The sequence below is a fragment of the Pseudomonas sp. OF001 genome, assembly GCF_904426495.1.
GTDB lineage: Bacteria > Pseudomonadota > Gammaproteobacteria > Pseudomonadales > Pseudomonadaceae > Geopseudomonas.
Genome location: NZ_CAJGBM010000010.1, coordinates 1 through 56566, shown reverse-complemented (window position 1 = coordinate 56566; position 56566 = coordinate 1). Strand labels below are relative to the sequence as shown.

Annotated in this window: 49 protein-coding genes, 2 pseudogenes and 2 riboswitches; of the genes and pseudogenes, 26 read left to right on the top strand and 25 right to left on the bottom strand. The window is 70.3% G+C overall.

Translation table 11 applies throughout. The features are described 5' to 3' along the window. Positions 1-15: 15 nt before the first annotated feature. The gene (locus RA210_RS07425) at positions 16-2097 is read right to left on the bottom strand and encodes a carboxy terminal-processing peptidase (RefSeq protein ID WP_136490826.1); all 2082 of its coding nucleotides are present in this window, start codon (positions 2095-2097) and stop codon (positions 16-18) included. Between the two features lie 184 nt (positions 2098-2281). Here RA210_RS07425 and RA210_RS07420 point away from each other — a divergent pair, with 184 nt between their 5' ends. Continuing rightward, positions 2282-3244 (top strand): NAD(P)H-quinone oxidoreductase, encoded by a 963-nt coding sequence (locus RA210_RS07420; protein WP_201485946.1) that lies wholly within the window; start codon positions 2282-2284, stop codon positions 3242-3244. 19 nt (positions 3245-3263) lie between these two features. On the opposite strand, the gene RA210_RS07415 is transcribed toward RA210_RS07420, so the two are convergent. The 6 genes from RA210_RS07415 to minC all read right to left on the bottom strand — a co-directional run bounded on the left by RA210_RS07415 (position 3264) and on the right by minC (position 7887). Next, positions 3264-3917 carry an HAD family hydrolase gene (locus RA210_RS07415; RefSeq protein ID WP_201485945.1) on the bottom strand — a complete coding sequence of 218 codons (654 nt, stop codon included), beginning with the start codon at positions 3915-3917 and terminating at the stop codon, positions 3264-3266. A gap of 10 nt (positions 3918-3927) precedes the next feature. Further along, a complete protein-coding gene (locus RA210_RS07410) occupies positions 3928-5220 on the bottom strand; it encodes a M18 family aminopeptidase (protein ID WP_136490829.1) in 1293 nt (430 codons plus the stop codon). 80 nt (positions 5221-5300) lie between these two features. After that, positions 5301-5936 (bottom strand): RluA family pseudouridine synthase, encoded by a 636-nt coding sequence (locus RA210_RS07405; protein WP_136490830.1) that lies wholly within the window; start codon positions 5934-5936, stop codon positions 5301-5303. Positions 5937-5995: 59 nt separating this feature from the next. After that, the gene (minE, locus tag RA210_RS07400; protein WP_136490831.1) at positions 5996-6250 is read right to left on the bottom strand and encodes a cell division topological specificity factor MinE; all 255 of its coding nucleotides are present in this window, start codon (positions 6248-6250) and stop codon (positions 5996-5998) included. Then, on the bottom strand, positions 6247-7062 hold the full coding sequence (gene minD / locus RA210_RS07395) for a septum site-determining protein MinD (RefSeq protein WP_136490832.1): 816 nt from the start codon (positions 7060-7062) through the stop codon (positions 6247-6249). The genes minE and minD overlap by 4 nt, the downstream gene beginning before the upstream one ends. A 54-nt stretch (positions 7063-7116) precedes the next feature. Then, positions 7117-7887, bottom strand: a complete 771-nt coding sequence (gene minC / locus RA210_RS07390) for a septum site-determining protein MinC (protein ID WP_201485944.1) — start codon at positions 7885-7887, stop codon at positions 7117-7119. Between the two features lie 131 nt (positions 7888-8018). Here minC and RA210_RS07385 point away from each other — a divergent pair, with 131 nt between their 5' ends. Further along, entirely contained in the window at positions 8019-8942 is a 924-nt protein-coding gene (locus tag RA210_RS07385) for a lipid A biosynthesis lauroyl acyltransferase (RefSeq protein ID WP_201485943.1), read from the top strand. 1 nt (position 8943) lies between these two features. On the opposite strand, the gene RA210_RS07380 is transcribed toward RA210_RS07385, so the two are convergent. From RA210_RS07380 to RA210_RS07365, 4 genes are all read right to left on the bottom strand, one after another. Further along, entirely contained in the window at positions 8944-9807 is an 864-nt protein-coding gene (locus tag RA210_RS07380) for a pirin family protein (RefSeq protein WP_201485942.1), read from the bottom strand. A gap of 106 nt (positions 9808-9913) precedes the next feature. Further along, entirely contained in the window at positions 9914-10672 is a 759-nt protein-coding gene (locus tag RA210_RS07375) for an MlaA family lipoprotein (RefSeq protein ID WP_442963386.1), read from the bottom strand. A 13-nt stretch (positions 10673-10685) separates the two neighbouring features. After that, positions 10686-11981, bottom strand: a complete 1296-nt coding sequence (locus tag RA210_RS21755) for a serine/threonine protein kinase (protein ID WP_236574666.1) — start codon at positions 11979-11981, stop codon at positions 10686-10688. 237 nt (positions 11982-12218) lie between these two features. Continuing rightward, positions 12219-12563 (bottom strand): pilin assembly protein, encoded by a 345-nt coding sequence (locus RA210_RS07365; RefSeq protein WP_136490899.1) that lies wholly within the window; start codon positions 12561-12563, stop codon positions 12219-12221. A 117-nt stretch (positions 12564-12680) separates the two neighbouring features. Here RA210_RS07365 and ppc point away from each other — a divergent pair, with 117 nt between their 5' ends. The 8 genes from ppc to RA210_RS07325 all read left to right on the top strand — a co-directional run bounded on the left by ppc (position 12681) and on the right by RA210_RS07325 (position 20897). Then, complete coding sequence (gene ppc / locus RA210_RS07360) at positions 12681-15320, top strand: phosphoenolpyruvate carboxylase (RefSeq protein WP_201485941.1); 2640 nt, start codon at positions 12681-12683, stop codon at positions 15318-15320. 166 nt (positions 15321-15486) lie between these two features. Next, the gene (gene adk, locus RA210_RS07355) at positions 15487-16134 is read left to right on the top strand and encodes an adenylate kinase (RefSeq protein WP_136490901.1); all 648 of its coding nucleotides are present in this window, start codon (positions 15487-15489) and stop codon (positions 16132-16134) included. An 89-nt stretch (positions 16135-16223) separates the two neighbouring features. Beyond that, on the top strand, positions 16224-16898 hold the full coding sequence (tsaB, locus tag RA210_RS07350; RefSeq protein ID WP_201485940.1) for a tRNA (adenosine(37)-N6)-threonylcarbamoyltransferase complex dimerization subunit type 1 TsaB: 675 nt from the start codon (positions 16224-16226) through the stop codon (positions 16896-16898). Between the two features lie 5 nt (positions 16899-16903). Then, positions 16904-17758, top strand: a complete 855-nt coding sequence (locus tag RA210_RS07345; protein WP_201485939.1) for a DUF72 domain-containing protein — start codon at positions 16904-16906, stop codon at positions 17756-17758. A gap of 149 nt (positions 17759-17907) precedes the next feature. Next, positions 17908-18756 carry a DMT family transporter gene (locus tag RA210_RS07340; protein WP_201485938.1) on the top strand — a complete coding sequence of 283 codons (849 nt, stop codon included), beginning with the start codon at positions 17908-17910 and terminating at the stop codon, positions 18754-18756. 49 nt (positions 18757-18805) lie between these two features. Continuing rightward, entirely contained in the window at positions 18806-19579 is a 774-nt protein-coding gene (locus RA210_RS07335) for a class I SAM-dependent methyltransferase (protein WP_201485937.1), read from the top strand. A gap of 35 nt (positions 19580-19614) precedes the next feature. Continuing rightward, positions 19615-20403 (top strand): NYN domain-containing protein, encoded by a 789-nt coding sequence (locus tag RA210_RS07330; protein WP_136490906.1) that lies wholly within the window; start codon positions 19615-19617, stop codon positions 20401-20403. Positions 20404-20567: 164 nt separating this feature from the next. Continuing rightward, positions 20568-20897, top strand: a complete 330-nt coding sequence (locus RA210_RS07325) for a ComEA family DNA-binding protein (protein WP_136490907.1) — start codon at positions 20568-20570, stop codon at positions 20895-20897. 70 nt (positions 20898-20967) lie between these two features. On the opposite strand, the gene RA210_RS07320 is transcribed toward RA210_RS07325, so the two are convergent. Beyond that, the gene (locus RA210_RS07320) at positions 20968-21417 is read right to left on the bottom strand and encodes a bacteriohemerythrin (RefSeq protein ID WP_136490908.1); all 450 of its coding nucleotides are present in this window, start codon (positions 21415-21417) and stop codon (positions 20968-20970) included. Positions 21418-21769: 352 nt separating this feature from the next. Next, the gene (locus RA210_RS07315) at positions 21770-22219 is read right to left on the bottom strand and encodes a bacteriohemerythrin (RefSeq protein ID WP_136490909.1); all 450 of its coding nucleotides are present in this window, start codon (positions 22217-22219) and stop codon (positions 21770-21772) included. 232 nt (positions 22220-22451) lie between these two features. Next, positions 22452-22733: riboswitch (cobalamin riboswitch) on the top strand. Positions 22734-22853: 120 nt separating this feature from the next. On the opposite strand from RA210_RS07315, the gene btuB reads away from it, so the two are divergent. From btuB to cobC, 11 genes are all read left to right on the top strand, one after another. Then, positions 22854-24707, top strand: a complete 1854-nt coding sequence (gene btuB, locus RA210_RS07310; RefSeq protein ID WP_201485936.1) for a TonB-dependent vitamin B12 receptor — start codon at positions 22854-22856, stop codon at positions 24705-24707. A gap of 117 nt (positions 24708-24824) precedes the next feature. Then, on the top strand, positions 24825-25397 hold the full coding sequence (locus tag RA210_RS07305; protein ID WP_201485935.1) for a hypothetical protein: 573 nt from the start codon (positions 24825-24827) through the stop codon (positions 25395-25397). Then, entirely contained in the window at positions 25394-26011 is a 618-nt protein-coding gene (cobO, locus tag RA210_RS07300) for a cob(I)yrinic acid a,c-diamide adenosyltransferase (protein ID WP_201485934.1), read from the top strand. Before RA210_RS07305 ends, cobO begins: the two co-directional genes overlap by 4 nt. After that, a complete protein-coding gene (locus tag RA210_RS07295) occupies positions 26011-27303 on the top strand; it encodes a cobyrinate a,c-diamide synthase (RefSeq protein WP_201485933.1) in 1293 nt (430 codons plus the stop codon). Before cobO ends, RA210_RS07295 begins: the two co-directional genes overlap by 1 nt. A gap of 46 nt (positions 27304-27349) precedes the next feature. Then, positions 27350-28030, top strand: coding sequence for a 5,6-dimethylbenzimidazole synthase (bluB, locus tag RA210_RS07290; protein WP_201485932.1), 681 nt, complete (start codon positions 27350-27352; stop codon positions 28028-28030). Further along, the gene (cbiB, locus tag RA210_RS07285) at positions 28027-28935 is read left to right on the top strand and encodes an adenosylcobinamide-phosphate synthase CbiB (protein ID WP_201485931.1); all 909 of its coding nucleotides are present in this window, start codon (positions 28027-28029) and stop codon (positions 28933-28935) included. Before bluB ends, cbiB begins: the two co-directional genes overlap by 4 nt. Next, complete coding sequence (gene cobD / locus RA210_RS07280; protein WP_201485930.1) at positions 28928-29926, top strand: threonine-phosphate decarboxylase CobD; 999 nt, start codon at positions 28928-28930, stop codon at positions 29924-29926. Before cbiB ends, cobD begins: the two co-directional genes overlap by 8 nt. Beyond that, on the top strand, positions 29923-31377 hold the full coding sequence (locus RA210_RS07275; protein ID WP_201485929.1) for a cobyric acid synthase: 1455 nt from the start codon (positions 29923-29925) through the stop codon (positions 31375-31377). Before cobD ends, RA210_RS07275 begins: the two co-directional genes overlap by 4 nt. 78 nt (positions 31378-31455) lie before the next feature. Then, complete coding sequence (gene cobU, locus RA210_RS07270) at positions 31456-31977, top strand: bifunctional adenosylcobinamide kinase/adenosylcobinamide-phosphate guanylyltransferase (protein WP_201485928.1); 522 nt, start codon at positions 31456-31458, stop codon at positions 31975-31977. Then, the gene (gene cobT / locus RA210_RS07265; protein ID WP_201485927.1) at positions 31974-33029 is read left to right on the top strand and encodes a nicotinate-nucleotide--dimethylbenzimidazole phosphoribosyltransferase; all 1056 of its coding nucleotides are present in this window, start codon (positions 31974-31976) and stop codon (positions 33027-33029) included. Before cobU ends, cobT begins: the two co-directional genes overlap by 4 nt. Continuing rightward, positions 33026-33592, top strand: coding sequence for an alpha-ribazole phosphatase family protein (cobC, locus tag RA210_RS07260; RefSeq protein ID WP_201485926.1), 567 nt, complete (start codon positions 33026-33028; stop codon positions 33590-33592). The genes cobT and cobC overlap by 4 nt, the downstream gene beginning before the upstream one ends. 8 nt (positions 33593-33600) lie before the next feature. On the opposite strand, the gene RA210_RS07255 is transcribed toward cobC, so the two are convergent. The 8 genes from RA210_RS07255 to RA210_RS07220 all read right to left on the bottom strand — a co-directional run bounded on the left by RA210_RS07255 (position 33601) and on the right by RA210_RS07220 (position 43847). After that, entirely contained in the window at positions 33601-33819 is a 219-nt protein-coding gene (locus tag RA210_RS07255; RefSeq protein ID WP_201485925.1) for a cysteine-rich CWC family protein, read from the bottom strand. Positions 33820-33882: 63 nt separating this feature from the next. Further along, positions 33883-35691, bottom strand: a complete 1809-nt coding sequence (gene atzF / locus RA210_RS07250; RefSeq protein ID WP_201485924.1) for an allophanate hydrolase — start codon at positions 35689-35691, stop codon at positions 33883-33885. A gap of 158 nt (positions 35692-35849) precedes the next feature. Then, positions 35850-39461: an urea carboxylase gene (gene uca, locus RA210_RS07245; RefSeq protein WP_201485923.1), complete on the bottom strand. Its 3612-nt coding sequence runs from the start codon at positions 39459-39461 to the stop codon at positions 35850-35852. A 235-nt stretch (positions 39462-39696) separates the two neighbouring features. Further along, a complete protein-coding gene (locus tag RA210_RS07240; protein ID WP_201485922.1) occupies positions 39697-40332 on the bottom strand; it encodes an urea amidolyase associated protein UAAP2 in 636 nt (211 codons plus the stop codon). 9 nt (positions 40333-40341) lie between these two features. Beyond that, entirely contained in the window at positions 40342-41070 is a 729-nt protein-coding gene (locus tag RA210_RS07235) for an urea amidolyase associated protein UAAP1 (protein ID WP_201485921.1), read from the bottom strand. A gap of 12 nt (positions 41071-41082) precedes the next feature. Beyond that, positions 41083-41877 (bottom strand): ABC transporter ATP-binding protein, encoded by a 795-nt coding sequence (locus RA210_RS07230; RefSeq protein ID WP_201485920.1) that lies wholly within the window; start codon positions 41875-41877, stop codon positions 41083-41085. Further along, a complete protein-coding gene (locus RA210_RS07225; protein WP_201485919.1) occupies positions 41874-42686 on the bottom strand; it encodes an ABC transporter permease in 813 nt (270 codons plus the stop codon). The genes RA210_RS07230 and RA210_RS07225 overlap by 4 nt, the downstream gene beginning before the upstream one ends. Before the next feature lie 93 nt (positions 42687-42779). Next, entirely contained in the window at positions 42780-43847 is a 1068-nt protein-coding gene (locus RA210_RS07220) for a putative urea ABC transporter substrate-binding protein (protein WP_201485918.1), read from the bottom strand. Between the two features lie 60 nt (positions 43848-43907). Further along, positions 43908-44015, bottom strand: a riboswitch (guanidine-I (ykkC/yxkD leader). 251 nt (positions 44016-44266) lie between these two features. Between RA210_RS07220 and RA210_RS07215 the strand changes: the two genes are divergently transcribed. The 4 genes from RA210_RS07215 to RA210_RS07200 all read left to right on the top strand — a co-directional run bounded on the left by RA210_RS07215 (position 44267) and on the right by RA210_RS07200 (position 52112). Continuing rightward, positions 44267-45007: an adenosylcobinamide-GDP ribazoletransferase gene (locus RA210_RS07215; RefSeq protein WP_201485917.1), complete on the top strand. Its 741-nt coding sequence runs from the start codon at positions 44267-44269 to the stop codon at positions 45005-45007. A 160-nt stretch (positions 45008-45167) separates the two neighbouring features. Then, on the top strand, positions 45168-48506 hold the full coding sequence (locus RA210_RS07210) for a transglutaminase family protein (protein ID WP_201485916.1): 3339 nt from the start codon (positions 45168-45170) through the stop codon (positions 48504-48506). Positions 48507-48681: 175 nt separating this feature from the next. Further along, positions 48682-51201 carry a circularly permuted type 2 ATP-grasp protein gene (locus RA210_RS07205; RefSeq protein ID WP_201485915.1) on the top strand — a complete coding sequence of 840 codons (2520 nt, stop codon included), beginning with the start codon at positions 48682-48684 and terminating at the stop codon, positions 51199-51201. Continuing rightward, a complete protein-coding gene (locus RA210_RS07200; protein WP_201485914.1) occupies positions 51198-52112 on the top strand; it encodes a transglutaminase family protein in 915 nt (304 codons plus the stop codon). Before RA210_RS07205 ends, RA210_RS07200 begins: the two co-directional genes overlap by 4 nt. Before the next feature lie 9 nt (positions 52113-52121). Here the strand turns inward: RA210_RS07200 and RA210_RS07195 are convergent, their stop codons facing one another. Together RA210_RS07195 and RA210_RS07190 are read right to left on the bottom strand one after the other, a co-directional pair. Beyond that, on the bottom strand, positions 52122-54011 hold the full coding sequence (locus RA210_RS07195; protein ID WP_201485913.1) for an ATP-binding protein: 1890 nt from the start codon (positions 54009-54011) through the stop codon (positions 52122-52124). An 82-nt stretch (positions 54012-54093) separates the two neighbouring features. Beyond that, entirely contained in the window at positions 54094-54870 is a 777-nt protein-coding gene (locus tag RA210_RS07190) for a pseudouridine synthase (RefSeq protein WP_201485912.1), read from the bottom strand. 256 nt (positions 54871-55126) lie between these two features. Between RA210_RS07190 and RA210_RS07185 the strand changes: the two are divergent. After that, positions 55127-55255 (top strand): annotated as a pseudogene (locus RA210_RS07185) (IS110 family transposase); the annotation flags it as partial. Between the two features lie 668 nt (positions 55256-55923). Here RA210_RS07185 and RA210_RS07180 read toward each other — a convergent pair. Both RA210_RS07180 and RA210_RS07175 read right to left on the bottom strand, forming a co-directional pair. Beyond that, a complete protein-coding gene (locus RA210_RS07180; protein ID WP_201485911.1) occupies positions 55924-56349 on the bottom strand; it encodes a GIY-YIG nuclease family protein in 426 nt (141 codons plus the stop codon). Between the two features lie 41 nt (positions 56350-56390). Continuing rightward, a pseudogene (locus RA210_RS07175) lies at positions 56391-56566 on the bottom strand (IS30 family transposase); the annotation flags it as partial.

Genomic DNA, 56566 nt, shown 5'->3' with positions numbered 1-56566 from the left:
CGCCCGGCGCAATCCTCAGTGGTGGGCGATGGCCGAGTCGAGATTGAGGTAGTCGAGCAGGATGCGTCCTGACTCGGCGAGGAAGGCATCCTGCTCCGGCGGCAGCTTGTCCTCCTCGCTGGCGGCCACGTCCTCCTCCTCGTCCTTGAGCTCCTTGAGCAGGGGCTCGCCCTTGGCGCTGCGGCGGGCGTTCTCCAGGGCCAGCTGACGGCTCTCGATGGCGCTCTGCTGGGCGCGGCGCTTCTGCTCGTTGAGGCTGACCACGGTCTCTCCCATCAACTGCTGGCTCAGCTCCAGGCGCTGGCGGGTGAACACGAAGTCCGGGTCCTGGGCGATGCGCGCGGCGTGGCGCGCCTGCAGCTCGGCGAGGAAGGGGCGGAACGGGTTGTTGTCCGGCTCGACCGCCGGCGCGATGCGGTCCCACGGCATGGCCGCCGGCAGGGCGCTCTCGCCGATCTCCTTGACGTCGACCACCGCCGGGTAGGGGATGTCCGGCAGCACGCCCTGGTGCTGGGTGCTCTGCCCGGAAACCCGGTAGAACTTGGCCAGGGTCAGCTTCAGCTCGCCGTGGTTGAGCGGCTGGATGGTCTGCACGGTGCCCTTGCCGAAGGTCTGCCCGCCGAGGATCAGTGCGCGGTGGTAGTCCTGCATGGCGCCGGCGAAGATCTCCGAGGCGGAGGCCGACAGGCGGTTGACCAGCACGGCCAGCGGACCGTTGTAGTAGGTGCCGCTGTCCTCGTCGGCGAGCACGTCGACGCGGCCGTCGCTGTTGCGCACCAGCACGGTCGGGCCCTTGTCGATGAACAGGCCGGTCAGCTCGGTGGCCTCCTGCAGGGAGCCGCCGCCATTGTTGCGCAGGTCGATGACCACGCCGTCGACCTTCTCCGCCTTGAGTTCGGCGAGCAGCTTGCGCACGTCGCGGGTGGTGCTCTTGTATTCCGGGTCGCCGCTGCGATAGGCCTTGAAGTCCAGGTAGAAGGCCGGGATCTCGATCACCCCGAGCTTGTAGTCGCGGCCCTCGTGCTCGAGCTTGAGCACCGACTTCTTCGCCGCCTGCTCCTCGAGCTTGACCGCCTCGCGGGTGATCGACAGCACCTTGCTGCTCTGGTCGTTCGGTGCGTTGCTGGCCGGAATCACTTCCAGGCGCACCTGCGAGCCCTTGGGCCCGCGGATCAGCTTGACCACCTCGTCGAGGCGCCAGCCGATCACGTCGACCATCTCCTTGTCGCCCTGGGCGACGCCGATGATGCGGTCGGCCGGATGCAGCTGCTTGCTCTTCTCCGCCGGGCCGGCGGGGACCAGGCGGACGATCTTGACGTGCTCGTTGTCGCTCTGCAGCACCGCACCGATGCCTTCCAGCGACAGGCTCATGTTGATGTCGAAGTTCTCGGCGTTTTCCGGCGACAGGTAGTTGGTGTGCGGGTCGTAGGTCTGCGCGAAGGCGTTGATGTAGGCCTGGAAGATGTCCTCGCTGCGGGTCTGCGCCAGGCGCTTGAGCTGGTTGCGGTAGCGCTTGGTGAGCAGCTCCTGGATGGCCTTGGGCTCCTTGCCGGCGATCTTCAGGCGCAGCACCTCGTCCTTCACGCGCTTGCGCCACAGGTCGTCGAGCGCCTTGTTGTCGGCGGCCCAGGGCGCCTTCTCGCGGTCGGTGTCGAGGCTCTCGTCCTGGCTGAAGTCGAACTGGTCGGTGCCCTTGTCGAGCAGGCCGAGGGCGAACTGCAGGCGCTCCTGCATGCGCTCGAGGTGGCGCTTGTAGATCACGAAGCCCGGCTGCAGCTCGCCGCTCTTCAGGTAGTCGTCCAGGCGGTAGCGCCAGGCCTCGAAGTCGGCGATGTCCTTGGCGGTGAAGTAGCTGCGCGCCGGGTCGAGGCTCTTCAGGTAGTCGTCGAAGATCTGCGACGAGCGCGCGTCGTCCAGCGGCGGCTTGTTGTAGTGGTGGCGCTTGAGCAGCTCGACCACGTTCAGGCTGGCGATGGTCTGCTCTCGGTCGGGCTGCAGGCCGTCCCACGGATTGCTGGGCGTGGCCATGGCTGCCAGCGGCAGGGCGCTGGCGGCCAGAACAAGGGCGAGGGCGGTGCAGGACAGAGTGCGTTTCATGGGTTCTATGCGTCGCAGAGGGTTACGCCCGTTAGGCAGCGTAAGGGGCACCTGGTTCCATGGTGCCATCATGGGCTGGCGCCCGGAGGCCAGGGAGCTGACGTGCGGTCAGGTTCCGGGTCACAATCCGGGGGCAGATGCCGGCGCGAACGAAGCGCCGGGCCTTTGACAATATGGAGGTAGCGTGAACGCATTGCAAGGTATCGACGGACAGCTGGAATGGTCGGCGCAGCCGCGCCCGGACTGTGATGTGGGGCAGGTCCGCATCCGCGTGGCGGCCGCCGGCCTCAACCGGGCCGACCTGCTGCAGCGCAACGGCCTGTATCCGCCGCCGCCCGGGGCGAGCGAGGTGCTCGGCCTGGAGTGCGCGGGGGTGGTGACCGAGGCCGGTGCCGGCAGCCGCTGGCGGGTCGGCGACCGGGTGTGCGCCCTGCTGGCCGGCGGCGGCATGGCCGAGGAGGTGGTGGTGGACGCCCGCCATGCGCTGCCGGTACCCGAGGGCCTGAGCCTTGTCGAGGCGGCGGCGCTGCCGGAGGTCTACGCCACCGCCTGGCTCAACCTGTTCCAGCTGGCGCGCCTGCAGCCGGGCGAGAGGGTGCTGCTGCACGCCGGCGCCAGCGGCGTCGGTTCGGCGGCCATCCAGCTGTGCAAGGCCTTCGGTAGCCCGTGCTGGGTCAGCGTCGGCTCCGCCGAGCGGCTGGCCTACTGCGAGGGTCTGGGCGCCCAGGGCGGCGTGCTGCGCGGCGACGGCCTCGACGGCCTGCGCGACTTCGGCCCCTTCGACGTGGTCCTCGATCCGGTGGGCGCCAGCTACGCCGCGCACAACCTGAAGCTGCTCGCCCAGGACGGCCGCTGGGTGATCATCGGCCTGATGGGCGGGCGCAAGGCCGAGCTCGACCTGGCCTTGCTGCTCGGCAAGCGCATCCAGCTGATCGGCTCGACCCTGCGCAGCCGCGACGCCGAGTCCAAGGCGCAGCTGCTCGCCGAGCTGGAGCAGCAGGTGTGGCCGCTGTTCGCCGAGGGGCGCCTGAAGCCGCAGCTCGAGCGCAGCTACCCGATCGCCGACGCCGAGGCGGCCTTCGCCGCGCTGGCCAGCAATCAGGTGCAGGGCAAGGTGGTGCTGGTGGTGGACGCCAGCCTGGACTGACTGCCCTGTCGTGTCCGCCTCAGCGCCAGTCGAGGATGTCCCAGCCGTGGCGCTCGGCGTGCGCGCGCAGCGCGGCGTCGGGATTCACCGCATGCGGATGGTCGACGTGGGCGAGCAGCGGCAGGTCGTTGCGCGAGTCGGAATAGAAGTGCGCGCCGGCCAGCGTCTCGCCCTGCTCGCGGCGCCACTGCTCGAGACGGGCGATCTTGCCCTCGCGGGCGCAGGGGATGCCGGCGATCCGTCCGCTGTAGCCGCCGTGCTGCAGTTCCAGCTCGGTGGCCAGCAGCTCGGCGATGCCGAGGCGGGCGGCGATGGCCGCGACCAGGAAGGTCGGCGAGGCGGAGACGATCAGCACGCGGTCGTCGGCGGCGCGGTGCGCGGCGACGGCGCGCATGGCGTCGGTGAGGATCAGCGGCTCGATGACCGCCTCGACGAAGGCGCCGGCGACACAGTCGATTTCCGCCGGGGTGCGGCCGACCAGCGGCTGCACGCTGAAGGCCAGATAGTCCTCGAGGGTCGCCTGCAGGGCGGCGTACTGCGCCACCAGCGCCTGCTCGCGGGCGAGGAAGGACTCGCGGTCGACCCAGCCGAGGTCGGCCAGATGCGCCGTCCACAGGCTGGGGCTGTTGCCGCCGATCAGGGTGTCGTCGAGGTCGAAGAGCGCCAGGGCCACGGTAGGCGCCTCAGACCAGTTCGGCGCTCTGGTAGAAGGCGCTCAGCACCCTCACCAGATGGTCGAGGTCGTGGCTGCCGGCCAGCTCGCGGATCGAGTGCATGGCGAAGGTCGGCAGGCCGATGTCGACGGTGCGCACGCCGAGCTTGCTGGCGGTGATCGGGCCGATGGTCGAGCCGCAGCCCAGGTCGCTGCGGGTGACGAAGCACTGCACCGGCACCTCGTGCTGCTGGCACAGGTGGCGGAAGAAGCCGGCGGTCTCGCTGTTGCTGGCGTAGCGCTGGTTGCTGTTGACCTTGATCACCGGGCCGCCGTTGAGGCGCGGGCCGTGGTTGCCGTCGTGCTTGTCGGCGTAGTTGGGGTGCACGCCGTGGGCGTTGTCGGCCGACACCAGCAGCGAGCGCTGGATGGCGCGCACGAAGGCCTCCTCGTCGCCGCCGAGCAGACGGCGCAGCACCTGCTCGAGGAACGGGCCGTCGGCGCCGCAGGCCGAGCAGGAGCCGATCTCCTCGTGGTCGGTGCACACCAGCACACAGTTCTCGGCATCGCCGGCGGCGAGCAGCGCCTCGAGGCCGGCGTAGCAGGACAGCAGGTTGTCCAGGCGGGCGCCGGCGATGAAGTCCTGGTCGAGGCCGACCACGGCGGCGGCCTGGGTGTCGTAGAAGCTCAGCTCGAAGTCGAGCACCTCGTCGACGTACAGGCCGTGCTCGCGCAGCAGCTGGGCGGCGAGCAGGGCGCGGAAGTCGCGGCTCTCGCCGGCGGCCAGTTGGGCGAGCAGCGGCGGCAGCTCGTTCTGCTGGTTGATCGCCCAGCCCTGGTTGGCCTCGCGGTTGAGGTGGATGGCCAGGTTGGGGATGGTGGCGATCGGCGCCTTGAAGTCGATCAGGCGGCTTTCCAGGCGGCCCTCGTGGCGGAAGGTGACGCGACCGGCCAGCGACAGGTCGCGGTCGAACCAGGGCGCCAGCAGCACGCCGCCGTAGACCTCGACGCCCAGCTGCCAGTAGCCCTGGCGCGCCAGCTCCGGCTGCGGCTTGACGCGCAGGCAGGGGCTGTCGGTGTGCGCGCCGACCAGGCGCAGGCCGCCGTCCGGCGGGGTGCGCCGGCCGAGCTGCACGGCGATCAGCGAGGAGTCGTTGCGGGTGACGTAGTAGCGCCCGCCGGGCTGCGCCTGCCATGGGGCGCGCTCGTCGAGGCGCTGGTAGCCGGCGGCCTCGAGGCGGGCGGCCAGGCTGGCGGTGGCATGGAAGGGGGTCGGCGAGGCCTTGAGGAAATCGATCAGGCCCTGGTTGAGTGCTTCGCGCATGACGGCTCCGGCGGCGGTGATGCGCGCAGTTTACCGGAATCCGGCGTGCGCAGGCCGTCGGCGCCGCGCACGCGGGACGCTCAGAACGGCGCCGGGCTCTCGAAGCGCAGGCGCTCGCCGCTCTGCGGGTGGGTCAGACACAGCAGGCTGGCGTGCAGGCACAGGCGCTCGTGGGCGGCCAGCGCCTGCTCGTGGGCGTACAGGCGATCGCCCAGCAGCGGGTGGCCGATGGCCAGCATGTGCACGCGCAGCTGGTGGGAACGACCGGTGATCGGCGTCAGCTCGACCCGGCACCAGTCGCCGCAGCGCTCGACGATGCGCCAGAAGGTCAGCGCGTGCTTGCCCTGCTCGTGGTCGACCACGTGGCGCGGCTTGGTCGGCGGGTCGTAGCGCAGCGGCAGCTCGATGCGCCCGCTGTCGGTTCCCGGCTGGCCCCAGCACAGCGCGGTGTAGGCCTTCTCGGTCTCGCGGTCGTGGAACTGCCGGGACAGCTCGCGGTGGCTGTCGGCATCGCGGGCCAGCACGATCAGCCCGGAGGTTTCCCAGTCCAGGCGGTGGACGATACGCGCCTCGGGATAGCCGTTGTCCTGCAGGCGGCTGACCAGGCAGTCGCGGTTGTCCTCGGCGCGGCCGGGCACCGAGAGCAGCAGGGTCGGCTTGTTGATCACCAGCAGGGCGGCGTCCTGGTGGACGATTTCGATGTTCGACAGCGGCATGGCGGTTCCACAAATGACTGCGGCGGCCCGAGGCCGCCGCATGGTTCACCCGGCGCGGATCAGCGCTCGGGCAGGGTGATGTTGAGCTCGAGGATCGAGCAGGTGCCCTGGTTTTCCAGCGCCACCTGCACCTGGTCCTGGTCGATGTGCACGTACTTGCGGATCACCGCGATCAACTCCTCCTGCAGGGCCGGCAGATAGTCGGGCTGGCCGCGGTTCCCGCGCTCGTGGGCGACGATGATCTGCAGGCGTTCCTTGGCGATCGAAGCAGAACTGGGTTTCTTGCGCGAGAGGAGGAAGTCGAAGAGGCTCATTCACGACCTCCGAACAGACGTTGCAGGAATCCCTTCTTCTGCACTTCGAGGAAGCGGTGCGGGACGTCCTTGCCCAGCAGACGGTCGACCGCGTCGCCATAGGCCTGGCCGGCATCGCTCTGCTCGTCGAGGATCACCGGCACGCCCTGGTTGGAGGCCTTGAGCACCGCCTGGGATTCGGGGATCACGCCGATCAGGCCGATGGAGAGGATCTCCTCGACGTCGTCGACGCTGAGCATCTCGCCCTTGGCCACGCGCTCTGGGTTGTAGCGGGTCAGCAGCAGGTGTTCCTTGATCGGCTCCTCGCCCTTCTCGGCGCGCTGCGACTTGCTCGCCAGCAGGCCGAGGATGCGGTCGGAGTCGCGCACCGACGAGACCTCCGGGTTGGTCACCACGATGGCGGTGTCGGCGAAGTACATCGCCATGTGCGCGCCCGTCTCGATGCCGGCGGGGGAGTCGCAGAGGATGTACTCGAAGTCCTTCTTCAGCTCTTCCATGACCCGCTCCACGCCCTCCTTGGTCAGCGCTTCCTTGTCGCGGGTCTGGCTGGCGGCCAGCACGTAGAGGTTGTCCAGGCGCTTGTCCTTGATCAGGGCCTGGCCGAGGGTCGCCTCCTTGTGGATCACGTTGACGAAGTCGTACACCACGCGGCGTTCGCAGCCCATGATCAGGTCGAGATTGCGCAGGCCGACATCGAAGTCGACGATCACGGTCTTGTGACCGCGCAGGGCGAGGCCGGTGCCGATGGCGGCGCTGGACGTGGTCTTGCCGACGCCACCCTTGCCGGAAGTGACAACTATGATTTTGGCCAAGGTGATTACCCCAGATGAAAAGGTTCAGGTCCCTGAATTTGGCGGCAGTATCCGTTAAAGGCGGGTGATGTTCAACACATCTCCCGACAGGCTGACGTGTACCGGTTTGCCCCATTGCGGACTGCGTCGCAGGTCCTCGGCGACCTTGTAGCGGCCGGCGATGGACAGCAGTTCGGCGGTCAGTTGCTGGCAGAAGATGCGCGCCTCCGTATTGCCCTTGGCGCCTGCCAGAACCCGCCCGCGCAGCGGGCCGTACACATGGATATTGCCGTCGGCGATAAGTTCCGCCCCCGGGCTGACCGCCGACAGCACCACCAGATCCCCGCCCTCGGCATAGATCTGCTGGCCGCCGCGCACCGGGCGGGTGATCACCAGGGTCGGGCGCACCTCGGGCTCGCGCGGAGCCGGCGGCTCGGCGGGTTCAGCCGGCGCGGCTGGGGCAGCGGCGGGAACCTCGGCCGGTGCGGGGTCGCCCGGCGGCCGTTCGCGCCCGGAGGCCGGCGGCAGCAGCGGCAGGCCAAGCGCCTCGGCTGCCGCGACGTCGCCCGGACGGCTGGCGCGCGCGCCGAGCGCCACCAGTCCGTGGCGCTGGCAGAGGTCGAGCAGGGCGCCGAGGTCGAGTTCGCCGTCCGCGGCAGGCAGGTGCTCGAGACCGAGCACCACCGGCGCGGCGGTGAAGAAGTTGGGGGCCTGGGCAACCTTCTCGGCCAGCTGCCGATCGAGGCGCGCCAGGTCGTTGCGGGCCAGCTCCAGTACGGTGACGGCGAGCATGTTGCCCTTGAGCCGGAACACGGGTTCTTGGGTGGTCGGATCAGCTTGAGTCATGTCGAATGCAGCCAGGGAGATGCCGGGACTTATAACGACAAGCCTGCGGGGTCGCAAGTTGCATGCATGGCTGATTCGCCAAGGCGTGACGGGGTAGAATGTCGCGCTCGTTCGCCCGACTGGATGTGCTGATGGACCGTCCCCGCTTTCGTGCCGCCTTTCTTCATCCGCGCTTCTGGCCGCTGTGGCTGGGGCTGGGATTGCTGTGGCTGGTGGTGCAGCTGCCCTATGTCGTCCTGCTCCGTCTCGGGCGCGCCCTCGGCGCGCTGATGCTGCTCGGCGCCGTATCGCGCCGGCACATCGCCGCGCGCAACCTCGAGCTGTGCTTTCCCGAGCTGTCCGCCACCGAGCGCGCCCGCCTGCTGCGCGAGAACTTCGCCTCCAGTGGCATCGCCTTCTTCGAGATGGCGATGAGCTGGTGGTGGCCGCGCGCGCGCCTGGCGCGCCTGGCCCACGTCGAGGGCCTGGAACACCTGCAGGCCGCCCAGCGCGAGGGGCAGGGGGTGATCCTGATGTCGCTGCACTTCACCACCCTGGAGATCGGTGCGGCGCTGCTCGGCCAGCGCCACACCATCGACGGCATGTACCGCGAGCACAAGAACCCGGTGTTCGACTTCATCCAGCGTCGCGGTCGCGAGCGCCACAACCCCGACGCCAGCGCCATCGAGCGCGAGGACGTGCGCGCCATGCTCAAGGTGCTGCGCGCCGGGCGCGCCATCTGGTACGCGCCCGACCAGGACTACGGGCGCAAGCAGAGCATCTTCGTGCCGCTGTTCGGCATTCCCGCCGCCACCGTCACCGCCACCACGAAGTTCGCCCGCCTGGGCAAGGCGCGGGTGGTGCCCTTCACCCAGCAGCGCCTGGCCGACGGTTCCGGCTACCGCCTGACCCTCCATCCGCCGCTGGCCGACTTCCCCGGCGACAGCGAGGAGGCCGACTGCCTGCGCATCAACCGGTGGATCGAGCAGGCGGTGCGCGCCTGTCCCGAGCAGTACCTGTGGGCGCACCGCCGCTTCAAGACCCGTCCGGAAGGGGCGCCGAAGCTCTACGACTGAGTCAGCGGCCGAAGCTGCCGTCGCGATAGTCGGCCAGCGCCTGCTCGATCTGCTCGCGGCTGTTCATCACGAAGGGGCCGTACTGCACGATCGGCTCGCCGAGCGGCCTGCCGGCGATCAGCAGGGCGCGCGCACCGTTGGCGCTGGTCAGGTGCAGGCTGTCGCCGTCGGTGAGGCGCGCCAGCTGGCCGGCCTGGATGCTCCGGTCGCGCTGGCCGCGCACGGTCAGCTCGCCCTCGAACACGTGCAGCAGCACGCGGTGGCCGCGCGGCAGTTCGGGCATCAGGCAGGCGCCGGCGGGAAATTCCAGCTGGTACAGCTGCGGCTCGGTGTGCGGGCGCTGCACGGCGCCGGCCTGCTCCTGCTCGCCCTCCCTGAAGCGTCCGGCGATCACCCGCACGGCGACGTCGCGCGCGCTGGTCAGCTGCGGGATCTCCTCCGGCGCGAAGTCGCGGTAGCTTGCCGGGCCCAGCTTGTCCGCCGCCGGCAGGTTCAGCCACAGCTGGAAGCCGAACAGGCGGCCCTGCTCCTGCTCGGGCATCTCGCTGTGCACGATGCCGCCTGCGGCGGTCATCCACTGCACGCCGCCGGGCACCAGCAGGCCGCGGTTGCCGAGCTGGTCCTCGTGGCGCATGCGCCCCTCGAGCATGACGGTCACCGTCTCGAAGCCGCGGTGCGGGTGCGCCGGGAAGCCGCCGAGGTAGTCGCGGGCATCCACGGAATCGAAGGCGTCCAGCATCAGGAACGGATCGAAACGCTCCAGGCCGCCGCCGCCGATGAGGCGGGTCAGGCGCACGCCGTCGCCGTCGCTGGTGGCGCGGCCCTGGTGCAGGTCGAGGACGTCGCGGTAGTGGGGATAGCTCATGGCGGACTCCTTGCGTCGGGACATGCCGCCATTCTGGTTCAACCCGCCGGATGGATGGGTGCTGTTTTTGCACCCAACCCATCGATCCGCTCGATTGGTTCGCGGTTCACTCGCGGATCTGCAGGCGCCGTGCCTCGGTATAGACGTAGCGCACCTTCTCGTACTCGAACGGCGAGTTGAGCTGGCCGTAGCGGAATTCGTTGATGTGGCGGCGGTCGATGGCCATCAGTCCGTAGTAGGCGCCGGCCTGCTTGGACAGGCCGGCCTCTGCGGCCGGGTTGGCCGCGCCGCCGACCACGGCAGTGTCGAACAGCAGGCCGCCGGTGTCGCGCAGGTTGGACGGGCCGAGCAGCGGCAGCACCAGGTAGGGACCTTCCTCGGCGCCCCAGTAGCCGAGGGTCTGGCCGAAGTCCTCGCTGCGCCGCTCCAGGCCCATGCGCGTGGCCGGGTCCCACAGGCCGCCGACGCCGAGGGTGGTGTTGAACAGCAGGCGCGCGGTGGTGGTCATGGCGTCGTTGCCCTGCAGCTGCAGCAAGTGGTTGGCCAGGCTGGGAATTTCGCCGAGGTTGGCGAAGAAGTGGCTGACTCCGCTGCGCACGAAGTGCGGGGTGACCAGGCGGTAGCCGTTGACCGCCGGCAGGTAGACCCACTCGTCGAAGCGCTGGTTGAAGTGGTAGACGCGGCGGTTCCACTCCTCCCAAGGGTCGTTGTTGACCAGCGCCACCAGGGTGGCGCGCTCGAACTCGCGCTGGTCCAGGCGCGGGTTGAACTTCAGGCGCTCCAGCGGCTGGGTGAAGCCGTCGGCGTCGGCGGGCTGCCCGGCGAGGGCGCCGGCGCTGGCGGCGAGCAGCAGGGTCGGCAGCAGGCGGCGCAGGGATTCAGTCACGGAAGAACTCCAGCATGGCCTGGGTGTTGACCCGGTAGTTCATGTTGCCGCAGTGCCCGCCGCGCGGGAACAGGGTCAGGCGCGCGCCGAGGGTGCGGCGCAGGAAGCCGAGGTCGCCGGGGCCGAGGATCAGGTCGTCGCGGTTATGGAACACGGCGATCTTGTCGCTGCCGGCCAGGTAGCCCTGCAGCGAGTAGAGGCTGACCTGGTCGATCAGCTGCAGCAGGCTGTTGCCGTCGCCCTGGGCGCGCCAGTAGGGCAGCAGCTGCTCGCGGATGTAGCACTCGAAGTCGCAGAGCAGGGCGCGCTTGAAGAAGGGCGTCAGGCTGGTGCCCTCGTCCATCGGGTAGGTTGGCGGCAGGACCACGCCGCGGCGGTTGATCAGGTCCGAGGTGAAGGAGATGTCGGCGGCGGCGAAGCGGAAGGCGGCGCCGATCAGCATGGCCATTTCCTCGTCGGAGAGGCGCTGCCTCGACTGCTGGAAGTCGTAGAGCATGGCCGCGTCGATCTCCACCGCGCCGCGTTCCTCGAAGTAGCGCGCCAGCTTGCCGAGCACCAGGTCGTAGAAGGTGCGGGTGCTGTCGATGCCGCGCACCTCGGTCTGCACCAGGCGGTCGAGGTTGCTCACCGAGGTGTACAGGTTGACCGGCGGGTTGATCAGCAGCACGCGGCGGAAGTTGAACGCCTGGCGCTCTTCGTCGAGCCGGCTGACGAAGGCGGCGTGCAGGCCGCCGAGGCTGTAGCCGGTCAGGTACCAGTCGGTCACCGGCAGGTCCCGCTGCTGCTCGCGGACCTTCTCCATCACCCGGTACAGGTCGATGGCGTCGCGGTCGGAGATGCCCGGCGTGGCGTGGCGCGAGGCGGCGGTCATGAAGTCGTAGCTGGTCGGCGAGGACAGCTGTACCACGTGGTAGCCGGCGCCGTAGTACAGGCGCTTGAGTTCCTCGGTCTTGCCGTTGGCGTAGTGCGCGCCGGTGCCGGAAATGATGAACACCAGCGGCGCCGGGCCGGCCTGGCGGGCCAGGCGGTAGCGCAGCTTCTTCACCGCCCAGAAGTTGTCCGGCAGCTCGCGGCGTGGCCGCAGGCGCAGGCTGTAGTCGGCCTGGTCGATGTCGGCGAGCTCGGGCAGGGCGGGGCGCAGCTCCGGCGGGGTGGTGGCGATGGTCGCCTCGAAGGGATTGGTCAGGGGGAAGCCGTAGGCCTCGCCGGCGATCTCGTTGACGGCCGCCTGGGCGCCGCCGAGCCAGAGCGCGGCGAGCAGCAACAGCAGGTGGGAAACTCGGTGCATTCGGCAACCTTCCGCCTTGGGCGGGTCGGGGCTAGGACAGGGTCAGACTCGTGGGCGGGCCGCGAGTTGCGCCGGATCGACCGGCGGGCGCGGCATCCGCTCGCCGGCCCGCAAGCGGCGCCGGGGCATTTTCCCAGAAAAGCAGGCGAAATGGCGGGCACGACCTTTGGCCGGAGCGGAGAAGTCCGTTCCGGCGACAATCCCGTTTCGGGACTGTTGCTGGCAACCGTGGGACGGTCAGAAGTCGTTGTCGTCGTCCTGCTTTCTCAGTGCCTCCAGATGCTTGCGCGCCAGGGCCAGGAAGCGCGGCGTCAGGCCGATGTCCTCGTACAGCGGATCGCCCTGCTCGTCGGTGGCCACCACCCGGGTGCCCTTCACGTAGGGAAAGCTTTCTTCCAGCTCCTGCAGCGCGGCGCCGACCAGATCGCCGAGCAGCTCCTCGGCGTGGCGCCTCGGGTACATCTCGCTGAGCGCCGCCAGGCGGGCCGCCGACTCCAGGTCGAGCGGAATGCTGTAGGTGGTCTTGCTCAGCCGGCCCTTGGCGCTGAGTTCCCAGTCGTTGACCAGATCGCGGATCTTCATGCCTGCCTCCCGGCCTGCGCGGACTGCCCGTCACGGGGATGTAGTGATAAAAAGCCTAGACTGCTGTTGAGGCTCCTGCCGCACGGGGCTGCACTGGCGAGGACGGAGGAGGCGGGCATGGCGGAGATCGATCCACGGCTGCGCGAGGACGTCCACCTGTTGGGCGAGCTGCTCGGCCACACCTTCCGCGCCGAGCGCGGCGCGGACTTCCTGGCCAAGATCGAGCGCATCCGCCAGGGCGCCAAGGCGGCGCGGCGCGGCTCGGCCGAGGGCGCGCGCCAGCTCGGCGAGACCCTCGACGCGCTCGCCGAGGACGAGCTGCTGCCGGTGGCGCGGGCCTTCAACCAGTTCCTCAACCTGGCCAACATCGCCGAACAGTACCACCGCATCCGCCGCCGGCGGGCGGACGAGGCGCCGCCCTTCGAGGAGCGCGTGCTCGGCGAGCTGCTCGACCGCCTGCAGGCCGCCGGCCACGCGCCGCAGAGCCTGGCCCGGCAGATCGCCGCGCTGGACATCGAGCTGGTGCTCACCGCCCACCCCACCGAGGTGGCGCGGCGCACGCTGATCCAGAAGTACGACGACATCGCCGCCTGCCTGGCCGCGCGCGACCACGCCGACCTGGCGCCGCGCGAGCAGGCGCGGGTGCGCCGCGAGCTGTGCCGGCTGTTGGCCGAGGTCTGGCATACCGAGGAGATCCGCCGCAGCAAGCCGACCCCGCTGGACGAGGCCAAGTGGGGCCTGGCGGTGGTCGAGCACTCGCTGTGGCGGGCGCTGCCGGAGTTCCTGCGCGGCGTCGACGAGCTGCTCGGCGCCTGCTGCAATGCGCGCCTGCCGCTGGACGCCACGCCGGTGCGCTTCGCCTCGTGGATGGGCGGCGACCGCGACGGCAACCCCAACGTCACCGCCGCGGTCACCGCCGAGGTGCTGCTGCTGGCGCGCCGGCTGGCCGCCGAGCTGCACCTGCGCGACCTCGAGCGGCTGATCACCGACCTGTCCATGCACCAGGCCAGCCCGGCGCTGCGCGCGCGGGTCGGCGAGGCGCCCGAGCCCTACCGCGCGCTGCTGCGCCAGCTGCGCACGCGGCTGTTCGCCACCCGCGACTGGGCCGCCGCCGCCCTGGAGAACCCCGGCCTGGCGCCGGGGCCGCTGGTGCTGCAGGAGGTCGGCGAGCTGCTCGAGCCGCTGCTGCTCTGCCACGACTCGCTGAGCGCCTGCGGCATGGCCGCCATCGCCGACGGCCCGCTGCTCGACAGCCTGCGCCGCGCCCACTGCTTCGGCCTGTGCCTGGTGCGCCTGGACATCCGCCAGGACGCCGGCCGCCACCGTGCTGCCCTCGACGAGATCACCGCCTACCTGGGCCTCGGCCGCTACGCCGAGTGGGACGAGGCGCAGCGCCTCGACTTCCTCCAGCGCGAGCTGGCCAGCCCGCGCCCGCTGCTGCCCGTCGATCACCGGCCCGCGGCCGACACCGCCGAGGTGCTGGCCACCTGCAGGGTGGTGGCCCAGGCGCCGGCGGCGGCGCTGGGCTCCTACGTGATCTCCATGGCCGGTGCCGCCAGCGACGTGCTGGCGGTGCAGCTGCTGCTCAAGGAAGCCGGGCTGCGCCGGCCGATCCGGGTGGTGCCGCTGTTCGAGACCCTGGCCGACCTGGAGCACGCCGGCGCGGTGATCGACAGCCTGCTGGCGCTGCCGGTCTACCGCGAGCGCCTGGCCGGGCCGCAGGAGGTGATGATCGGCTATTCCGACTCGGCCAAGGACGCCGGCACCGTGGCGGCGGCCTGGGCCCAGTACCGCGCCCAGGAGGCGCTGGTCGCGGTGTGCGCGCGCCACGGCGTCGAGCTGCTGCTGTTCCACGGCCGCGGCGGCACCGTCGGCCGCGGCGGCGGTCCGGCCCACGCGGCCATCCTCTCGCAGCCGCCGGGCTCGGTGGCCGGGCGTTTCCGCGTCACCGAGCAGGGCGAGGTGATCCGCTTCAAGTTCGGCCTGCCGCGCCTGGCCGAGCAGAACCTCAACCTCTATCTGGCCGCCGTGCTGGAGGCCACCCTGCTGCCGCCGCCGGCGCCCACGGCCGAGTGGCGGGCGCTGATGGAGCGCCTGGCCGCCGATGGCGTGGCGGCCTACCGCGCGGTGGTGCGCGCGCATCCGCAGTTCGTCGACTACTTCGCCCAGGCCACCCCCGAGCAGGAGCTCGGCCGCCTGCCGCTGGGCAGCCGTCCGGCGCGCCGGCGCAGCGGCGGGGTGGAGAGCCTGCGGGCGATCCCGTGGATCTTCGCCTGGACCCAGACGCGGCTGATGCTGCCGGCCTGGCTGGGCTGGGAGACCGCGCTGGCCGCGGCGGTGGCGCGCGGCGAGGCGGCGCTGCTGCAGCAGATGCGCGAGCACTGGCCGTTCTTCCGCACGCGCATCGACATGCTGGAGATGGTGCTGGTCAAGGCCGACGCCGGCATCGCCCGGCTGTACGACGAGCGCCTGGTGAGCGACGAGCTGCGTCCGCTGGGCGAGCAGCTGCGCGACCTGTTGTCGCAGGCCGAGCGCATGGTGCTGGCGCTGACCGGCCAGGCGCAGCTGCTCGGCAGTGACCCGGTGCTGCGCGAGTCGATCAGCGTGCGCGACACCTACCTCGACCCGCTACACCTGCTTCAGGTCGAGCTTCTCGCCCGCTCGCGGCGCCTCGCCGAGCATGGCGAAACGCCGCTGGAACGGGCCCTGCTGGTCAGCGTCGCGGGCATCGCCGCCGGCTTGCGCAACACCGGGTGAAACGATCAATACTAGGACAGCCGGCATCTTGTGTCCGGCTGGCCGGCTGTGTATTTTGGTCTGCTTTTTCGCCGCCCCATTTCATGCTAGGGGCGAAGACAAGAATTTCGAGATTGGCCCCGCGAGGCGAATCCAGGGTTTTCTACATCCTTTCAGGAGCAATACGATGCGTGTGATTCTGCTGGGGGCACCGGGTGCCGGCAAAGGTACTCAGGCTCGCTTCATCACCGAGAAGTTCGGCATTCCGCAGATCTCCACCGGCGACATGCTGCGTGCCGCGATCAAGGCCGAGAGCCCGCTGGGCCTGCAGGTCAAGGACGTGATGGCCAGCGGTGGCCTGGTCTCCGACGAGATCATCATCGGCCTGATCAAGGAGCGCATCGCCGCTGCCGACTGCGTCAACGGCTTCCTGTTCGACGGCTTCCCGCGCACCATCCCGCAGGCCGAAGCCCTGCGCGACGCCGGTGTGGACATCGACCACGTGCTGGAGATCGCCGTGGAAGACCAGGAGATCATCAGCCGCATGTCCGGTCGCCGCGTGCACCCGGCCTCCGGCCGCACCTACCACCTGCAGTACAACCCGCCGAAGGTGGCTGGCAAGGACGACGAGACCGGCGAGGACCTGATCCAGCGCGAGGACGACCAGGAAGAGACCGTGCGCAAGCGCCTGGACGTGTACCACGCCCAGACCCTGCCGCTGGTCGGCTTCTACCAGGACCTGGCGCAGACCGCCGGCAAGCCGAAGTACTCGCGCGTCGAGGGTGTCGGCAGCGTCGAAGAGATCACCGCCAAGGTGCTCGCCGCGCTGAGCTGATCGCTCCCCTGCTGCCACGAACGGCCCGCCCTGTGCGGGCCGTTTGCATTTACAATGCCCGCCCGTTTGCCATCACACCGGATACCGTCATGACCACCCTGCTGGCCCTGGATACCGCCACCGAAGCCTGTTCCGTCGCCCTGCTGCACGAGGGCCGCGTGCTCAGCCGCTACGAGGTGATCCCGCGCCTGCATGCCCAGCGCGTGCTGCCGATGGTCCAGGAGGTGCTGGCCGAGGCCGGCATCGCCCTGGCGGCGGTCGACGCCATCGCCTTCGGCCGCGGCCCGGGCGCCTTCACCGGCGTGCGCATCGCCGTCGGCGTGGTCCAGGGCCTGGCCTTCGCCCTCGACCGGCCGGTGCTGCCGGTCTCCAACCTCGCCGTGCTCGCCCAGCGCGCCCACCGCGAGCAGGGCGCGAGCCGGGTGGCCGCTGCCATCGATGCGCGCATGGACGAGGTCTACTGGGGCTGCTACCAGCTGGAAGGCGGCGAGATGCGCCTGGCCGGTGTCGAAGCGGTGCTGCCGCCGGAGCAGGCCGCCCTGCCGCGCGGCGCCGACGGCGAGTGGTTCGGCGCCGGCACCGGCTGGGGCTATGCGGCGCGCATCCCGCTGGCGGTCAGCGCCATGGACGCCGGCCTGCTGCCGCACGCCGAGGATCTGCTGCAGCTGGCGACCTTCGCCTGGGCGCGCGGCGAGGCCGTGGCGGCCGAGCAGGCCCAGCCGGTCTACCTGCGCGACAACGTGGCCACGCCGAAAAAGGGCTGAGGCCCGTGCTGCCGTACTTCCTCGGCTGTCCGTCGTGGAACGAGCCGGCCTGGCGCGGTGGCCTGTATCCGGCCGGCAGCGCGAGCCGCGACTTCCTCGCCGCCTACTGCCGGGTGTTCAATACGGTGGAAGGCAACACCACCTTCTATGCCCGGCCCGCCGTCACCACCCTGGCGCGCTGGGCGCAGACCATGCCGGAAGGCTTCCGCTTCTGCGCCAAGCTGCCGCGCGACATCAGCCACGAGGGTGACCTGCGCGCCAGTCTCGCCGCCGCCGGCGACTTTCTCGAGCTGCTGGCGCCACTGGGCGCGCGGGTCGCACCGCTGTGGCTGCAGCTGCCGGCCAGCTTCGGCCCGCCGCGGCTCGCCGAGCTGGCCGCCTTCATCGACGGGCTGGCCGCGCCGCATGGCCTGGCGGTCGAGGTGCGCCACCCGGCGTTCTTCGCCCGCGGCGACGAGGAGAAGGCGCTCAACCGCCTGCTGCTGGAGCGCGGCGTGGAGCGCATCGGCCTCGACTCGCGCGCGCTGTTCAGCTGCACCGAGCGCAGTCCGGCGGTGCTCCACGCGCAGAGCAAGAAGCCGCGCGTGCCGCCGCGCCCGGCGGCCTTCACCCACCAGCCGCAGGTGCGCTTCATCGGCCATCCCGACCTCGCAGCCAACGACGCCTTCCTCGCTCCCTGGCTGGACAAGGTCGCCGCCTGGATCGAGGAAGGCCGCGCGCCGCACGTCTACCTGCACACCCCCGACAACCACCGCGCGCCCGAGCTGGCGCGGCGCTTCCATGCGCAGCTGATGGCGCGCCTGCCCGGCCTGCCGGCGCTGGCCGAGAGCAGCAGCGGCGAACAGCTCGGTCTGCTGTAGGGTGCGCCATGCGCACCGCTGGCTAGCTAGGGCAGTGCTCGATGGTGCGCATGGCGCACCCTACCGATGGAAGTCGTGCCAAAGTCGCGCCCCGCCACCGCACCTTTCGCGCTACCCTCGCCGCACCACCACGGACCGGATTGTCTGCCATGCCCCTGCCGCGCCTGGCGCTGCTCGTCGCCCTGGCCATGCTGGCCTTCGCCGCCAACTCGCTGCTGTGCCGCATCGCCCTGCGCGACGGGCATATCGACGCCGCCAGCTTCACTGCCCTCCGCCTCGCCTCCGGCGCCCTGGCGCTGTGGCTGATCGTCCGGCTGCGCGCGGGCGCCGCCAGTCCGCTGGCGGGCAACTGGCCGTCGGCGCTGGCCCTGTTCGCCTATGCAGCGGGCTTTTCCTGGGCCTACCTGCAGCTGTCCGCCGCCACTGGTGCGCTGCTGCTGTTCGGCGCGGTGCAGGCCAGCATGATCCTCTGGGGACTGTGTCGCGGCGAGCGGCTGACGGCGGGACAGGGCTGCGGCCTGCTGCTGGCCGGTGCCGGGCTGGCCGTGCTGCTGCTGCCCGGCGCCAGCGCGCCGGCGGCGCTGCCGGCGCTGGCCATGCTGCTGGCCGGGGTGGCCTGGGGCGTCTACTCGCTGCGCGGCCGCGGTGCGGGCGACGCCACGGGCAGCACCGCCGGCAACTTCCTGCGCTGCCTGCCGCTGGCCCTGCTGCTCGGCCTTGCCGGCCTGCCCTGGGCGCATCTGGACGGCGCCGGGGTGTTCTACGCGCTGCTTTCCGGCGCGCTGGCCTCGGGCTGTGGCTATGCCCTGTGGTACGCGGTGCTGCCGGCGCTGCGCGCCACCCAGGCGGCCACCGTGCAGCTCAGCGTGCCGCTGATCACCGCGCTGCTCGGCGTGCTGCTGCTCGGCGAGCCCTTCGGGACGCGCCTGCTGCTGGCCGCGGCGCTGCTGCTCGGCGGGGTGGCCTGGGTGCTGCTCGGCCGCGCGCCTGCGCGCTAAGGCGATCTTTGGCAGAATGGCGGCCCCTTTCCCCTGCCCGGTAGCCCCGATGTCCGCCAGCCCCGCCCGTGTCCGCGTCGAAGCCCTGAGTCCCGCCCATGCCGCGGCCGCCCATCAGTGGGCGACCCGGCTCGGACTGGCGGAGGAGGGCGAGGCCGAGTTCGCCCTGCAGCTGGGCGACGCCGGCCTGCAGCTGGTCGACCTCGGCCCGGATGCTCCGGGTCCGGTGCGCGTCGACTTCGTCGAGGGCGCCAGCGCCCATCGCCGTCTGTTCGGCGGCGGCAGCGGGCAGATGATCGCCAAGGCAGTCGGCATCCAGAGCGGCGTGCGTCCGCGCATCCTCGACGCCACCGCCGGCCTGGGGCGCGACGCCTTCGTGCTGGCCAGCCTCGGCTGCGCGCTGACCCTGATCGAGCGCCAGCCGCTGGTCGCCGCGCTGCTCGAGGACGGCCTGGAGCGCGCCGCCCGCGACCCCGAGGTGGCGCCGATCGTCGCGCAGATGCAGCTGCTGACCGGCAACGCGGTGGAGCTGATGCAGGGCTGGGCAGGCGAGCCGCCGCAGGTGATCTACCTCGACCCGATGTTCCCGCACCGCGACAAGAGCGCGCTGGTGAAGAAGGAGATGCGCCTGTTCCGCCCGCTGGTCGGCGACGACCTCGACGCCCCGGCGCTGCTCGCGGCGGCGCTGGCGCTGGCCAGCCATCGGGTGGTGGTCAAGCGCCCGCGCAAGGCGCCGTGCATCGACGGCCCCAGGCCCTCGTACCAGCTGGAGGGCAAGTCCAGCCGCTACGACATCTACCCGAAGAAGGCGCTCAAGGGCTAGGCTGAAGGCATCGACCGCGGGATGAGGGCAGCCCCGTGCAGAATGTCCGCGTAGCGCTGTTCATCGATGCCGACAACTCGCCGAGCCGCAAGATCGAGGGCATCCTCGCCGAGCTGGCGGTGCTCGGCGTGGTGTCCATCCGCCGCGCCTACGGCAACTGGAAGAGCCCGCGGCTGGAGTCCTGGGTGCAGGTGCTGCACGAGCACGCCATCCAGCCCATCCAGCAGTTCGACCTGGTCAAGGGCAAGAACGCCACCGACATGGCGATGGCCATCGACGCCATGGACGTGCTGCACGGCAAGCCGGTCGAGGTGTTCTGCCTGGTGTCCTCGGACTGCGACTTCACCCCGCTGGTCACCCGCCTGCGCGCCGACGGCAAGCAGGTGATCGGCTTCGGCGAGCGCAAGTCGCCGGAACCCTACGTCAACGCCTGCTCGCGCTTCGTCTACCTCGACGACATGCCGGTGGAGGTGACCATCCAGCCGCTGGGCACCAGCGCCAACCCCGCCGAGGCCGAGGAGGAGGGGGTGGCTTGCGTGCCGCCGGCGGTGGCGCTGGTCAGCCGGCGCAGCGCATCCCAGCTCAAGGGTGACAGCAAGCTGATGAGCCTGCTGCGCAACGCGGTGCTGTACGCCGCCGACGACGATGGCTGGGCGCCGCTCGGCCTGGTCGGCTCGCGCATTGCCAACCAGGCCTCCTTCGAGCCGCGCAACTACGGCTATTCGCGGCTGATCGACCTGTTCGCCGCCATCGACCTGTTCGAAGTGCGCCGCGTCGGCAACCACCCGCAGGTGCGCTACCGGCGGCGTTCCCCTGCCTCCTGAACGCGCGCCAGCGGTGTGCGGCAAATGTCGACTGCGTCGCCCCGCTGCAAAAAAAAGGCCCTTCATGTCGCATGGGTTATTGGCGATTGCGTTGCCATGGCCTAGTGTCGATGGGCCGCCAGGATCGCGGCGGTACCCCGTCACTGACACAAGGAGTGTCGATCATGTCGAAACTGCGTGTTTCCTCCCTGCTGTTCGCCCTGCTCACCGGATTCTCCACGCTGGCCTCGGCTGCCGAGGCACCGGCGTCTGCCGCCCCGCCGGTGGCGGTTCAGGCGACGGCCGAAGCGCCGCTGGCCAAGGTCGATCTGAACAGCGCCGACGCGGAAACCCTGGCGCGCGAGCTGAACGGCATCGGCGAGGCCAAGGCCCGCGCCATCGTCGAGTATCGCGAGGCCAATGGCGCGTTCACCTCGGTGGACGAGTTGCTGGAAGTGAAGGGCATCGGTGCGGCGACGCTGGAAAAGAATCGCGAGCGGCTGGTCGCCAACTGAGGCTATGCCTGTCTGAACGAAGGGGCCGGTCTCGCGACCGGCCCTCTTGTCTGCTGGACCTTTGTGGCGTTCAGCCGAAGAACTTGCCGAGCATGCGGGCGACGAAGCCGCCCTCGATGTTGCGCTTGACGAAGGACACGTAGTGCTTGTCGTCGCGCTTGATGTGGTTGGTCAGCCACAGGCCGATGTCGGTGCGCACTTCCTTGGCTACCCGGAAGGTTTCCTCGCCCTTGCCCAGACGCTCGTGGTAGGCGTGGGCGCGGGCCTTGAAGGCCTCGTGCACCTGGTGATGGGCCTCCAGCATCGGGTAGCCGGCCTTGGCCATCAGGCTTTCCTCGAAGGTGTTGTGGGAGATGGCATAGTCGATCAGCGACTTGATGACGTGCTCGACTTCGTCGGCGTTGCGCGTCTTGATCGCGTGGTCGATCTCCTCCAGATACTCGAAGATGCGCTTGTGCTGCTCATCGATGATATCGATGCCGGTTTCGAATTCTGCTGTCCAGGAAATGACAAAGCTCATGGCGTAGATCCCTTGTCCTGTGAACGTTTGAATCGCGCTGGCGTGGTGCCCTGCATATCTTCCGCCGGCGCTCGTCCTGCTCGCCGGTAGCCATCGGTGACAGGCGTCAGCCTGACCGGGCACGCACGTCCTCGTGGTCCGTGCGGTTGGATGGATATCAGGTGCTGGGGTTGTTGCTCGTTCCCTGAGTCAGGCCTCCCCTGGAGGTGTGGATGTGTATGGCAGGCCGGAGTTGGCTGGATGGCATGGGTGTTCGTCTCTTTTATTGTTGTTATCGGGGACTGCTACTGCCTGCGCTGCAGGTCCGGTCTGGTAGCCGGCCTGCAGGCCTGGTCGATCGCCGCCAAGGCGATCAGCCGAAGAACTTGCCGAGCATGCGCGACACGAAGCCGCCGTCCAGGCTCTTCTTGACGAAGGGCACGTAGTGCTTGTCGTCACGCTTGATGTGGTTGGTCAGCCACAGGCCGATGTCGGTGCGCACTTCGCGGGCCAGGCGGAAGTGGTCTTCGCCGTTGCTCAGACGCTGGCCGTAGGCTTCGGCGCGGGTCTTGAAGGCTTCATGCACCTGATGGTGGGCGTCCAGCATCGGATAGCCGGCCTTTTCCATCAGGCTTTCCTCGAAGGTGTTGTGCGAGATGGCGTAGTCGAGCAGGGCCTTGATCACGTACTCGACCTCGCTGGTCGACTGGGCCTTGATGGCGTGATCGATCTCGGACAGATATTCGAAGATGCGCTTGTGCTGCTCGTCGATGATATCGATGCCCGTGGCGTACTCGGGCGACCAGGAAATGACGAATCCCATGAAGGTTATCCTTGCTGTAAACGTTTCGACTTACTTTTAGTGGTTTGTTCTGTAAGCCCCACGCGAAGGTGCGTGGGCTTTCAGTATCACGATGTCGCAGTAAAGGCCATAGTCCGCTTGTGGGCTTTTTCGCGAAGCCTCGGTTTTGTGAACTGTTTGGCAATTTCGTTCCGGGCCGGGAGAGTCGCGCGGGAGGGGCGGAAAGTTTGACGCCCGTCCGGCAAGTCTCTAACCTGCGCCACCTGCTTCAGGTGCCCCCCAGTCCAGACTCGGAGGGGTGAAACAGGGAAGCCGGTGCGTATATGTAATGATTCTTTCATTGCAATTTTGATACCAAGCCGGCGCTGCCCCCGCAACGGTAGGCGAGTCGAGAAGCCACACCGGCAGATGAGCGACGCTCCAGAGGCGTCCGCCAACTGCCAGGCCACTGTGTCCAGACACGGGAAGGCGTGGATTCGGGAACCCTCGGGTTCCGCTCGCAAGCCCGGAGACCGGCCTGTCGCATCCACGGTATCGCGGAGGGCGCTACCCGTCGGGTGGGCGGCCTGCGTGTCCTGCTGTCCGTTCGTCGTCCGGTCCTCTGCATGCCTTCGCAAGCCAATCGCGCGGGTGAGCGCGATGCAGAGAGTGATCGATGAGACATGCCCTTCTGCGGCCGACAATCGTCGTGCTGTGTAGTCTTTCCTCCATTCCCGTCCTGGCGCACGAAGCGCTGTCGGTCGAGCCCCTGCTGGTGACTGCCAGCCGCACGACGCAGACGGCCAGCGACGCACTGGCCTCCGTGACGGTGATCGGGCGCACCGAAATCGAGCGCCGCCAGGCCGCCTCGCTGCCCGAGCTGCTGCGCGGCGTGCCGGGCGTGACGCTGGCCAACAACGGCGGCCCGGGCAAGAGCAGCTCGCTGTTCCTGCGCGGCACCGAGTCCGACCACGTGCTGGTGCTGATCGACGGCATCAAGGTCGGTTCGGCCACCAGCGGCAGTGCCGCCTTCCAGGATCTGCCTGTGGAGCTGATCGAGCGCATCGAGATCGTCCGAGGTCCGCGCTCCAGCCTGTACGGTTCGGAAGCCATCGGCGGGGTGATCCAGATCTTCACGCGCCGGGACGGCGGCGCCGGCCTGCGGCCGTTCCTCTCGGCGGGCACGGGCACCCACGACAGTCACAGCGGCAGCGCCGGGCTGTCCGGGCGCTCCGGTGCGAGCTGGTTCAGCCTCGGCGTCTCGTCCAGCGACACCGACGGCATCAACGTCAAGCCGCGCGGCGCCAGCGGCTACGAGGACGACAGCGACGGCTACCGCAACCTGTCCGGCTCCTTGCGCGCCGGCCACCGCTTCGCCAACGGCCTGGAACTGGACGGCAGCTTCCTGCAGGCCGAGTCGCACAACGATTTCGACAGCACCACGGGCGAGGACGCCTATACCGAGGGGGTGCAGAAGGTCGCCGGCCTGCGCGCACGCCTTGCCCCGCTCGAGCCCTGGCTGGTCACCCTGCAGGCCGGGCGCAGCGAGGACCGGTCGGACGCCTTCGAGGACGGTGGCTTCAATTCGCGCTACGACACCCGTCGCGACTCGCTGTCCTGGCAGAACGACGTGACCCTGGCCGCGGGCCATACCCTGGTGCTGGGCGTCGACCACCAGCACGACGAGATCGACAGCACCAGGAGCTACGCCGAGGACTCGCGCGACAACGACGGCTACTTCGCCCAGTACCTCGGCGGGGCGGGGCGCCACGACTGGCAGCTGGCGCTGCGCCGCGACGACAACCAGCAGTTCGGCGATCACGATACCGGCAGCGCCGCCTGGGGTTACGCCCTGGGCCCGACGCTGCGCGTCCATGCCAGCTACGGCACGGCCTTCAAGGCGCCGACCTTCAACGAGCTGTACTACCCCGGCTACGGCAACCCCGCGCTGGATGCGGAGAAATCGCGGACTGTCGAGCTGGGGCTGAACGGCAGCCCCGGCTGGGGGCACTGGACGGCCAGCGTGTACCGGACCCGGGTCGACGATCTGATCAGCAGCGTGCGCGTCAACGGTGCAAGCCTGGCGCAAGGGGTCGACGAGGCGCGCATCCGCGGCCTCGAACTGCAGGTCGGCAGCGACCTGCGCGGCTGGGAGTGGACTGCCGGTTACAGCCTGATGGACGCCGAAAACCGCTCCAGGCGCTCCAGCCGCTCCGGCATTGCCTACTACGGCAAGGATCTCAGCCGGCGCCCCGGGCAGACCTTCAACCTCGACGTCGACCGCGCCTTCGGTCGTGTCAGCGTGGGCGGCACGCTCTACGCGCGGGACTCGGCCTACGACGATCTGGAAAACCAGAGCGAACTGTCCGGCTACGCCAGCCTCGACCTGCGCGGCGAGTACCGCCTCGACGACGAGTGGCGCCTGCAGGCGCGGGTGAGCAACCTGCTCGACGCCGACTACCAGACCGCCGCCGGCTACAACCAGCCGGGCCAGGCGGTGTACTTCACAGTGCGCTACCAGGCGCTCTGAGACAGGGGCGCTGGCAGGGCAGAGGTTTTCCCCGCAGCTGTTGTAAACCCAGCACGGCGCCGACATTTTGCAGCGCCAGCTACACCATCCGATGCCATCTACCCGAGGAGTTCCACCATGCTCGACCTTTCCCCCCGCTGCCGCCTGGCCATCGGCATCGTCCTGGCCGCACTGCTGGCCATGACCCGCGGCCACCATTTCGGCGACCTCGACCTGCCCAGCGCCTCCTGGGCGGTGTTCTTCCTCGCCGGCGCGCTGCTGCCGGCGCGCCTGGCCTTCCCGGCGCTGTTCCTCGAGGCGGTCGCCCTCGATCTCGTCGCCGTGACCTGGGGCGGGGCGAGCAACTGGTGCGTGACCCCGGCCTACTGGCTGCTGCTGCCGGCCTACGCTGCGCTGTGGTTCGGCGGCCGGGTCTATGCCGGCTGGCACCGCGACGACCTCGCGGCGCCGCCGCGCCTGCTGGCCTGCCTGCTCGCCTCCAGCTTCGCCTGCCACCTGCTGTCCAGCGGCGGCTTCTGGTTCTTCTCCGGTCGCTACCCCGAGGCGACCCTGGCCGGCTTCCTGCCGCGCATCGCCACCTACTACCCGCAGTCGCTGCAGGCGCTGGCCCTGTACGTCGGCGCGGCCGCGCTGCTGCTGGCCGCCGCTCATGCCTGGAAGCAGGCCCGTGGCCTGGAGGCGAGCCGATGAGCACTCAGGACGAACTGGCGCGCGACGAGCGGCACAAGGCGCGCATGCAGCGCAAGAAGGCGGTGGTCGATGCCAGGATCGCCGAGGCCGATGCCGAGCGCGGCCTGCTGCTGGTCAACACCGGCAATGGCAAGGGCAAGAGCAGCGCCGCCTTCGGCATGCTGGCGCGCACCCTCGGCCACGGCCTCAGGGCCGGCGTGGTGCAGTTCATCAAGGGCGCGGCGAGCACCGGCGAGGAGGCCTTCTTCCGCCGCTTCCCCGAGGAGGTGCGCTACTTCGTGATGGGCGAGGGCTTCACCTGGGAGACCCAGGACCGCCAGCGCGACATCGAGAAAGCCGAAGAGGCCTGGGCGGTGGCCCGCGCGTTGCTGCAGGACCCGCAGGTCGCCCTGGTGGTGCTCGACGAGCTGAACATCGCCCTCAAGTACGGCTATCTGCCGCTGGACAGGGTGCTGGCGGATATCGCCGCGCGCCCGCCGCTGCAGCACGTGGTAGTCACCGGCCGCGGTGCGCCGGCCGGGCTGATCGAAGCGGCCGACACGGTCAGCGAGATCGGCCTGGTCAAGCACGCCTTCCAGGCCGGGGTGAAGGCGCAGAAGGGAGTGGAGTTCTGATGGACGTGCGCCACTGTCCCGCGCTGCTGATCGCCGCTCCCGCCTCCGGGCAGGGCAAGACCACCGTCACTGCCGCGCTGGCCCGCCACCACGTCAACCAGGGGCGGCGCGTGCGGGTGTTCAAGTGCGGGCCGGACTTCCTCGACCCGATGATTCTCGCCCGCGCCTGCGGCGCGCCGGTGGATGCGCTGGACCTCTGGCTGGTCGGCGAAGAGGAGTGCCGGCGCCGCCTGTGGCAGGCGGCAGGCGAGGCCGACCTGATCCTCATCGAGGGGGTGATGGGCCTGTTCGACGGCACGCCTTCGGCCGCCGACCTGGCGCGGCGCTTCGGCGTGCCGGTGCTGGCGGTGATCGACGGCTCGGCGATGGCGCAGACCTTCGCCGCCATCGCCCACGGCCTGGCCAGCTACCAGAGCGACCTGCCGTTCGCCGGCGTGCTGGCCAACCGGGTCGGCAGCGCGCGCCACGGCGAGATCCTGCGCGATTGCCTGCCGGCGCACCTGCGCTGGTTCGGCGCGCTGCCGCGCGACGCCGCCATCGAGCTGCCCAGCCGTCACCTGGGGCTGGTGCAGGCGGCCGAGCTGGCCGACCTCGATGCCCGTCTGGACGCTGCCGCCGCGGCGCTGGCCGCGAGTGCCGAGTTGCGCCTGCCGGCGCCGGTCGGGTTCGCCGTGCCCGAGCCGTTCGGCCACTCGCCGCTGCTGCGCGGCGTGCGCATCGGTGTGGCCCGCGACGCCGCCTTCGCCTTCGTCTACCCGGCCAACCTCGACCTGCTGCGCGCGCTGGGGGCCGAGCTGGTATTCTTCTCGCCGCTCGACGACCGGCAACTGCCGGCAGTGGACAGCCTGTACCTGCCGGGTGGCTATCCGGAGCTGTACCTGCAGCAACTGGCCGGCAACCTGGCGATGCGCGAGGCGATCCGCGCCCACCATGCCGCCGGCAAGCCGATCCTCGCCGAGTGCGGCGGCATGCTCTACCTGCTCGACGGCCTGACCGACCTGGGTGGCACCCGCGGCGAACTGCTCGGCCTGCTGCCGGGCGAGGCGCAGATGCAGCCCAGGCTGGTGACCCTGGCCATGCAGGAGGTCGAGCTGGACGGCGAGCGCCTGCGCGGGCACAGCTACCACCACTCGCGCATGGAGTGCACGCTGGAGCCCATCGCCCACGGCGAATGCCCCAACTACCGGCGCGCCCGCGAGCCGGTGTACCGCAGTGGCCGGCTGACCGCCAGCTACATCCACTTCTACCTGCCCTCGGCACCACGCGCAGCAGTCGCGCTGCTGCGCCCGTGAATCACCTGGAGATCTTGCCGGCCCTGCGCCGGCGCCCAATCCGCCCATGACCGACCAGACCACCCCAGCGTCCCCTGACAATCCCCACGCCTTCAGCGCGGCCGAGCGCGCCGCGGTCTATCGCGCCATCGCCGAGCGCCGCGACATGCGCCACTTCAGCGGCGGCACGGTGGCCCCCGAGCTGCTGGCGCGCCTGCTCGACGCCGCGCACCACGCGCCCAGCGTCGGCCTGATGCAGCCGTGGCGCTTCATCCGCATCACCTCGGTGGAACTGCGCCGGCAGATCCGCGCGCTGGTCGAGGCCGAGCGCCTGCGCACCGCCGAGGCCCTCGGCGAGCGCAGCGAGGAGTTCATGCGCCTCAAGGTCGAGGGCGTCGAGGACAGCGCCGAGCTGCTGGTGGCCTGCCTGATGGACGGCCGCGAGCGCTTCATCTTCGGCCGCCGCACCCTGCCGCAGATGGATCTGGCCTCGCTGTCCTGCGCGATCCAGAACCTGTGGCTGGCCGCCCGCGCCGAAGGGCTGGGCATGGGCTGGGTGTCGCTGTTCGACCCGCTCGCGCTGGCCGGACTGCTCGGCCTGCCGGAGGGCGCCGAGCCGTTGGCACTGCTGTGCCTCGGCCCGGTCCGCGAGTTCTACCCGCGGCCGATGCTGGTGGAGGAGGGCTGGGCCGAGGAAAAGCCGCTGGCCGGGATGCTCTACGAGAACCACTGGGGGCAGCAGCCATGAGCCTTGGGCTGTCCCTGCTGGCCGGGGTGGCGCTGGACGTCGCCCTCGGCGAGCCGCGCCGCTGGCATCCGCTGGTGCTGTTCGGCCGCCTGGCCGAGCGTCTCGAGGCGCGCCTCAACGCCCATGGCGGCGGCTGGCGCAGTCACGGCGTCACCGCCTGGTGCCTGGCGGTGCTGCCGCTCACCCTGCTGACCTGGCTGCTGGTGCAGCTGCCGCTGCTCGGCGGGGCGCTGGAGATCCTCGCCCTGTACGCCGCGCTCGGCCTGCGCAGCCTGCACGAGCACGCCCTGCCGGTGCTCGACGCCCTGCGCCGCGGCGACCTGCCGGCGGCGCGCGCCGGCGTGGCCCGGGTGGTCAGCCGCGATACCGCCGCGCTCGATGAGCACGGCATGGCCCGCGCCGCCACCGAGTCGGTGCTGGAGAACGGCAGCGATGCGGTGTTCGCCGCGCTGTTCTGGTTCGCCGTGGCCGGCGCGCCGGGCGTGGTGCTCTACCGCCTGGCCAACACCCTCGACGCCATGTGGGGCTACCGCACCGAGCGCTTCGAGCGCTTCGGCTGGGCCGCGGCGCGCCTCGACGATGCGCTCAACTACGTGCCGGCGCGCCTCACCGCGCTGACCTACGCGCTGCTCGGCCAGACCCGCCGCGCGCTGGCCTGCTGGCGCCGCCAGGCGCCGCAGTGGGACAGCCCCAACGCCGGCCCGGTGATGGCCGCTGGCGCCGGTGCCCTCGGCGTCGAGCTGGGCGGCGCCGCGGTCTATCACGGCGAAGTCCACCAGCGCCCGGCACTGGGCGAGGGCGCCCCGGCCGACGCCGAGAGCATCGCCGCGGCGCTCAGCCTGCTGCGCCGCGGCGTGGCGCTGTGGCTGATCGTCGTGCTGATCGGAGGCTGGCTGCATGCTTGAGCACGGTGGCCGCCTGCGCGCCGCCGCGCAGCGCTACGGCATTCCGCTGGCCGACTGGCTGGACCTGTCCACCGGCATCGCCCCCGAGCCCTGGCCGCTGCCGGCCATCCCGCTCGAGGCCTGGGCACGCCTGCCGGAGGAGGACGACGGCCTGGAGGCGGCCGCCTGCACCTGCTACGGTGCCCGCCACGCGCTGGCGCTGGCCGGCAGCCAGGCGGCGATCCAGGCCCTGCCCGAGCTGCTGCCGGCCGGCCGGGTCGGCGTGCTCGGCCTCAGCTACGCCGAGCACGCCCACGCCTGGCGCCGCGCCGGCCATCGGCTGGTGCGCCTGGACGTCGCGGCCATCGACGCCCAGCTCGACCGGCTCGATGCGCTGGTGCTGGCCAACCCCAACAACCCCACCGGCGAGCGCTTCGCCCCCGCGCAGCTGCTCGCCTGGCACGCCCGCCTGCAGACGCGCGGCGGTCATCTGCTGGTCGACGAGGCGTTCATCGACTGCACGCCGGCACTCAGCGTGGCCGCCTTCAGCGATCGCCCCGGGCTGATCGTGCTGCGCTCGTTCGGCAAGTTCTTCGGCCTGGCCGGCGTGCGCCTGGGCTTCGTGCTGGCCGAGCCCGGCCTGCTGGCCGGCCTGCGCGAGCGCCTGGGCCCCTGGGCGGTCAGCGGGCCGGCGCGGGCCCTCGGGCTGCAGGCGCTGGATGGCGCCAACGCCGGAGCCCGTCGGCGCCGTGCCGCCGAACTGCAGCGCCAGGGCGCTGCGCTGGCCGAACTGCTCAGCGCGCATGGCCTGCACCCGGCTGGCGGCTGCGCACTGTTCCAGTGGCTGCCGCGCCTCGACGCCGCCGCGTTGCACGACTTCCTCGCCCGCCGCGGCATCCTCGTGCGTCTGTTCAGCGAGCCGGCCAGCCTGCGCTTCGGCCTGCCCGCTACAGAGGCCGACTGGCAACGGCTGGCCCGCGCGTTGGCCGATTACCCGAAGGAAACGACATGACCACCCTGATGGTGCAGGGCACCACCTCCGACGCCGGCAAGAGCACCCTGGTGACCGCGCTGTGCCGCTGGCTGGCGCGCCAGGGCGTGGCGGTGGCGCCGTTCAAGCCGCAGAACATGGCGCTGAACTCGGCGGTCACCGCCGACGGCGGCGAGATCGGCCGCGCCCAGGCGGTGCAGGCCCAGGCCGCCAAGCTGGCGCCGCACAGCGACATGAACCCGGTACTGCTCAAGCCGAGCAGCGACATCGGCGCCCAGGTGATCATCCACGGCCGCGCCGTCACCAGCATGGACGCCGCCGCCTACCACGACTACAAGCGCGTGGCCATGCAGGCGGTGCTCGACTCGCACCGGCGCCTCGGCGCGCAGTACGCGGTGGTGATGGTCGAGGGTGCCGGCTCGCCGGCGGAGATCAATCTGCGCGCCGGCGACATCGCCAACATGGGCTTCGCCGAGGCGGTGGACTGCCCGGTGATCATCATCGCCGACATCGACAAGGGCGGGGTGTTCGCCCATCTGGTCGGCACTCTCGAACTGCTCAGCCCATCCGAGCAGGCGCGGGTGCAGGGCTTCGTGATCAACCGCTTCCGCGGCGATCTGGCCCTGCTGCAGCCCGGCCTCGACTGGCTGGAGGCGCGCACCGGCAAGCCGGTGCTCGGCGTGCTGCCCTACCTGCACGACCTGCACCTGGAGGCCGAGGACGCCATCGACGTGCGCCAGGTCGACAAGCGCGGCGAGCGCCTGAAGGTGGTGGTGCCGGTGCTGCCGCGGATCAGCAACCACACCGACTTCGACCCGCTGCGCCTGCACCCGCAGGTGGAGCTGAGCTTCGTCGGCCCCGGCCAGGCCATCCCGCCGGCCGACCTGATCGTGTTGCCCGGCTCGAAGAGCGTGCGCAGCGATCTCGCCCACCTGCGCGCGCAGGGCTGGGAGGACGCCATCCGGCGCCACCTGCGCTACGGCGGCAAGGTCCTCGGCATCTGCGGCGGGCTGCAGATGCTCGGCGGCGAGATCGCCGATCCGCTCGGCCTGGAAGGCGCGCCGGGCGTGAGCCAGGGTCTCGGCCTGCTGGACATCGACACCGTGCTGGAGGCCGAGAAGCAGCTGCGCAACGTGCGCGGCCGGCTGGCGCTGGAGGATGCCGCGGTCAGCGGCTACGAGATCCACGCCGGCGTCAGCCGCGGCGCCGGGCTGGAAAACCCGGCGGTGCGCCTCGACGACGGCCGCGGCGACGGCGCCCTCAGCATGGATGGCCAGGTGCTCGGCACCTACCTGCACGGCCTGTTCGAGGCGCCGGCGGCGTGCTGCGCGCTGCTGCGCTGGGTCGGCCTGCGCGAGGTGGAGACGCCCGACTACCATGCCCTGCGCGAGCGCGACATCGAGCGCCTGGCCGACCTGGTCGAGATGCACCTGGATACCGCGCGGCTGCGCCAGCTGTGCGGATTGACGTAGGGTGCGCCGTGCGCACCGCCACGAATACACCTTGGTGCGCACGGCGCACCCTACCCTTAACCCACCGAGAGACCCTCGATGCTTGAACTGATCCTCGGCGGCGCCCGTTCCGGCAAGAGCCGCCTGGCCGAGCGCCTGGCCATCGAGTCCGGCCTGGCGGTCACCTACCTCGCCACCGCCCAGCCCGGCGACGGCGAGATGGCCGCACGCATCGCCCACCACCAGGCGCGCCGTCCGGCCGGCTGGGCGCTGGTGGAGGAGCCGGTCCAGCTGATGCAGGCGCTGCGCGACCACGCGGCGGAAAACCGCTGTCTGCTGGTCGACTGCCTGACCCTGTGGCTGACCAATCTGCTATTGCTTGATGACAGTTCCGCTCTGGCTCGCGAGCGCGACGCACTGCTCGACGGCATCGCCGGGCTGCCCGGGCGCATCGTCCTGGTCAGCAACGAGACCGGTCTCGGCGTGGTGCCGCTCGGCGAGCTGACCCGCCGCTACGTCGACGAGGCCGGCTGGCTGCACCAGGCCCTGGCCGAGCGCGCGCAGCGGGTGACCTTCTGTGTGGCAGGGCTGCCCATGATCCTCAAAGGGGATGCACCATGAACGAATCCTGGTGGCAGGCGCCCTGCCAGCCCATCGACCATGTGGCCCGGCAGAAGGCCGAGCAGCGTCAGGCGCGGCTGACCAAGCCGGCCGGCGCCCTCGGTCGTCTCGAGCAGCTGGCCATCGAGCTGGCCGCGCTGCAGGGCCGCGAGTGCCCGCACCTCGAACAGCCGTGGATCGCGGTGTTCGCCGGCGACCACGGGGTGGTCGAGGAGGGCGTGTCCGCCTACCCGCAGGCGGTGACCCGGCAGATGCTGCACAACTTCGTCGCCGGCGGCGCGGCGATCAGCGTGCTGGCCCACCAGCTGCACGCGCGCCTCGAGGTGATCGACCTCGGCACCGCCGGCGGCGGCGAGCCGCTGGGCGGGGTGCACAGCTACGCCCTCGGTCCCGGCACCGCCAACTTCGCCCACGGCCCGGCGATGACCATGGAGCAGTGCCTGGCGGCGCTGGCCGCCGGGCGCGCCAGCGTCGAGCGCGCCCGCCAGGTGCATGCCGGGCTGTACATCGGCGGCGAGATGGGCATCGGCAACACCACCGCGGCGGCGGCACTCGGCTGCGCGCTGCTCGACCTGCCGGCGCTGGCGCTGACCGGCGCCGGCACCGGCCTCGACGAGGCCGGCGTGGCGCGCAAGCAGCGGGTGATCGACAGCGCCCTGCTGCTGCATCAGCGCGACTGCGCCGAGCCGTTCGAGGCGCTGCGCCGCCTCGGCGGCTTCGAGATCGCCGCGCTGGCCGGCGCCTTCGTCGCCTGCGGCCAGTACGGCCTGCCGGTGCTGGTCGACGGCTTCATCACCACGGTCGCCGCGCTGTGCGCGGTGCGCCTCAATCCCGCCTGCCGGCCCTGGCTGCTATTCGGCCACCGCAGCGCCGAACCGGGGCACAGCCACGTGCTGCAGGCGCTCAAGGCCGAACCGCTGCTCGATCTCGGCCTGCGCCTGGGCGAGGGCAGCGGCGCGGCGCTGGCGGTGCCGCTGCTGCGCCTGGCCTGCAGCCTGCACGGCGGCATGGCGACCTTCGCCGAGGCCCAGGTCAGCGACCGCGCGCCATGATCCTCGACCTGCTGCGCCACGGCGAGACCGAGCAGGGCGGCGGCCTGCGCGGGCGCATCGACGATGCCCTGACCGCGCGCGGCTGGACGCAGATGCGCGACGCGGTCGAAGGCGCTACGCCCTGGCAGGCGGTGGTCAGCTCGCCGCTGCAGCGCTGCGCCGCCTTCGCCGCCGAGCTGGCCGCGCGCCACGGCCTGCCGCTGCAGCTGGAGAGCGGCCTGCGCGAACTGGACTTCGGCGCCTGGGACGGGCGCAGCGCCGCCGAGCTGATGGCGAGCGACGCCGAGGGGCTGGGGCGCTTCTGGGCCGATCCCTACGCCTTCACCCCGCCGGACGGCGAGCCGCTGTTCGACTTCGAGGCGCGGGTGCTCGACGCGGTCGAACGCCTGCATGAGCGTTTTGCCAGCCGCCACCTGCTGCTGGTCACCCACGGCGGGGTGATGCGCCTGCTGCTGGCCCGCGCCCGCGGCCTGCCGCGTCGCGACCTGCTGCAGGTGGAGGTGGGCCACGGCGCCCTGCAGCGCCTGCGGGTCGGCGCGGGGCTGGTGCTGGTCGAGGACTGAGCCCCGCGTCAGCCGTTCTGGTCGGTCGTGGCAGGGGTGGCGCCGCGCGCGCAGTCCGCGCACAGGCAGCTGCGCCCGCGTGCTGCTTCCGGAATGCGTTGCAGCGCCTCGGCGGCGATCTCGGCGGAGAAGCACCAGCACGGCTGGTCGCGGCTCGCCGGATCGGCCTGGCCGCAGCGGTTGGGGCGGCCGCACAGCGGACAGTACAGAGGGTCGGAGTCGGTCATGGCGGGAAGGTAAGCGGAGATGGTCGGCCAGCATGCGGTGCTGGCCCGGCCCCTGGCAAGCCTTCAGCCGCGGGTCTGCAACCACGCCTTCCAGCCGCCGCAGGCGGTGATGTCTTCGGCGCCGGCCAGGCCCCAGGCGTCGCAGATGAAGCCGGTCTCCCAGCGGCCGTCGGCCAGTTCGACCTTGCCCAGGCCCAGCGGCGCCGGGATGCTGGTGAGGAAGGAGCCCAGCTCCGCGCTCGGCAGTTCCCACACCTCCACCGCGATGGCCGCGCCACCTTCGGCAACGCGCAGCATGCCCGGGCGCAGCGGCGGGCCGCCGGCCAGGGCGTACAGCTTGTAGTGCGGCGCGCTGCGGGTGGCCTCGACCAGCCGGCCGCCGCGTTGCACCAGTTGCCAGTTGAGCGGCAGGCCGGCCAGGTGCGCGCCGCACACCACCACGCGGGCCAGATCGTGGCGCGCGGTGCTGGCCGGTGCCGGCAGGTCCATGGCCCTGCCGCCGGCCAGCGGCAGGGCGTGTTGGCGCTGCACGGCGTCGGCCAGGCCGAGCAGGTACTGGTCGGTGAAGGCGCGGCCGAACAGGGTGACGCCCCACGGCAGGCCGTTGCTCATCACCCCGCTCGGCACAGCCACCGCGGCGTAGTCCAAGAGGTTCATGAAGTTGGTGTAGTAGCCCAGTTCGGAGTTGCGCAGCACCGGCTCGGCGTGCAGCTCGGCGAGGGTCACCGGGCGGCCGATGGTCGGGGTGAGCACGCAGTCCAGCCCGGCCATGACGCGGTCGCACTGCGCCTTGAGCGCCTGCAGGCGGTACTGGGCGCGGAACGCCGCGACCACCGTGGCGCCGGGCGCCTTGGCCAGCACCGCGCGGATCACCGGCAGCACCGCCTCGGGATTCGTTTCCAGCAGCTCGCTGGCCACGCTGTAGCGCTCGGCCACCCACGGCCCCTCGTAGAGCAGCCGCGCGGCTTCGAGGAAGGGCGAGAAGTCGATCTCCACCGGCGTGCCGCCGAGGGCTTCGAGCTGGCGCACGGCCGCGGCGAACTGCAGCGGGCCTTCGCTGCAGCCGAAGAACTGCAGGTCCTGCGCGCGCGGCACGCCGAAACGGAACGGGCGCGGCGCGCCGAAGGCCGCAGCGTCGTTCCACAGCGGGTTGGCGCGGCTGTAGTCGTCGCGCGGGTCGAGCTTGGCGGTCAGCGTCAGCAGCGTGCTGGCCTCTCGGGCGGTGGCGGTGAAGTAGGTCACGCAGTCCAGGGTGCGGCAGGCCGGCACCACCCCGGCGGTGGAGATCAGCCCCTTGGTCGCCTTGAGGCCGACCAGGTTGTTCAGCGCCGCCGGCACCCGGCCACTGCCTGCGGTATCGGTGCCGAGGGCGAAGCTGGCCACGCCGAGGGCCACGGCCAGCGCCGAGCCGGAGCTGGAGCCGCCGGCCGGGTAGTCCGGATGCACGCTGTTGCGGCATTCGCCGTACGGCGAGCGGGTGCCGTTGAGGCCGGTGGCGAACTGGTCGAGGTTGGTCTTGCCCAGCGGCACGGCGCCGAGGGCGATCAGCTGCGTGACTATGGTGGCGCTGCTTTCCGGCACATAGGCGAAGGCCGGGCAGGCGGCGGTGGTCGGCACGCCGGCCAGGTCGATATTGTCCTTGATGGCGAAGGGCACGCCGTACAGCGGCAGCTCCGCCGGGCTCTTGTCGTCGAGGGCGGCCAGATAGGGCTCCAGCTCCTCGGCGCTGAGCAGGAGGATGAACAGCTTGAATTCCGGGTTGAGCGCCGCGGCCTTGGCGCGCAGCGCTTCGATCAGCAGGCGCGGGGTGGTGCAGCCGTCGAGATAGGCGGCGCGCAGGGCGTCGAGGCGCAGGTCGATTTGGTGGTGCATGGTCGGTTTCCTTGTTGTCCCGGGCGTAGGGTGGGTTAGCCGCCACGCGGCGTAACCCACCACCGATGCCGCAGGCATCGCAAATGGGGCCGGCCTGGCGGCCGGTTGGTGGGTTACGGCCGCTGGCCTAACCCACCCTACGTTGCATGGCGCGTCGCTCAGGCCTCTTCGAGCACCACCACCCGCTGGCCGGCGCGCACCGGCGAGCCGGGCTGCACGCGTACCTCGCGGACCACGCCGCCGACCGGCGCGGTGAGGGGGATCTCCATCTTCATCGACTCGAGGATCACCAGCACGTCGCCGGCCTGCACGGTGGATCCTTCCGCCACCTGCACCTGCCAGAGGTTGCCGGCGATATGGCTGTCGATGCCGTGCTGGCCGGCGCCGAGGGGCGAGTCCTCGCCGAGGTCGGGGCCGACTTCCTCCACCTCGAAGTGCGCCTGGCCGGAGTCGATCCAGCGCTGGCGCTCGGCGGCGAAGGCGGCGCGCTGCTGGGCGCGGAACGTGGCGATGCCCTCGGCTTCGTCGTGCAGGAACTGCTGGTAGTCGGCCAGGGCCAGTTCGCTGTCCTCGATGCGCAGCTCGTAGCGGCCGAGCGGGAAATCGCGGCGGATCTGCAGCAGCTCCTCGGCGGACACCGGGTAGAAGCGGATCTGGTCGAAGAAGCGCAGCAGCCAGGGCTTGCCGCGGAACGCGGCGACCTCGCGGTAGCGGTTCCACATCTGCAGGGTACGGCCGACGAACTGGTAGCCGCCGGGGCCCTCCATGCCGTACACGCACATGTAGGCGCCGCCGATACCCACCGAGTTCTCCGCGGTCCAGGTGCGCGCCGGGTTGTACTTGGTGGTGACCAGGCGGTGGCGCGGGTCGAGCGGGGTGGCCACCGGCGCGCCGAGGTAGACGTCGCCGAGGCCCATCACCAGGTAGCTGGCGTCGAACACGGTCCTGTAGACCTCGTCGAGGTTGGGCAGGTCGTTGATGCGGCGAATGAACTCCAGGTTGCTCGGGCACCAGGGCGCGTCCTTGCGCACCGTGGTCATGTACTTGTCGATGGCCAGCTGGCAGGCCGGGTCGTCCCAGGACAGCGGCAGGTGGACGATGCGCGACGGCACCTTCAGATCCTGCGCGGCGCACACCGCGTCCCACAGCCCGGCGACCGTCTCCAGCAACACGGCCAGCGGCAGGGTTTCCGGCTGGTAGTGAACCTGCAGCGAGCGGATGCCCGGCGTGAGGTCGATCACCCCGTCCAGTGCCTTCGCTTCCAGCGCCTGCATCAGCGCATGGCCGCGAAAGCGCAGCACCAGGTCCAGCTCGGGCGCGCCGATCTCCAGCAGCAGATGGGTGTCGCCGGACAGGCGGGCGACCAGGCGGGTGTCGTCACTACCGAGGTCGAGGACGATGGGGGTTGTAGGGGCGAATTCATTCGCCGCTGTTGCCGCCTCGACGTAGGCGAATGAATTCGCCCCTACCTCTGCGCGGCGGGCCTTGGCCAGTTCGCGCGCGGTGTCGAGGCTCACCGGCACGAAACGCACCCGGTCGCCGGCCTTGAGCTGGCCGAGCTGCCAGAGGTCGGCCTCGATCACCGTCACCGGGCAGACGAAGCCGCCCAGGCTCGGGCCGTCCGGGCCGAGGATCACCGGCATGTCGCCGGTGAAGTCCACGGCACCGATGGCGTAGGGGTTGTCGTGGATGTTCGAAGGGTGCAGGCCGGCCTCGCCGCCGCTGTCGCGCACCCACTCCGGTTTCGGGCCGATCAGGCGCACGCCGGTGCGGCTGGAGTTGAAGTGCACCTCCCAGTCGGTGGCCAGGAAGGTGTCGATGTAGGCCGGGGTGAAGTATTCCGGCGCGCCGTGCGGGCCGTAGATCACCCGGATTTCGCGCACCGCCGGCAGCGGCGTGCACAGTTCTGCCGGCAGCGCGGCGCCGGCGCTGGCGTCGGCCAGCGGCGCGAGATGCAGCACGTCGCCGGCGCGCAGGGCGCGGCCGCCGTGGCCGCCGAACTGGCCGAGGGTGAAGGTGCTCTTGCTGCCCAGGTAGTCCGGCAACTGCAGGCCGCCGCGCACGCAGAGATAGGAACGTGCGCCGCTGCCGGCGATGGTGCCGAGGGCGAGGGTGCTGCCGGCCTTGACCAGCAGCGCGGTATTCAGCGGCTGCTCCACGCCGTCCAAGGCGACGGGGATGTCAGCGCCGGTCACCGCCACCACGGCGTCGGTGTTGAAACGCAGCAGCGGGCCGCTCATGGTGATTTCCAGGCCGGCGGCGCCTTCCGGGTTGCCGAGCAGGCGGTTGCCCAGGCGCAGGGCGCGGTCGTCCATCGGCCCGGACGGCGGCACGCCGACCGCCCAGTAGCCGAGGCGGCCGGGCCAGTCCTGCACCGTGGTCTGGGTGCCGGCGGACAGCACTTCGAAGGTCGTGGCCCGGTAGCTCAGGCCTTCCAGGCAGCGGGTCCAGGGCGAGCCGCTGGCGAAGGGCGCATCCTGGATGATCTGCCGCAGGTAGTCGCGGTTGGTTTCCACGCCGTACAGCAGCGAGTCGGCCAGCGCCTGGTCCAGCGCGACGCGGGCGGCGTCGCGCTCCGGTGCCCAGGCGATCAGCTTGGCGATCATCGGGTCGAAGTAGGGCGGGATCTCGCAGCCGGCCTCGACCCAGGTGTCGATGCGCAGGTGCTGGCCGTCGGCCACCGGGAAGTCGACGGCGGTGAGCAGACCGGGACTGGGCTGGAAGTCGCGGCCCGGGTCCTCGGCGTACAGGCGCGCCTGGATGGCGTGGCCGCTGGGCGCGAGGGTTTTGGCCAGCTCGGCCAGCGGCGGCAGGTCGCCGGCGGCCAGCTCGATCATCCAGCGCACCAGATCGACGCCCCACACCTGTTCGGTGACGCCGTGCTCGACCTGCAGGCGGGTGTTGACCTCGAGGAAGTAGAAGCGCGCGGCTGCGCTGTCGTAGACGAACTCGACGGTGCCGGCGCTGCGGTAATTGACCGCCCTGGCCAGCTTGATCGCCGCGGCGCACAGTTCCTCGGCCATGCCTTCCGGCAGGTTGGGCGCCGGGGTTTCCTCCAGCACCTTCTGGTTGCGCCGCTGCACCGAGCAGTCGCGCACGCCGAGGGCCAGCACTTCGCCCCGGCCGTCGCCGAACACCTGCACCTCCAGGTGGCGGGCGCGCTCGATGTACTTCTCGATGAACACGCCCGAGTCGCTGAAGTTGTTCTGCCCCAGGCGCTTGACCGCCTCGAAGGCCTCGGAAAGCTCCGCCGCGCTACGGCACACGCGCATGCCGATGCCGCCGCCGCCGGCGGTGCTTTTCAGCATCACCGGGTAGCCGACTTCCTCGCCGGCCTTCAGCGCGGCATCGAGGTTTTCCAGCAGTTCGGTGCCTTCCAGCAGCGGCACGCCGTGCTGTTTTGCGAGAGCCCTTGCGGTGTGCTTGAGGCCGAACACCCGCAACTGCTCGGGCGTCGGGCCGACGAAGGCGATGCCGACGGCCTCGCAGGCTTCGGCGAAGGCGGCGTTCTCGGAGAGGAAGCCGTAGCCGGGGTGGATGGCTTGGGCGCCGCTCTGTTTGGCCGCGGCGAGGATCTTGTCCACCACCAGGTAGGTGGCGGAGGCCGGGCCTTCGCCGAGGCTGAAGGCCTCGTCGGCCTGCTGGATATGCAGGCTGGCGGCGTCGGCTTCGGAGTAGACGGCCACGCCCTTCACATCGAGGGAGCGCAGGGTACGCAGGATGCGGCAGGCGATGGCGCCGCGGTTGGCGATCAGGAGTTTGGCGAACATGGAGGAAGCCCCATGCAGTGGCGGGTCGTCCCGCCGGAAATCTTCTGCACCACGGTCGTCCGTGGTTGGAGGCTCGATGCGAGCGGATTCAGGAGCGTGCTGGCCGGGGCGAGCACGGTGCAATCAACACAGCAAATTGCGGGCCAGCCCGTTTAGCGGCCTGTGACGGCCATTTTCGGGGGCTGCCTGCCCTGCGACTGTGCGTGGCTGGCGACTTGCACCGCTGTGGGGCGCGTCAGTCCCACACCAGCACCTCGGCCGGCGTCGGGTTCCAGCCGTTGCACGGGTTGTTCAGCTGCGGGCAGTTGGAGATCAGCACGATCACGTCCATATGCGCTTTCAACTCCACATATTTGCCCGGCGCGGAGATGCCGTCCTCGAAGGTCAGGCCGCCCTCCGGGGTGACCGGCACGTTCATGAAGAAGTTGATGTTGGCGCCGATGTCGCGTTTCTCCAGGCGGCCGTCGCTGAGGCTGGCGCGCAGGAAGTTGTCGCGGCAGCTGTGCATGTAGCGCTTGTCCAGGGCGTATCTGACCGTATTGCTCTCCTGCGCGCAGGCGCCGCCGAGGGTGTCGTGGCGGCCGCAGGTGTCGGCGACGATGGTCAGCAGCGGATTGCCGAGGTTGGAATACAGCACCGTGCCAGTGGTCAGGTAGATGTTGTTCTGCCGGCGCAGGGTGCGCTGCGGGTCGTAGCGCTCGCGCGGATTGCGTGCCGAGAAGAACAGGGTGTCGACCGCCTGGTTGCCCTCCAGGTCGAGCAGGCGGACAGTCTGCCCGGCCTTGACCTCGAACAGGTAGGGTTCGCCGGCCGGGATCACGTGGCGGAACACGGCGGTTTCGGGATGCAGGGAGCTTGCGACGAGGCTCATGTCGGGTCCTCAGATATACAGACGTTCGGTGTTGTGGAAGCCGCGGCTGTTCTCCGGGCGCGAGGTGCGGCACAGCACGCTGATGCCGTCGCTCTCCACCCGGTGCCAGGTGAGTTGCACCGGCTTGGGCGAGTACACCGGGTTGGGGTCCTGCGGATGCTGCAGGGCGGTGAGCACCACCAGGCTGTCCATCGGCGCGTACAGCTCGACGTAGTCGCCGGCGCGCGAGTTGCCGGGCTCGAAGTGGAAGGCACCGGCGCCGTCCACGGTGACCTTGCTGAACAGGTTGAGGGGCATCAGCAGGTCCTGCAGGTTGAGGTTCCACTTGCCCATCTCGACCAGCAGGTTGTCCGTGCCGTTGCGGTAGAAGGCGTTGCGCAGCTCCTGGTAGCGGCCCTGGCCGTACTTCTCGCGCACCTCCTCGGCATTCAGCACGCCGCCGAAGCTGTCGTGCCAGCCGCAGGTGTCGGCGGTGATCGCCGCCAGTACCCGGCCCATGTCCGAGTACAGGCAGTGGCCGGCGGTCAGTTTGGCGGTGTGCTGGCACTTGAGGGTGTCCGGCAGGTTTAGGCGCTCGCTTTTTTCCTGGGCGTTGAGCAGCAGCAGGCTGACGTTGGCGCCGCCTTCGAGGTCGGTGATGCGCAGCACCTGGCCGCGTTTGAGCACGAAGGAGGTGTGGCCGCCGCCGGGGACGAGTTCCTCGTACAGGGTCGGGCGCAGGGTCAGGGATGCGGTCATGGGGTAGCTCCTTTACAGCGCGGTTTGCAGCCCGGCGCCGATGTGCGCGGGCAGGGCGTCGACGGCCGCGCGCGCGGCGCGGCGGTCGGCGTTGAGGGGGATGTCGTAGGTCACCCGCGCGCCGTAGGCGCCGGGCGCGTGCGGGTCGATGCGCACCTTGTCGAACACCAGCAAGCGCGTGCCGAGGCTGAAGCCCTCGGACAGGTCGTGGGTGACCATGAACACGGTGAGGTTGGTCTCGCGCCACAGCTCCAGCAGCAGGGCGTGCATGTCCTTGCGGATGCCCGGATCGAGCGCGCCGAACGGCTCGTCGAGCAGCAGCACGCGCGGCCTCATCACCAGCGCCTGGGCGATGGCCAGGCGCTGCTGCATGCCGCCGGAGAGCTGGGTGGCGTACTTGTCCAGCGCGTGACCGAGGCCGACCTTCCTGAGCATCGCCGCGGCCTGCTCGCGCGCCTCGCGCTTGGCAGAGCCGAACAGGCGGCCGAGCAGCGGCGCGCGCGGCAGTTCCAGGCCGAGGGCGACGTTGTCGAGCACCGACAGGTGCGGGAACACTGTGTAGCGCTGGAACACGATGCCGCGGCTGGCGTCCGGCTCGCCGGCCAGCGGCTGGCCGTCGAGGAGGATCTCGCCGCGGCTGGGGCGCTCCTGGCCGAGCAGCAGGCGCAGGAAGGTCGACTTGCCGCAGCCGGAGGCGCCGACCAGGGTGCAGAACTCGCCTTCGGCCACCTTCAGGTTGAGGCGCTCGATGACCACCTGGTCGCCGTATTCCTGCCAGACGTTCTTCACTTCCAGGAAGGGGTTCATGCCTTGGCTCCTTCGTACCAGGGGAAGGCCAGCCGGGTGAGCTGGCGCAGGCCGAGATCCATCAGCCAGGCGAGCAGGGTGATCCACAGCACGTAGGGCAGGATCACGTCCATGGCCATGTAGCGGCGTACCAGGAAGATCCGGTAGCCGAGGCCGTCGGTGCTGGCGATGGCCTCGGCGGCGATCAGGAACAGCCAGGCCGAGCCGAGCACCAGGCGCAGGGCGATCAGCAGGCGCGGCAGCAGCTGCGGCAGCACCACGCGCAGGAGCAGCGTCCAGGTGCTGGCGCCGAGGGTCTGCGCCTTGATCAAGAGTTCGGCGGGAATCTCGCGGGCGCGTTGTTCGAGGTCGCGGGCCAGTACCGGGGTAATGCCGATGACGATCAGCATCACCTTGGCCAGCTCGCCGAGGCCGAAGGCGATGAACAGGATCGGCAGGATGGCCAGCGGCGGCACCATCGACAGCACGGTGAGCAAGGGCGAGAGCGGTGCGCCCAGCAGCGGCAGGCTGCCGGCGGCTATCCCTAAGCACAGGCCGGCCAGTGCGGCGATGCCGATGCCCAGGCCGAGGCGGGTCAGGCTGGCGGCGCTGTCCTGCCAGAACAGGTAGTCGCCGCTGCGCTTGTCCGGGGTGAAGGCCAGGCGCTCGACCGCCGCGACCATCTGCGTGGCGCTGGGCAGCAGCTTGTCGTTGGGATTGTCGGCCAGCCGGCTGGCCGAGCCGCCGAAGTAGGCCATCAGCAGCAGGGCGAAGGGCAGCAGCGCCAGCAGCAGGCGGCTGCGGCCGGGTTGTCGGTTGATCAGGCGCATGGGGTTACCTCATGGCGTTCGAGGGCGACGGTAGGGTGCGCCTGGCGCACCGGATCGAGAGGCTGGGGCGCACGGCGCACCCTACCGGGGCGATCAGAGCTGGCCGTCCGTCGCCATCTGCATGTAGCTGGGGTCGAAACGCAGCTTGACGTTGTCCGCGGCGCCGCGGGTCAGGCCGCCGGCGAAGCTCATGCCCACCGCGTCGGCGCTGGGTGCGCCCTCGCCGAGCAGGCCGTGGGCGAAGGAGAAGTCGGCGACCTTGCCCATGGTTTCGCGCAGGCGGGGGCTGGTGGTGAACTCCACGGCCTCCCTGGCCGAATAGAACATCCGGGTCGCCGCCAGCTGCGCCTCGAAGCCGGCCAGGTCGGTGCCGGAGGCCCTGGCCATGTGCTCGCGCGCGGCCTTGCCCGCGGGCGTGTCGGCGCTCATGGTCGCCATGATCTCGTACCAGGCGCCGGTCAGCGCCTTGCCCAGCGCCGGGTTGTCCCTGAGGGTCTCGCTGTTGACCACCATCAGGTCGATGATCTCGCCGGGGATCTGGCTGGAGTCGAACACCTTGCTGACCTTGGGCGCGGCGGCCACTTCGGCGAGCAGCGGGTTCCAGGTGGCCACCGCCTTGACCTCGTCGCTGGCGAAGGCGCCGACCAGGTCGGCGTCGGAGGTGTTGACCACCTGGATGTCCTTCTCGGCCAGGCCCACCCGCTCCAGGCCGCGGGCCAGCAGATAGTGCGACACCGACAGCTCGACCAGGTTGACCGGCTGGCCCTTGAGGTCGGCCAGGCTCCTGTTCTCGCCCTTGATGACGATGCCGTCGTTGCCGTTGGAGAAGTCGCCGACAATCAGCGCGGTGGAGTCGACGCCGCCGGCGGCCGGGATGGTCAGCGCGTCCATGTTGGTCATGGTGCAGCCGTCGAACTGGCCGGCGGTGTACTGGTTGATCGACTCGACGTAGTCGTTGAGCTGCACCACGTCGATGTCGATGCCGTACTTCTTCGCCCACTTGTCGACGATGCCCTGGCTGGCGCCGTACTCCCACGGCATCCAGCCGGCGTAGATGGTCCAGCAGACGCTGAACTGGTCTTTCTGGGCGGCCTGGGCGCCGAAGCTGAGGGCGGCGGCGAGGCTGGCGGCGAGGGCAGCGAGAAGGCGGGGCTTGCGCATGGTGTTCCTCCGGGTCGGTTGGGGCGGCAGGAGCGGGGCGGCGTAACGGATACGTCGTTCGTCTCCCGGGCTTTTGTCCCGCCGTGTAACCTCGCTGGAGGTCGCCGACTCTCGGACCAGCCGCCCGCGATCCCTGGATCGCGGGCCGGAACCCTAGTCGGCCATTTGCAGATTGTGGTGCCGCATACCCCTGCGGGTGGCTCCTGCACGCCAGGTTCCTAGCGAAAGGCGTGCCAGTTTTCCGCAGGCCGCGCGTGGCGCGGCATTGCGGGAAACGGCCGGTGCCGCTTCGGCGGGCTGCCTCGCAGCGGGGCACGCCGCTGGTGCGCCGCTGCCCCGGCATGGAGCATTTGGCGTTGCGCAGCCGCTGCGGTTAAGGTGGCGCCCGTTTCGTCCAACCCACCCTGCGGAATGTCCCCGTGAACCTGCCCTTGCCCCTGCTGATCGCCCTGCAATTTCTCACCCGCCTGCCCATCCGCCTGCCCGGCATGCCCGTGCCCCGGCAGCTCGGCCGCTCGCTGCTGTGGTATCCGCTGGTAGGGCTGCTGCTCGGCGCCGTGCTGCTCGCCGCCGCCTGGCTGCTGTCCGGCGTGGCTGTCCCGTTGGCGGCGGCGCTGCTGCTGGCGCTGTGGGTACTGGCCAGCGGCGGCCTGCATCTGGACGGCCTGGCCGATACGGTCGATGCCTGGGTGGGCGGCTACGGCGACCGCGAACGCACCCTGGCGCTGATGAAGGACCCGTGCTGCGGGCCGATGGCCGTCGCCGCGCTGGTGGTGCTGCTGCTGCTCAAGTTCGCCGCGCTGTGGGCGCTGCTGGAGGCCGGCGCCTGGGCGGCGCTGCTGCTGGCGCCGCTGCTCGGCCGCGTCGGCGTGCTGCTCCTGCTGCTCGGCACCCCCTACGTGCGCGAAGGCGGCCTGGGCAGCGCGCTGGCCGCCCATGTGCCGCAGCGCGCCGGCTGGCGTGTGCTGTTCGCCAGCGTGCTGGCCTGCCTGCTGGCCGGCTGGGCCGGGCTGCTCGCCGTGGCGGTGGCGGCGGCGCTGTTCGTGCTGGTCCGCCGCGCCCTGCTGCAGCGCCTCGGCGGCACCACCGGCGACAGCGCCGGGGCGCTGCTCGAGCTGCTGGAGTGCGGAGTGCTGGTGGCGCTGGCCGTGGCGCTGTGAGCCGAATGCGCTATTGTTGTGCGCGCTCTTTTTCGTGGTCTGCAACTCGCTTCATATTGGTGCTTTATCCAAACCCTCGGGCCCCGGCGAACGACAGCTTGCGGATGTCGGCACAAGTCTTGCCTAGCCGGGTTACTGTTCTGGCACGCAGGAGGCCGTCGTGTCGATCCATGTCGCATTGCATCACGTCACCCACTACCGCTATGACCGCCCGGTCAATCTCGGGCCGCAGATCGTCCGTCTGCGCCCGGCGCCACACAGCCGCACGCGCGTCCTTTCCTATGCGCTGAAGGTGCTGCCGGAAGGCCACTTCATCAACTGGCAGCAGGACCCGCAGGGCAACTACCTGGCCCGCCTGGTGTTCCCGGAGAAGACCGAGGAGCTGAAGATCGAGGTCGACCTGGTCGCCGAGATGGCGGTGTTCAACCCGTTCGACTTCTTCCTCGAGCCCTATGCCGAGAAGATCCCCTTCGCCTACACCGAGGGCGAGCGCCGCGAGCTGGACCCCTACCTGCAGGCGCTGCCGGCCACCCCGCGGCTGGCCGACTACCTGGCCGGCATCGACCGTGAGCCCACGCCCAGCGTCAACTTCCTGGTCGCGCTCAACCAGCGCCTGTCCAACGACATCCGCTACCTGATCCGCATGGAGCCGGGCGTGCAGACGCCCGAGCAGACCCTGGAGAAGGCTTCGGGCTCGTGCCGCGACTCGGCCTGGCTGCTGGTGCAGCTGCTGCGCCACCTGGGCCTGGCCGCGCGCTTCGTCTCCGGCTACCTGATCCAGCTCACCGCCGACGTCAAGGCCCTCGACGGCCCGAGCGGCACCGAGGAGGACTTCACCGACCTGCACGCCTGGTGCGAGGTGTACCTGCCGGGCGCCGGCTGGATCGGCCTCGATCCCACCTCCGGGCTGTTCGCCGGCGAGGGGCACATCCCGGTCGCCTGCAGCCCCGAGCCGTCCTCGGCGGCGCCGATCAGCGGCGGGGTCGACAAGTGCGAGGTGGAGTTCGCCCACGAGATGCGCGTCGAGCGCATCTGGGAAGCGCCGCGGGTGACCCTGCCGTACAGCGACGAACAGTGGCAGGCCATCGACGCCCTCGGCCGCCAGGTCGACGCCGACCTGCAGGCCGCCGACGTGCGCCTGACCATGGGCGGCGAGCCGACCTTCGTGGCCATCGACTACCCGGACGATGAGGAGTGGAACACCGCCGCGCTCGGCCCGAACAAGCGCCGCCTGGCCGCCGAGCTGTTCCACCGCCTGCGCGACCATTACGCGCCGCAGGGCCTGGTGCACTTCGGCCAGGGCAAGTGGTACCCCGGCGAGCAGCTGCCGCGCTGGTCGCTCAACTGCTTCTGGCGCAGGGACGGCGAGCCGGTGTGGCGCGACCGCCAGCTGCTCGCCGACGAGGGCCGGCACTACGGCGCCGACGAGCGCCTCGCTGCGCGCTTCCTCGCCACCCTGGCCGGCCACCTCGGCCTGTCCGGCGAGCACGCCTTCCCGGCCTACGAGGACTGGCTGTACTACCTGTGGCGCGAGCGCCGCCTGCCGGCCAACGTCACCCCGGAGGACGCGCGCCTCGCCGACCCGCTGGAGCGCGAGCGCCTGCGCAAGGTGTTCGACCAGGGCCTCGACCGGGTGGTCGGCCATATCCTGCCGCTGGCGCGCAGCGCCGACGCTGCGCGCTGGCAGTCCGGTCCCTGGTTCCTGCGCGAGGAACACTGCCGGCTGATCCCCGGCGACTCGCCGCTCGGCTACCGCCTGCCGCTGGATTCGCAGCCGTGGGTGAGCAGCAGCGACTACCCCTACGTGCAGGCGCCGGACCCCAACCAGAGCTTCCCGCCGCTGCCGGCCCATGCGGCGATCCGCGAGCAGCTGCGCCATGCCCCGCACCAGGCCGCCGCCGCCGCGTCGCCGGCTGCGGCCAGCGGCCTGAACGGCCCCGCCAGCACCAGCGCCGAGGCCGCGCCGGAACCCTTCCAGTCCGCCGCGCACATCGTGCGCACCGCGCTGTGCGCCGAGCCGCGCGACGGCCGCCTGTACCTGTTCATGCCGCCGCTGCCGCGCCTCGAGGACTACCTGGAGCTGGTCGCCGCCATCGAGGCGACCGCCGCCGAGCTGCGCTGCCCGGTGATGCTGGAAGGCTACGAGCCGCCGGCCGATCCGCGCCTCATCCATTTCCGCGTCACCCCCGACCCGGGGGTGATCGAGGTCAACATCCACCCGGCGGCCAGCTGGGGCGAGCTGGTCGAGCGCACCGAGTTCCTCTACGAGGCGGCGCGCCTGACCCGGCTGTCGTCGGAGAAGTTCATGATCGACGGCCGCCACACCGGCACCGGCGGCGGCAACCACTTCGTGCTCGGCGGCGCCACCCCGGCCGACTCGCCGTTCCTGCGCCGCCCGGACCTGCTGCGCAGCCTGATCAGCTACTGGCACAACCACCCGTCGCTGTCCTACCTGTTCAGCGGCCTGTTCATCGGCCCGACCTCGCAGGCTCCAAGGGTGGACGAGGCGCGCAACGACGCGCTCTACGAGCTGGAGATCGCCTTCGCGCAGATGCCCGAGCCGGGCCGCGACTGCCCGCCGTGGCTGGTCGACCGCCTGCTGCGCAACCTCTTGGTCGACGTCAGCGGCAACACCCACCGCGCCGAGTTCTGCATCGACAAGCTGTACTCGCCGGACTCCAGTTCCGGCCGCCTCGGCCTGCTCGAGCTGCGCGCCTTCGAGATGCCGCCGCACGCGCGCATGAGCCTGGCCCAGCAGGTGCTGCTGCGCGCGCTGGTGGCGCGCTTCTGGAACGAGCCGTACCGGCCGCAGCGCCTGGTGCGCTGGGGCACCGAGCTGCACGACCGCTTCCTGCTGCCGCACTTCGTCGAGCAGGACTTCCGCGACGTGCTGCACGAGCTCAATGCAGCCGGCTACGCCTTCCGCCCGGAATGGTTCGCCGCGCACTTCGAGTTCCGCTTCCCGCAGCTCGGCGACTTCGCCGTGCAGGGCATCGAGCTGGAGCTGCGCCAGGCACTGGAGCCCTGGCACGTGCTGGGCGAGGAGGGCGCCGCCGGTGGCACAGTGCGCTACGTCGACTCCTCGCTGGAGCGCCTGCAGGTGCGGATCAATGGCATGGCTCCGGACCGCTACGTGTTGACCTGCAACGGCGCGCCGGTGCCGCTGACGCCCACCGGTACGGTCGGCGAGTTCGTCGGCGGCGTGCGCTTCCGAGCCTGGCAACCGGCCTCCTGCCTGCAGCCGACCATCGGCGTGCACGCGCCGCTGGTGTTCGACCTGGTCGACACCTGGATGCAGCGCTCCCTCGGCGGCTGCCAGTACCACGTCGCCCACCCGGGCGGGCGCAACTACGAGACCCTGCCGGTCAACGCCTACGAGGCGGAAAGCCGGCGCCTGGCGCGCTTCTTCCGCCACGGCCACACCCCGGGTCGCGTCGAGGCGCCGCAGCCGCTGGCGAACCGCGAGCTGCCGATGACCCTCGACCTGCGCAGGGTGTGAGTAACGTAGGGTGGGTTACGCCGCTGTGCGGCTGACCCACCCTACGCTCTGCGGTTCGCCGCCCTCCGCCGTTGGTCGCGGGACGCCGCGTCGCGAGGGCTGCTACCCTCGTCCCACCCAGCCCCGCGAGCGGGGCATGGGGATGCATGACAACAGGATGTTCATCGAGTACCCCATGCCCCACCTGCTTGCCGACTACCCGCGCAACGCCGCGGTCTACCACGAACTGCTCGATGCCCAGGGCAAGGTACGCCCGCACTGGGAGGCGCTGCTCGCCCACCTGCAGCGCTGCAGCCCGGCGCAGCTGGACCAGCGCCAGGCGCTGCTGGCCCGGCAGATCCTGGAGAACGGCGTCACCTACAACGTCTACGCCGACCCCGACGGCACCGACCGGCCCTGGGAGCTGGACCTGCTGCCCAACATCATCCCGGCCGAGGAGTGGCAGCAGCTGGCCGCCGGGGTGGCGCAGCGGGCCAGCCTGCTGAATGCCGTGCTGGCCGACATCTACGGACCGCAGCAGCTGCTGGTCGAGGGCCTGCTGCCGGCCGACCTGGTCTACGGCCACCACAACTACCTGTGGCCGTGCCAGGGCCTGCAGCCGCCGGGCGGCACCTGGCTGCATGTCTACGCGGTGGACCTGGCGCGCTCCGCCGACGGCCGCTGGTGGGTCACCGCCGACCGTACCCAGGCGCCCTCCGGCGCCGGCTACGCGCTGGAGAACCGCCAGCTGGTCTCGCGCGCCTTCCCCGAGCTGTACCGCGACCTGCGCGTGCAGTATCTGGTCGGCTACTTCCGCACCCTGCAGGAGACCCTGGCGCGCCAGGCGCCGGCGGGTGGCGAGACGCCGCTGGTGGTGCTGCTCACCCCCGGACGCTTCAACGAGACCTACTTCGAGCACCTCTACCTAGCGCGCCAGCTCGGCTATCCGCTGGTCGAGGGCAGCGACCTGACGGTGCGCGACGCCACCGTCTACCTGAAGACCCTCGGCGGCCTCAAGCGCGTGCACGCGCTGCTGCGCCGCCTCGACGACGACTTCTGCGACCCGCTGGAGCTGCGCAGCGACTCGGCGCTCGGTGTGCCCGGCCTGCTCGAGGCGGTGCGCCAGGGCCGCGTGCTGGTGGCCAACGCCCTGGGCAGCGGCGTGCTGGAGTCCCCCGGCCTGCCGGGCTTCCTGCCCGGCATCTGCGAGCGGCTGTTCGGTGAGGAGCTGCTGCTGCCGTCCATCGCCAGCTGGTGGTGCGGCGAGCCGCCGGTGTGCGAGGAGGCGCTGGAAAAGCTCGACCAGCTGCTGTTCCGCGGCGCCTTTCCCTCGCAGCAGTTCGTGCCGCAGTTCGGTCCCGACCTCAAGCCCGCGCAGCGCGCCGCACTGGCCGAGCGCATCCGCCAGCGTCCCTACGCCTACGTCGGCCAGGAACGCCCGCTGCTCTCCCATGCGCCGGTCTGGGAGGCCGCGGACGGCGGCCTGGGCACAAGGCCGATCGGCATGCGCCTGTTCGCCGTGGCCGGCCCGGACGGCTACCGGGTGATGCCCGGCGGCCTGACCCGGGTGGCCGCCAGCGCCGGCGCCACCACCCTGTCGATGCAGCGCGGCGGCGCCAGCAAGGACACCTGGGTGCTCGGCGCTCGCCACGCCAGCAGCGAGCCCTGGCAGTGGGTGCGTTCGCTCGGCGTGGCCGACGTGGTGCGCAGCGACCCCTACCTGCCGTCGCGGCTGGTGGAGAACCTGTTCTGGTTCGGCCGCTACTGCGACCGCTGCGAAGGCAGCGCGCGCCTGCTGCGCATCATGCTGGCCCGCTACGTCGACGACGGCGACGATCCCGCCGCCCTGCAGGCCGCGGTGAGCGTGGCCCAGGGCCTCGGCCTGCTGCCCGACGCGCGGCCGCCGGGCGAGGACGGCGACGATGGCGAGGCGGAGGAGGAGCTGAGCCTGGAGCAGCGCCTGGTGCAGGCGGTGGTCGGCAAGGACTGGCCGTTCAGCCTTCGCGCCAACCTGCAGCGCCTGCAGTGGGCCGCCGCCAGCGTGCGCGGCAAGCTGTCGCGGGAGAACTGGCAGGCGCTGGTCGAGCTGCACAAGGAGGCGCAGGCCCTCGACCGCGAGGAGGTCGATCCCGGCGACCTGCTGGAGTTCCTCGACCGCCTGCTGATGTCGCTGGCCGCGCTGTCCGGCTTCGCCCTCGACGACATGACCCGCGACGACGGCTGGCGCTTCCTGGTGATCGGCCGGCGCATCGAGCGCCTGCAGTTCCTCGTCGAGAGCATCGCCGGCCTGCTCGCCACCCCGGCGGCGCGCGATCCGGCGGCGCTGGGCTGGCTGCTCGAGCTGGGCAACAGCAGCATCACCTACCGTACCCGCTACCTGGCCAGCGCCCAGCTGATCCCGGTGCTCGACCTGCTCCTGCTCGACGGCCAGAACCCGCACGCCGCGGTGTTCCAGCTGCGCCAGCTGCACCGCTCGCTGGAGATCCTCGGCGAACGCTTCGAGCTGGCGACCCTGCCGGACCTGGCCGGGATCGACGCCCGCCTGAACGCCTGGGACCTCGCGCGCCTGGAGGCCGCCTGCAGCGACGCCGAGGCGCTGGGCGACCTGGCGGCCCTGCTGCAGTCCGTCGCCAGCGCCGCCGGCCAGCTGTCCGACCAGCTCGGCCTGCGTTTCTTCGTCCACGTCGACGCCAGCCAGCAGACCCAGTCGCTATGAACAGTGCCCACTACCTCATCCTCCACGACACCCACTACCACTACGCCGCGCCGGTGTCGCTGGCCGAGCAGCTGGCCCACCTGTGGCCGCGGCCGAGCCCCTGGCAGCGCTGCCACGCCCGCGAGCTGCTGGTCAGCCCGGAGCCGACCCGGCGCAGCGACGGCCTCGACGTGTTCGGCAATCCGCTGACCCGCCTGGCCTTCGAGCGGCCCCACGACGAACTGCGCGTCAGCGCCCGCCTGCAGGTCGAGGTGCTCGCCCGGCCGGCGCTGCGCCTGCAGGACTCGCCGCCCTGGGAGGAGGTCTGCCTCGGCCTCAGCTACTCCGGCAAGGAACTCACCTGCGAGGAGCTGGAAGCCGCCCGCTACCGCTTCCAGTCGCCCTACGTGAACCTCAAGCAGCTGTTCAGCGACTGGATCGACGACTGCTTCCTGCCCGGCCGGCCGCTGCTGCTGGCGGTCGATGCGCTGATGGCGAAGATCTTCCGCGAGTTCACCTACGACGCCGCCGCCACCCAGGTGGCGACCCCGCTGGCGCAGGTGCTGGAGGAGAAGCGCGGGGTGTGCCAGGACTTCGCCCACCTGATGCTCGCCTGCCTGCGCTCGCGCGGCCTGGCGGCGCGCTACGTCAGCGGCTACCTGCTGACCCAGCCGCCGCCCGGCAAGCCGCGGCTGATCGGCGCCGACGCCTCGCACGCCTGGATCTCGGTGTGGTGCCCGCGCCAGGGCTGGGTCGACTTCGACCCCACCAACAACCTGATCCCCGGCCGCGAGCACATCACCCTGGCCTGGGGCCGCGACTTCGGCGACGTCTCGCCGCTGCGCGGGGTGATCCTCGGCGGCGGCAGCCACGACCCGGAAGTCAGCGTCACCGTGATGCCACTGCAGGAGGCGCTGGCGCGCGGCCTGTAGCGAGCGCCCTCAGCCGACCAGGAACGAGCGGTGGATCTCGCTGCCGTAGCGGCGGACGATGTCCAGCTTGGCCCGGTGCAGGGCCTCGGCGTCCTGGGCCTGGCCGGTCCTGGCCAGGCTGCGGCGCGCCAGCTCGTCGGCGATCACCTCCATGAACAGCTCGGCCAGCAGCAGCCGCGCGCTGTCGCGGAAATGCCCGCGGCCGTCGACGTACAGCTGCACGGTCGGCGCCGCGGTGTTGATCAGGATCTTGCGCTCCGCGGCGCTGTACACCGCGCGGTCCAGCTCGTTGTCGAGATGGCGGAACTCGTAGCCGGTGAACATCAGCTCGCCGTGGTCGTGCGGCGTGCGTGGCGGCGCGGCGTGGGCGGCGTGCAGGCCGGCGACATGCGGGCGGTGCCCGGCCTCCCGCTCGGCGGCGACCAGCTCGCACCAGGCCCAGTGGCTGCCGGCGCGCACGCTGATCTCGCCGCGGCTGCCGGCGGCATCGGCCACCACCGTCCACTCCAGGCGCGGCTGTCCGCCCAGACTGGAGGCGGGGATTTGCGTCGGCGCCGGGTCGACGCGCATTCCCTCCGGCAGGACGTAGGCGACCTGCAGCACCTCGTCCGCGGCCAGCTGTGCGGCATCGACCAGCAGGCTGACGTGGAAGGGATGGCCGCTCTGGCGGTAGTAGAAGGGCGTGGAGAAGCGCAGCGCCGGATGCTGCGCGGCGGCCGGCGCGCCAGGGGGCGGCAGGCTGATGCCCATGTCCTGGATGGCCGCCCGGCTCATCCGCTCGAGCAGGTGCTCGATCATCTGGCTGGTGCGCCCCGAGGCGGTGGCGTGGTCGAGGTGCCTGAGCTTCTCGCGCTCGGCTTCCACGCAGGGCGCGAGCAGCGCGCTGACCGCCCGGGCGAAGGCCGCCACGAAAGGCTCCTTGAGGTTCAGTCCCTCGCGCTCGTCGCTGATCACCGCCACGCCCGCGCCGAGTCGCTCGATCAGCGCCGGGCAGTCCACGCTGCCGAACAGGTACTCGGTGCCCACCTGGTTCTCGTAGTCGAACAGCTGGCAGTCCAGCACCGCCGTGCCGGACAGCACCACCAGCCCGTTGCTGCGCTCGTCGCCGCGGCTGCTCAGCTCGGCGTCGAGGGCGCGCTTGAGGGTCAGGGCGAAGGGGTAGGCGCACCCCTCGTGGACGAACTGCCCGGCCAGGTCGGGGCCGAGCAGCAGCTCGGCGGGCGGCTCCACGTAGCGCAGCGGGCCGCTGCGCTCGACCTCCCGGCCGCGCTGCAGGTGCACCAGCTCCACCTGGCGCCGGCGCAACACGTCGCGCAGGTAGATATTGTCGGTCACCGACTGCAGCACCGAGCGGAACTGCGAGATGTTGGTGTGCGAGTTCTCGATGACGATGGCGACCCGCGTGCCGTCGCCGGCGATGCCCAGCCGGGTGCGGTCCTTGTCGCGGACCGGGCGGTCGCCGTCGCCGTCGTCGAACAGGTAGCCGCCGTTCTCGCCGCGGAACAGCTCGATGCGCGCGTAGCGGCCGGCATGGATGGTCTCGATCCAGCCGTAGCCCAGGCCGTAGATGGCCTGTTTCAGGCCGCGGCCGAAATAGCCGCGGCCGCCGCCTTCGCCGCGCGCCAGGGTGCTGTGCGCCGCGCCGTAGGCGAGGATCGCCCGGGCTTGGGCGAAGGCCATGCCCTCGGCCTGGTCGGTGACCATCAGCAGCGCGCCGGCCTGGTGGCGCTCGTACTGCACGAGCACCTGGCCGCTGGTCGCCACGCCGGCCTTTTCCAGCCGGCCGTAGCTGTCGTCGGCGTTGGTGATCAGCTCGACCAGCGCCTTTTCGATAGAGGCGAACCGCCGCGAGTCGATGTCGATCACCCGCTGGTCCACCGGGATGGGGGAAATGGCCATGCGCTTGTCCTCGCCCGGTCCGGGCGGCCGTGGTCTTCGCCTTGGAGCGTAGCAAAGCGCGCCGCTCCGGCGTGTGCGCGGCTCAGCGACCGTCCAGCGCCGGCAGGGCCGCGCCGAAGATCGACAGCACCTGGAGGAAGCTCGCTTCCGGCGCCGCGCGCAGCTGCAGCAGCGCGCCGCTGGCCGGGTGGCGGAAGGCCAGGCCGGTGGCCGCCAGCATCAGCCGGCCGTGGCCGAAGCGCTCGGCAAAGTAGTGGTTGTGGCGGGTGCGCCCGTAGTTGGTGTCGCCGATGATCGGGTGACTGATGTGCTGCATGTGCCGGCGCAGCTGGTGCTTGCGGCCGGTTTCCGGTTGCAGCTCGACCAGGCTGTAGCGGCTGGCGGGATAGCCCTCGATGGCCACCGGGATCTCCGTGGTCGCCAGCCGGCGGTAGCGGGTCAGCGCCTCGCGCAGCGGCTGTTCGTCCTTGTCGCGGCGGTCGGTGGCGTGCTCGCGCAGCGGATGGTCGATCAGCCCCTCCTCGGCGGTCCAGCCGCGGACCATGGCCAGATAGGTCTTCTGCATCTCGCCGGCCATCAGCGCCTTGCCCAGCGTGCTGGCGGTGGCCGGATCGCGGGCGAACACCAGCAGCCCGGAAGTCGGCCGGTCCAGCCGGTGCAGCGGGTAGACGTGCTCGCCGCCGTTCAGCGCCCGGGCGTACTGCAGGGCGAACTCGGTCTCGTGGCGGTCGATGGGGCTGCGATGCACCAGCAGCCCGGCCGGCTTGTGCACGGCCAGCAGCCAGTCGTCGCGGTAGATCTCGGTAAGCGGGTTGGTCGTCGATGGGGCGGGCGGGGAGAGCGGGTCGGAAACAGGCACGGGCGGGCTCCGGCAAGGGCTGGCGGCGGTGGCCGGGGAAAGGGGAGGGGGAAGGTACGGGGTTTGTCGGGGTTTGGCCAGACGCCGCGCCATGGCACTGCCGAAGTTCAGGGCGGCGACGCTCGCCGATCCTTCCGGCCTCCGGCCAGCCTGACGAACAGCGGGTACATGGCCAGGGCAGACAGGGCGCAGAAGGCCATGAAGCCGAGCGATTGAATGCAGCTGCGATCACCCTGGAGTAAAAGCGGAGCACCCGACGGCCGCGCGCATCGGCCACAACAAGGCGGCGGTGGCGCTGGCCAACAAACTGGTACGGATCTGCTGGGCGGTGTGGTGCCACGAACGACGTTTCAGCGGCGACTGGCAGAGCAGCAAGCCCGCCTGACGGCGGGCCGGGTAATCGGGAGGCGGTTTTTCTTGTGGTTGAGGTAAAAGCGACACTGTCGGAACAGGCGAGTCCTGCAACGGAACAAGGCCGATAACAATCATGATCCCCGTGATCGATTGAGCGCTTGGCCCCCGTTGTGCGAACTACAGAGTGGCCCGGGCGGCAACGCCCAGCGAAGGCCGGATATACGAATGCAACCGCACTGACGACAGGGTTGGAACAGGGTTACTCACCACTTGTGGGGATAGTCCATATACGCATTGTTAGGTTGCCTCGCTGAGCCATGCCGCCAGAGATAATGATGCGAACCAAGCAAGACCTAGTGATCTAGCAATGACGCGAAATTTTCTACTATTGGCGTGATTTATAAATAACACAAGCACGAAAATTCCTGCTGAAATTGAGAGAAATATGTAGCCCGCCCAAAGGTGCTCTCCGCTTAGGTTGAATTTTATGCGAGAGCTATTCGCTTGAATTTGCCCTGTGCTTAGTGCGGTAAGTAATTTGCTTGCTATGAAGATAATTAAGCTAATAGCTACTAAGCGAAGCAAGGCCAGCTTTCTTCCGGATATTTCTGGTGCTGAGTTCATTCCCTTGCAACCTAGCGTTGGACGTAATCGGACGGCAAAAAGCGCAGCTTTTTGCCGGTCCGGTTGACGGACTTGTTATGCATTCTCACGGTTCCAGTTTGCTTCCTTGTGCCGATTTATCAGTTCTTCTTCAATGTAATTTCGCAAGGATTCTGGTTCGACAGTGACCCACGATAGCTTTACCGCCCCACCCGCCTGAACATGTGAAATTATTTTCCAGAGCTTTGCGCCAGTCTTCTCGTTTTTCGTGATTAGGTGGTTCCGAATTCTCTGGCGGGCAAGTTTTTTTGTTGTTTTGCCAATGTATTGGAGAGTGAACTCGTTGCTGTCTTTGGGGGCAGTGAAAATCGCATACACGTTGGCGGCATTCGATACTGAATTAAGTAGGCTTTGGTTCTCAGCATCGATCTGGTCAGCACTCCACGGTGCAATGTTATGCGGTGAATACTTGACTGGCTTTCTCGCCTCGTCCTCTAGAAGTGCGGTTTCCACGCTCTTCAAGAATTCTTCCAGGGCGGTTGCAGGAACTGAGTGCAACAAGGTTATTGGAGTGAAGCAGGTGCCTCATGATGCTTGGCCATCAGCTCGGTCATGACCTCGATGGGGCACTTGAAGCCGAAGCGCTTGCGCGGTCGGATGTTCAGTTCGTAGGCAATCGCATCCAGTTGCTCCTGGCTGTATTCCGACAGATCCGTACCCTTGGGCAGGTACTGCCGGA

Coding starts and splice junctions, on each gene's coding strand:
- RA210_RS07425 (WP_136490826.1), bottom strand. CDS start 2,097: ATGAAACGCACTCTGTCCTGCACCGCCCTCGCCCTTGTTCTGGCCGCC.
- RA210_RS07410 (WP_136490829.1), bottom strand. CDS start 5,220: ATGCGCGAAGCACTCAACCAGGGCCTGATCGATTTCCTCAAGGCCTCG.
- RA210_RS07405 (WP_136490830.1), bottom strand. CDS start 5,936: ATGCCGCTGTCGAACATCGAAATCGTCCACCAGGACGCCGCCCTGCTG.
- minE (WP_136490831.1), bottom strand. CDS start 6,250: ATGAGCCTCTTCGACTTCCTCCTCTCGCGCAAGAAACCCAGTTCTGCT.
- minC (WP_201485944.1), bottom strand. CDS start 7,887: ATGACTCAAGCTGATCCGACCACCCAAGAACCCGTGTTCCGGCTCAAG.
- RA210_RS07385 (WP_201485943.1), top strand. CDS start 8,019: ATGGACCGTCCCCGCTTTCGTGCCGCCTTTCTTCATCCGCGCTTCTGG.
- RA210_RS07380 (WP_201485942.1), bottom strand. CDS start 9,807: ATGAGCTATCCCCACTACCGCGACGTCCTCGACCTGCACCAGGGCCGC.
- RA210_RS21755 (WP_236574666.1), bottom strand. CDS start 11,981: ATGCACCGAGTTTCCCACCTGCTGTTGCTGCTCGCCGCGCTCTGGCTC.
- RA210_RS07365 (WP_136490899.1), bottom strand. CDS start 12,563: ATGAAGATCCGCGATCTGGTCAACGACTGGGAACTCAGCGCCAAGGGC.
- ppc (WP_201485941.1), top strand. CDS start 12,681: ATGGCGGAGATCGATCCACGGCTGCGCGAGGACGTCCACCTGTTGGGC.
- adk (WP_136490901.1), top strand. CDS start 15,487: ATGCGTGTGATTCTGCTGGGGGCACCGGGTGCCGGCAAAGGTACTCAG.
- tsaB (WP_201485940.1), top strand. CDS start 16,224: ATGACCACCCTGCTGGCCCTGGATACCGCCACCGAAGCCTGTTCCGTC.
- RA210_RS07340 (WP_201485938.1), top strand. CDS start 17,908: ATGCCCCTGCCGCGCCTGGCGCTGCTCGTCGCCCTGGCCATGCTGGCC.
- RA210_RS07335 (WP_201485937.1), top strand. CDS start 18,806: ATGTCCGCCAGCCCCGCCCGTGTCCGCGTCGAAGCCCTGAGTCCCGCC.
- RA210_RS07325 (WP_136490907.1), top strand. CDS start 20,568: ATGTCGAAACTGCGTGTTTCCTCCCTGCTGTTCGCCCTGCTCACCGGA.
- RA210_RS07320 (WP_136490908.1), bottom strand. CDS start 21,417: ATGAGCTTTGTCATTTCCTGGACAGCAGAATTCGAAACCGGCATCGAT.
- RA210_RS07315 (WP_136490909.1), bottom strand. CDS start 22,219: ATGGGATTCGTCATTTCCTGGTCGCCCGAGTACGCCACGGGCATCGAT.
- btuB (WP_201485936.1), top strand. CDS start 22,854: ATGAGACATGCCCTTCTGCGGCCGACAATCGTCGTGCTGTGTAGTCTT.
- RA210_RS07305 (WP_201485935.1), top strand. CDS start 24,825: ATGCTCGACCTTTCCCCCCGCTGCCGCCTGGCCATCGGCATCGTCCTG.
- cobO (WP_201485934.1), top strand. CDS start 25,394: ATGAGCACTCAGGACGAACTGGCGCGCGACGAGCGGCACAAGGCGCGC.
- RA210_RS07295 (WP_201485933.1), top strand. CDS start 26,011: ATGGACGTGCGCCACTGTCCCGCGCTGCTGATCGCCGCTCCCGCCTCC.
- bluB (WP_201485932.1), top strand. CDS start 27,350: ATGACCGACCAGACCACCCCAGCGTCCCCTGACAATCCCCACGCCTTC.
- cbiB (WP_201485931.1), top strand. CDS start 28,027: ATGAGCCTTGGGCTGTCCCTGCTGGCCGGGGTGGCGCTGGACGTCGCC.
- cobD (WP_201485930.1), top strand. CDS start 28,928: ATGCTTGAGCACGGTGGCCGCCTGCGCGCCGCCGCGCAGCGCTACGGC.
- RA210_RS07275 (WP_201485929.1), top strand. CDS start 29,923: ATGACCACCCTGATGGTGCAGGGCACCACCTCCGACGCCGGCAAGAGC.
- cobU (WP_201485928.1), top strand. CDS start 31,456: ATGCTTGAACTGATCCTCGGCGGCGCCCGTTCCGGCAAGAGCCGCCTG.
- cobT (WP_201485927.1), top strand. CDS start 31,974: ATGAACGAATCCTGGTGGCAGGCGCCCTGCCAGCCCATCGACCATGTG.
- cobC (WP_201485926.1), top strand. CDS start 33,026: ATGATCCTCGACCTGCTGCGCCACGGCGAGACCGAGCAGGGCGGCGGC.
- RA210_RS07255 (WP_201485925.1), bottom strand. CDS start 33,819: ATGACCGACTCCGACCCTCTGTACTGTCCGCTGTGCGGCCGCCCCAAC.
- atzF (WP_201485924.1), bottom strand. CDS start 35,691: ATGCACCACCAAATCGACCTGCGCCTCGACGCCCTGCGCGCCGCCTAT.
- uca (WP_201485923.1), bottom strand. CDS start 39,461: ATGTTCGCCAAACTCCTGATCGCCAACCGCGGCGCCATCGCCTGCCGC.
- RA210_RS07240 (WP_201485922.1), bottom strand. CDS start 40,332: ATGAGCCTCGTCGCAAGCTCCCTGCATCCCGAAACCGCCGTGTTCCGC.
- RA210_RS07235 (WP_201485921.1), bottom strand. CDS start 41,070: ATGACCGCATCCCTGACCCTGCGCCCGACCCTGTACGAGGAACTCGTC.
- RA210_RS07230 (WP_201485920.1), bottom strand. CDS start 41,877: ATGAACCCCTTCCTGGAAGTGAAGAACGTCTGGCAGGAATACGGCGAC.
- RA210_RS07225 (WP_201485919.1), bottom strand. CDS start 42,686: ATGCGCCTGATCAACCGACAACCCGGCCGCAGCCGCCTGCTGCTGGCG.
- RA210_RS07220 (WP_201485918.1), bottom strand. CDS start 43,847: ATGCGCAAGCCCCGCCTTCTCGCTGCCCTCGCCGCCAGCCTCGCCGCC.
- RA210_RS07205 (WP_201485915.1), top strand. CDS start 48,682: ATGCCCCACCTGCTTGCCGACTACCCGCGCAACGCCGCGGTCTACCAC.
- RA210_RS07200 (WP_201485914.1), top strand. CDS start 51,198: ATGAACAGTGCCCACTACCTCATCCTCCACGACACCCACTACCACTAC.
- RA210_RS07195 (WP_201485913.1), bottom strand. CDS start 54,011: ATGGCCATTTCCCCCATCCCGGTGGACCAGCGGGTGATCGACATCGAC.